Annotated in this window: 52 protein-coding genes, 3 tRNA genes and 1 pseudogene (2 of these 56 running past the window's edge); 29 read left to right on the plus strand and 27 right to left on the minus strand. The window is 66.2% G+C overall.

All coding sequences use genetic code 11. The annotated features are described in order from the left end of the window. Positions 1 to 483 carry the start of a CCA tRNA nucleotidyltransferase gene (locus EEJ31_RS01655; RefSeq protein WP_123044555.1) on the minus strand. It extends 948 nt beyond the left edge of the window, so 483 of the gene's 1431 nt are visible here — the first part of the coding sequence; it begins with the start codon at positions 481 to 483; the stop codon falls past the left edge of the window. Positions 484 to 589: 106 nt separating this feature from the next. On the opposite strand from EEJ31_RS01655, the gene EEJ31_RS01660 reads away from it, so the two are divergent. The 6 genes from EEJ31_RS01660 (at position 590) to EEJ31_RS01685 (ending at position 8229) form a co-directional block, all read left to right on the plus strand. Beyond that, on the plus strand, positions 590 to 2755 hold the full coding sequence (locus EEJ31_RS01660; protein ID WP_123044556.1) for a DUF6049 family protein: 2166 nt from the start codon (positions 590 to 592) through the stop codon (positions 2753 to 2755). After that, positions 2752 to 4362, plus strand: a complete 1611-nt coding sequence (gene murJ, locus EEJ31_RS01665; protein ID WP_233563675.1) for a murein biosynthesis integral membrane protein MurJ — start codon at positions 2752 to 2754, stop codon at positions 4360 to 4362. The genes EEJ31_RS01660 and murJ overlap by 4 nt, the downstream gene beginning before the upstream one ends. 122 nt (positions 4363 to 4484) lie before the next feature. Further along, entirely contained in the window at positions 4485 to 5459 is a 975-nt protein-coding gene (gene trxB / locus EEJ31_RS01670; RefSeq protein WP_123044557.1) for a thioredoxin-disulfide reductase, read from the plus strand. Between the two features lie 12 nt (positions 5460 to 5471). After that, entirely contained in the window at positions 5472 to 5795 is a 324-nt protein-coding gene (gene trxA / locus EEJ31_RS01675) for a thioredoxin (RefSeq protein ID WP_123044558.1), read from the plus strand. 98 nt (positions 5796 to 5893) lie between these two features. After that, on the plus strand, positions 5894 to 7213 hold the full coding sequence (locus tag EEJ31_RS01680) for an aminotransferase-like domain-containing protein (RefSeq protein WP_123044559.1): 1320 nt from the start codon (positions 5894 to 5896) through the stop codon (positions 7211 to 7213). A gap of 38 nt (positions 7214 to 7251) precedes the next feature. Then, entirely contained in the window at positions 7252 to 8229 is a 978-nt protein-coding gene (locus EEJ31_RS01685; RefSeq protein WP_123044560.1) for a D-alanine--D-alanine ligase family protein, read from the plus strand. Between the two features lie 928 nt (positions 8230 to 9157). Here EEJ31_RS01685 and EEJ31_RS01690 read toward each other — a convergent pair. From EEJ31_RS01690 to rpmH, 8 genes are all read right to left on the minus strand, one after another. Continuing rightward, the gene (locus tag EEJ31_RS01690; RefSeq protein WP_123044561.1) at positions 9158 to 10144 is read right to left on the minus strand and encodes a ParB/RepB/Spo0J family partition protein; all 987 of its coding nucleotides are present in this window, start codon (positions 10142 to 10144) and stop codon (positions 9158 to 9160) included. A 4-nt stretch (positions 10145 to 10148) separates the two neighbouring features. Beyond that, positions 10149 to 11084 carry a ParA family protein gene (locus tag EEJ31_RS01695; protein WP_123044562.1) on the minus strand — a complete coding sequence of 312 codons (936 nt, stop codon included), beginning with the start codon at positions 11082 to 11084 and terminating at the stop codon, positions 10149 to 10151. Positions 11085 to 11183: 99 nt separating this feature from the next. Next, entirely contained in the window at positions 11184 to 11813 is a 630-nt protein-coding gene (gene rsmG / locus EEJ31_RS01700) for a 16S rRNA (guanine(527)-N(7))-methyltransferase RsmG (protein WP_123044563.1), read from the minus strand. Between the two features lie 10 nt (positions 11814 to 11823). Then, complete coding sequence (locus tag EEJ31_RS01705; protein ID WP_199727236.1) at positions 11824 to 12330, minus strand: Jag family protein; 507 nt, start codon at positions 12328 to 12330, stop codon at positions 11824 to 11826. 47 nt (positions 12331 to 12377) lie between these two features. After that, the gene (gene yidC / locus EEJ31_RS01710; protein WP_123044565.1) at positions 12378 to 13355 is read right to left on the minus strand and encodes a membrane protein insertase YidC; all 978 of its coding nucleotides are present in this window, start codon (positions 13353 to 13355) and stop codon (positions 12378 to 12380) included. An 11-nt stretch (positions 13356 to 13366) separates the two neighbouring features. Continuing rightward, positions 13367 to 13678 (minus strand): membrane protein insertion efficiency factor YidD, encoded by a 312-nt coding sequence (gene yidD / locus EEJ31_RS01715; protein WP_123044566.1) that lies wholly within the window; start codon positions 13676 to 13678, stop codon positions 13367 to 13369. Then, on the minus strand, positions 13675 to 14016 hold the full coding sequence (rnpA, locus tag EEJ31_RS01720) for a ribonuclease P protein component (protein ID WP_123044567.1): 342 nt from the start codon (positions 14014 to 14016) through the stop codon (positions 13675 to 13677). The genes yidD and rnpA overlap by 4 nt, the downstream gene beginning before the upstream one ends. 8 nt (positions 14017 to 14024) lie before the next feature. Then, complete coding sequence (gene rpmH, locus EEJ31_RS01725; RefSeq protein ID WP_123044568.1) at positions 14025 to 14162, minus strand: 50S ribosomal protein L34; 138 nt, start codon at positions 14160 to 14162, stop codon at positions 14025 to 14027. A gap of 412 nt (positions 14163 to 14574) precedes the next feature. Between rpmH and dnaA the strand changes: the two genes are divergently transcribed. The 10 genes from dnaA (at position 14575) to EEJ31_RS01775 (ending at position 25422) form a co-directional block, all read left to right on the plus strand. Further along, complete coding sequence (gene dnaA, locus EEJ31_RS01730) at positions 14575 to 15990, plus strand: chromosomal replication initiator protein DnaA (protein WP_123044569.1); 1416 nt, start codon at positions 14575 to 14577, stop codon at positions 15988 to 15990. A 365-nt stretch (positions 15991 to 16355) separates the two neighbouring features. Then, positions 16356 to 17504: a DNA polymerase III subunit beta gene (gene dnaN, locus EEJ31_RS01735; protein ID WP_123044570.1), complete on the plus strand. Its 1149-nt coding sequence runs from the start codon at positions 16356 to 16358 to the stop codon at positions 17502 to 17504. 48 nt (positions 17505 to 17552) lie between these two features. Then, positions 17553 to 18440: a phosphogluconate dehydrogenase (NAD(+)-dependent, decarboxylating) gene (gene gnd / locus EEJ31_RS01740; RefSeq protein ID WP_123044571.1), complete on the plus strand. Its 888-nt coding sequence runs from the start codon at positions 17553 to 17555 to the stop codon at positions 18438 to 18440. Positions 18441 to 18456: 16 nt separating this feature from the next. After that, positions 18457 to 19617 carry a DNA replication/repair protein RecF gene (gene recF / locus EEJ31_RS01745; protein ID WP_123044572.1) on the plus strand — a complete coding sequence of 387 codons (1161 nt, stop codon included), beginning with the start codon at positions 18457 to 18459 and terminating at the stop codon, positions 19615 to 19617. Further along, positions 19614 to 20126 (plus strand): DUF721 domain-containing protein, encoded by a 513-nt coding sequence (locus EEJ31_RS01750; protein WP_123044573.1) that lies wholly within the window; start codon positions 19614 to 19616, stop codon positions 20124 to 20126. Before recF ends, EEJ31_RS01750 begins: the two co-directional genes overlap by 4 nt. A gap of 123 nt (positions 20127 to 20249) precedes the next feature. Beyond that, positions 20250 to 22229, plus strand: a complete 1980-nt coding sequence (gene gyrB / locus EEJ31_RS01755) for a DNA topoisomerase (ATP-hydrolyzing) subunit B (RefSeq protein WP_123044574.1) — start codon at positions 20250 to 20252, stop codon at positions 22227 to 22229. A gap of 13 nt (positions 22230 to 22242) precedes the next feature. Continuing rightward, entirely contained in the window at positions 22243 to 24792 is a 2550-nt protein-coding gene (gene gyrA, locus EEJ31_RS01760) for a DNA gyrase subunit A (protein WP_267897603.1), read from the plus strand. Beyond that, positions 24785 to 25189, plus strand: a complete 405-nt coding sequence (locus tag EEJ31_RS01765; protein WP_123044576.1) for a DUF3566 domain-containing protein — start codon at positions 24785 to 24787, stop codon at positions 25187 to 25189. Before gyrA ends, EEJ31_RS01765 begins: the two co-directional genes overlap by 8 nt. A 73-nt stretch (positions 25190 to 25262) precedes the next feature. After that, positions 25263 to 25336, plus strand: a tRNA-Ile gene (locus EEJ31_RS01770). Between the two features lie 13 nt (positions 25337 to 25349). Continuing rightward, positions 25350 to 25422 (plus strand) — tRNA-Ala (locus tag EEJ31_RS01775). Between the two features lie 284 nt (positions 25423 to 25706). On the opposite strand, the gene EEJ31_RS01780 is transcribed toward EEJ31_RS01775, so the two are convergent. Continuing rightward, a complete protein-coding gene (locus tag EEJ31_RS01780) occupies positions 25707 to 26654 on the minus strand; it encodes a Ppx/GppA phosphatase family protein (RefSeq protein WP_123044688.1) in 948 nt (315 codons plus the stop codon). Between the two features lie 123 nt (positions 26655 to 26777). Next, entirely contained in the window at positions 26778 to 27347 is a 570-nt protein-coding gene (locus EEJ31_RS01785) for a hypothetical protein (protein ID WP_123044577.1), read from the minus strand. Between the two features lie 132 nt (positions 27348 to 27479). Here EEJ31_RS01785 and EEJ31_RS01790 point away from each other — a divergent pair, with 132 nt between their 5' ends. Then, positions 27480 to 28019: a peptidylprolyl isomerase gene (locus EEJ31_RS01790; protein ID WP_123044578.1), complete on the plus strand. Its 540-nt coding sequence runs from the start codon at positions 27480 to 27482 to the stop codon at positions 28017 to 28019. Between the two features lie 180 nt (positions 28020 to 28199). After that, positions 28200 to 28859 (plus strand): rhomboid family intramembrane serine protease, encoded by a 660-nt coding sequence (locus EEJ31_RS01795; protein WP_325049327.1) that lies wholly within the window; start codon positions 28200 to 28202, stop codon positions 28857 to 28859. A gap of 60 nt (positions 28860 to 28919) precedes the next feature. On the opposite strand, the gene EEJ31_RS01800 is transcribed toward EEJ31_RS01795, so the two are convergent. Further along, positions 28920 to 29165, minus strand: a complete 246-nt coding sequence (locus EEJ31_RS01800; RefSeq protein ID WP_123044580.1) for a cell division protein CrgA — start codon at positions 29163 to 29165, stop codon at positions 28920 to 28922. Positions 29166 to 29248: 83 nt separating this feature from the next. Between EEJ31_RS01800 and EEJ31_RS01805 the strand changes: the two genes are divergently transcribed. Genes EEJ31_RS01805 through EEJ31_RS01810 form a run of 3 tightly spaced genes read left to right on the plus strand, consistent with a single transcriptional unit; the run spans position 29249 to position 30831 of the window. Next, complete coding sequence (locus EEJ31_RS01805) at positions 29249 to 30025, plus strand: class E sortase (protein ID WP_233563677.1); 777 nt, start codon at positions 29249 to 29251, stop codon at positions 30023 to 30025. Between the two features lie 9 nt (positions 30026 to 30034). Further along, a complete protein-coding gene (locus EEJ31_RS13940) occupies positions 30035 to 30196 on the plus strand; it encodes a hypothetical protein (protein ID WP_199727238.1) in 162 nt (53 codons plus the stop codon). Then, on the plus strand, positions 30193 to 30831 hold the full coding sequence (locus EEJ31_RS01810) for an anthranilate synthase component II (protein ID WP_123044581.1): 639 nt from the start codon (positions 30193 to 30195) through the stop codon (positions 30829 to 30831). The genes EEJ31_RS13940 and EEJ31_RS01810 overlap by 4 nt, the downstream gene beginning before the upstream one ends. Here EEJ31_RS01810 and pknB read toward each other — a convergent pair. Genes pknB through EEJ31_RS01845 form a run of 7 tightly spaced genes read right to left on the minus strand, consistent with a single transcriptional unit; the run spans position 30828 to position 39686 of the window. Next, positions 30828 to 32522 (minus strand): Stk1 family PASTA domain-containing Ser/Thr kinase, encoded by a 1695-nt coding sequence (gene pknB / locus EEJ31_RS01815; protein ID WP_123044582.1) that lies wholly within the window; start codon positions 32520 to 32522, stop codon positions 30828 to 30830. The genes EEJ31_RS01810 and pknB overlap by 4 nt on opposite strands. Before the next feature lie 31 nt (positions 32523 to 32553). Beyond that, positions 32554 to 34290: a serine/threonine-protein kinase gene (locus EEJ31_RS01820; protein WP_123044583.1), complete on the minus strand. Its 1737-nt coding sequence runs from the start codon at positions 34288 to 34290 to the stop codon at positions 32554 to 32556. After that, complete coding sequence (locus tag EEJ31_RS01825; RefSeq protein ID WP_123044584.1) at positions 34287 to 35744, minus strand: peptidoglycan D,D-transpeptidase FtsI family protein; 1458 nt, start codon at positions 35742 to 35744, stop codon at positions 34287 to 34289. The genes EEJ31_RS01820 and EEJ31_RS01825 overlap by 4 nt, the downstream gene beginning before the upstream one ends. Next, complete coding sequence (locus EEJ31_RS01830) at positions 35741 to 37147, minus strand: FtsW/RodA/SpoVE family cell cycle protein (protein ID WP_123044585.1); 1407 nt, start codon at positions 37145 to 37147, stop codon at positions 35741 to 35743. The genes EEJ31_RS01825 and EEJ31_RS01830 overlap by 4 nt, the downstream gene beginning before the upstream one ends. After that, positions 37134 to 38360, minus strand: a complete 1227-nt coding sequence (locus EEJ31_RS01835) for a PP2C family protein-serine/threonine phosphatase (protein ID WP_123044586.1) — start codon at positions 38358 to 38360, stop codon at positions 37134 to 37136. The genes EEJ31_RS01830 and EEJ31_RS01835 overlap by 14 nt, the downstream gene beginning before the upstream one ends. A 4-nt stretch (positions 38361 to 38364) precedes the next feature. Beyond that, positions 38365 to 38940 carry an FHA domain-containing protein FhaB/FipA gene (locus tag EEJ31_RS01840; protein WP_123044587.1) on the minus strand — a complete coding sequence of 192 codons (576 nt, stop codon included), beginning with the start codon at positions 38938 to 38940 and terminating at the stop codon, positions 38365 to 38367. Beyond that, positions 38937 to 39686 carry an FhaA domain-containing protein gene (locus EEJ31_RS01845; RefSeq protein WP_123044588.1) on the minus strand — a complete coding sequence of 250 codons (750 nt, stop codon included), beginning with the start codon at positions 39684 to 39686 and terminating at the stop codon, positions 38937 to 38939. Before EEJ31_RS01845 ends, EEJ31_RS01840 begins: the two co-directional genes overlap by 4 nt. Positions 39687 to 39905: 219 nt before the next feature. On the opposite strand from EEJ31_RS01845, the gene EEJ31_RS01850 reads away from it, so the two are divergent. The 4 genes from EEJ31_RS01850 (at position 39906) to EEJ31_RS01865 (ending at position 45193) form a co-directional block, all read left to right on the plus strand. Then, positions 39906 to 39989: transfer RNA gene (locus tag EEJ31_RS01850), tRNA-Leu, on the plus strand. A gap of 130 nt (positions 39990 to 40119) precedes the next feature. Further along, positions 40120 to 40356, plus strand: a complete 237-nt coding sequence (locus EEJ31_RS14270) for a helix-turn-helix domain-containing protein (RefSeq protein ID WP_123044589.1) — start codon at positions 40120 to 40122, stop codon at positions 40354 to 40356. Between the two features lie 200 nt (positions 40357 to 40556). After that, positions 40557 to 41801: an IS256 family transposase gene (locus EEJ31_RS01860; protein ID WP_123044590.1), complete on the plus strand. Its 1245-nt coding sequence runs from the start codon at positions 40557 to 40559 to the stop codon at positions 41799 to 41801. A gap of 191 nt (positions 41802 to 41992) precedes the next feature. Further along, the gene (locus tag EEJ31_RS01865; protein ID WP_158603876.1) at positions 41993 to 45193 is read left to right on the plus strand and encodes an RHS repeat domain-containing protein; all 3201 of its coding nucleotides are present in this window, start codon (positions 41993 to 41995) and stop codon (positions 45191 to 45193) included. A gap of 727 nt (positions 45194 to 45920) precedes the next feature. Here the strand turns inward: EEJ31_RS01865 and EEJ31_RS01870 are convergent. Continuing rightward, the gene (locus tag EEJ31_RS01870) at positions 45921 to 47771 is read right to left on the minus strand and encodes a potassium transporter Kup (protein ID WP_233563678.1); all 1851 of its coding nucleotides are present in this window, start codon (positions 47769 to 47771) and stop codon (positions 45921 to 45923) included. 231 nt (positions 47772 to 48002) lie between these two features. Between EEJ31_RS01870 and EEJ31_RS01875 the strand changes: the two genes are divergently transcribed. The 4 genes and pseudogenes from EEJ31_RS01875 to EEJ31_RS14055 form a co-directional block, all read left to right on the plus strand. Further along, the gene (locus EEJ31_RS01875) at positions 48003 to 48296 is read left to right on the plus strand and encodes a hypothetical protein (protein ID WP_123044592.1); all 294 of its coding nucleotides are present in this window, start codon (positions 48003 to 48005) and stop codon (positions 48294 to 48296) included. 80 nt (positions 48297 to 48376) lie between these two features. Continuing rightward, positions 48377 to 48880 (plus strand): CBS domain-containing protein, encoded by a 504-nt coding sequence (locus EEJ31_RS01880; RefSeq protein ID WP_123044593.1) that lies wholly within the window; start codon positions 48377 to 48379, stop codon positions 48878 to 48880. Continuing rightward, complete coding sequence (locus EEJ31_RS01885) at positions 48877 to 50163, plus strand: ArsB/NhaD family transporter (protein ID WP_123044594.1); 1287 nt, start codon at positions 48877 to 48879, stop codon at positions 50161 to 50163. Before EEJ31_RS01880 ends, EEJ31_RS01885 begins: the two co-directional genes overlap by 4 nt. A 57-nt stretch (positions 50164 to 50220) precedes the next feature. Beyond that, positions 50221 to 50955 (plus strand): annotated as a pseudogene (locus EEJ31_RS14055) (cytochrome c oxidase assembly protein); the annotation flags it as partial. 39 nt (positions 50956 to 50994) lie between these two features. Here the strand turns inward: EEJ31_RS14055 and EEJ31_RS01895 are convergent. The 7 genes from EEJ31_RS01895 to EEJ31_RS01920 all read right to left on the minus strand — a co-directional run. Further along, positions 50995 to 51801, minus strand: a complete 807-nt coding sequence (locus EEJ31_RS01895; protein WP_123044596.1) for a phosphatase PAP2 family protein — start codon at positions 51799 to 51801, stop codon at positions 50995 to 50997. Between the two features lie 52 nt (positions 51802 to 51853). Further along, positions 51854 to 53371, minus strand: coding sequence for a SulP family inorganic anion transporter (locus EEJ31_RS01900; protein ID WP_199727239.1), 1518 nt, complete (start codon positions 53369 to 53371; stop codon positions 51854 to 51856). A gap of 200 nt (positions 53372 to 53571) precedes the next feature. Then, complete coding sequence (locus EEJ31_RS01905; RefSeq protein ID WP_148040108.1) at positions 53572 to 54471, minus strand: hypothetical protein; 900 nt, start codon at positions 54469 to 54471, stop codon at positions 53572 to 53574. A 19-nt stretch (positions 54472 to 54490) separates the two neighbouring features. Beyond that, a complete protein-coding gene (locus EEJ31_RS13805) occupies positions 54491 to 54646 on the minus strand; it encodes a hypothetical protein (RefSeq protein ID WP_158603877.1) in 156 nt (51 codons plus the stop codon). 181 nt (positions 54647 to 54827) lie between these two features. Next, a complete protein-coding gene (locus tag EEJ31_RS01910) occupies positions 54828 to 55505 on the minus strand; it encodes an HAD hydrolase-like protein (RefSeq protein ID WP_123044598.1) in 678 nt (225 codons plus the stop codon). A 65-nt stretch (positions 55506 to 55570) separates the two neighbouring features. Next, positions 55571 to 56266 carry an endonuclease NucS gene (gene nucS / locus EEJ31_RS01915; protein WP_123044599.1) on the minus strand — a complete coding sequence of 232 codons (696 nt, stop codon included), beginning with the start codon at positions 56264 to 56266 and terminating at the stop codon, positions 55571 to 55573. 9 nt (positions 56267 to 56275) lie between these two features. Further along, positions 56276 to 57452, minus strand: partial view of an MFS transporter gene (locus EEJ31_RS01920; RefSeq protein ID WP_123044600.1) — the 3' portion only. Its footprint extends 71 nt past the window's final position; only the last 1177 of its 1248 coding nucleotides appear in the window; its start codon lies beyond the right edge, outside the window — the gene reads right to left on this strand; it ends in the stop codon at positions 56276 to 56278.

The following is a 57452-nucleotide window of genomic DNA, read 5'->3' on the forward strand; positions in this document are numbered from 1 at the left end:
GATCGGGGTGCGCAAGCGTCCGGCGAGCAGATCGTCGATTCCGCCGGCGGGATCCACGAGCTTCACCTCGGGGAGGCGGAGCGCGAGGGCGTTCACGGTGAAGTCCCGCCGGATCAGGTCCTCTTCGAGACTTGTCCCGAACACGACCTCCGGCTTGCGGCTCTGCCCGTCGTAACTGTCGGTGCGGTACGTCGTGATCTCGACCGTTTCGTCACCGACCTGTGCGCCGATGGTGCCGAAGGCACGGCCGATGTCCCAGTGCGCCCGGGCGATTGGCTTCACGATCTCCAGCACCTGTTCCGGCGTTGCGTCCGTCGTGAAATCGAGGTCGTGTGTCTCACGGCCGAGGAACGCGTCGCGCACGGGTCCGCCGACGAGAGCGAGCTCGTGGCCGGCCGACGCGAATGCGTTCGCCAGACGTGCCACGGGGGGAGAGGCAGCCAGCTCGCCCAGCCGTGCGAGGGCTGCTGCGACGCTCTGCATAACGCCCATGTTAGTCAGTCGCCCTGATCGCCGCCCCGCCTGCGGGGTACGGCGACCGCGGCCCGCCTCAGCTGTCGGCCATGACGCACACCGTAGAATCGCCTGCATGGCCGAGTCGAATCATGCGCGTTGGCCTGCGCTCTCCCGGCTCTTCGCTGCGGTCGTCGTCGCCGGATCTCTTCTGCTCTCGGCAGCACCGGCATCCGCCGGCTCACCGGCCCGCCCTTCGGCCGCCGCGGAGGACGGCGTGATCCTGACCGTCGCGCCGCTCGGTAACGCGGTCCTGCACCCGGGGCAGGATCTGCTCGTATCCGGCACGGTGCGCAATGCGACGGCCGCCACGATCGCGGGCGGGACTCTCCGGCTCTCCATCACGGGCGACGAGATCGCCAGCCGCGACGGCCTCGAGCAGTGGCTCGCCGCGGATGCGCCGGGCCTCTCTGATCGGCCGCTGCTCACCCAGCAGCTGAAGACACAGTTGCTGCCCGGCCAGGAGGAGGCCGTGGACCTCACGGTGCCCGCGGCGGCTGTCGGGCTCGCGAAGGACGCCTGGGGAACACACGGGATCGAAGCGACCTTCGCAGTCGCAGGCGGTAGCACCGTGACCGGGCGAACTGCCGTCGTCTGGAGCGGGAAGGTGCCGCAGGCGCGGGACAAGTTGGGCCTTGTCGTTCCGATCACCGTCCCTCCCGGAACCGAGGGTCTCATCGCCGCCGACGATCTCGCCGTCTACACCGCCCCGCTCGGGACCCTCAGTTCTCAACTGGACGGCGTGCTCGGGCGTCCGGTGATCATCGCGATCGACCCCATGATCGTCGCCTCCATCCGCGTTCTGGGCACCGGCGCCCCGGCGTCGGCGGTGCAATGGCTCGACAGGCTTTCGCATGCGAAGAACGACATATTCCCGTTGTCATATGCCGATTCCGACATCACCCTGGAGGCTCAGACCAAGGCGGGGAGCGTGCTCAAGCCGACAACCTTCGAGCAGGCCATCGACCCCGCCGACTTTCCGTCGCCGTCGCCCGTTTCCCCCACTCGGGGAGATGTGCCACTGCCGGGCCAGACCGCCACACCGACTCCCGCACTGCCGGCCGGAACCGACGAGGTGCTGGCGTGGCCGTACACGAGCACGGATATCGCGTGGCCGGCCGCCGGCAGTGTCACCCCGAAGGCACTCGACTTCTTCGCTGCTTCCGGACTGACGACATCGATCGTTTCCGACGCCGAACTCGCCCCCACCGAGCTCGCGCAGCCCTCTGCCTCCCTCGGCAAGCACGCCGCGCTGGTGACGGATGAGACGCTGTCCACCGCGATCCGCCGAGCGGCGGTAGCGACCTCCGAAATCGCCTGGCGACAGGCGGTGGCCACAGCCCAGGCCCAGCTGGCCATCCTCATGGATGACGGGTCGGGAGCCACGCTGCTCACGAGCATTGACCGGGCGACGGCACGGTCGGCAACGAGGCTCGGCGCAACCATCGACGCACTCCTCGGCACCACCTGGACAGCGCCCGCGTCCCTCGGTGAGCTGCGAGGCGCCGGTACCAGACCGGCGGTGACCTTGAACGGGGCCGCTGCAGAGACCGGCCGAGCCGACCAGGTCAATGCATTGCTGGCCAGGGGCGAGGAGCTCTCTGAGTTCGCGAGCGCCCTCACCAAACCTGCCGAGCTCACGGGCGAGTATCGGCTCGACCTGCTCGCACTCCTGGCCACCAGCTGGCGGGGTGAACCAGACGAATGGCAGAAGGCAGTCAGCGACAGTCTCGACGCCTCAACTCAGACGTTGAACGCCGTGAGGATCACCACGGAGGGCCCGTTCCTCGTGGTCGCCAGTCAGACCGACATCCCGATCACTCTGAGCAATGACCTCGAACAGGCCGTCACCGTGCGGGTGCGACTTGTTCCGTCGAATGGCCGTCTCCTCGTCGACCAAGAGACGGAGGCCACCATCGATGCGGCCTCCGCGAAGACGGTGCTGGTTCCCGTGACCGCGAAGGTCGGGAACGGCTCCGTGATGCTGCACATCTCCGTGCACAGTCCCACCGGCGTGGTGATCGCCGAACCGAAGACGGTGTCGGTGAACGTGCAGGCGGAGTGGGAGGGCATCGGCGCCGTCATCTTCGGCGTTCTCGTCGTGCTGTTCTTCGGCTTCGGGGTCTGGCGCAACATCGCCCGCCGCCGCCGGGAACGCTCGGTGGCGTCTGAGGGCCCGGCCGACAACGCTGAGGCAGAGTCGGATGCGGTCACTCGGAACGCCCCGGAGGACGGATCGTGAGCGCCGTGGCAGGGATCGGCCGGGCGAGCCTGTTCCTGGCCTCGGGAACCGTCGTCTCGCGCATCCTCGGCTTCATCAAGGTAATTGTGCTGGCGCGCGCGATCGGCCTGCACAGCGTCGGGGACGCGTTCGCTGTCGCCAATCAACTGCCGAACCAGGTGTACGTGATCGTTGCCGGCGGTGTGCTCACGGCGGTGCTCGTGCCGCAGATCGTGCGCTCCAGCCTTCACGACGACGGCGGCAAGGCATACATCAACAAGCTCATCACCCTCGCCCTGGTCATCCTTGCCGCGACGACGCTCGTGGCGACCCTGCTCGCTCCCGTGCTCACCCAGTTCGTGGGCGCTCGGTTCTCCGAGCCCATCGTGACCCTGGCCATCGGCTTCGCGTATTGGTGCATCCCACAGATCTTCTTCTACGGCCTCTACACCGTGCTGGGGGAGGTGCTGAACGCGCGAAAGTCGTTCGGACCCTTCACCTGGGTTCCCGTGCTCAACAACGTCGTGGCCATCGCCGGACTCGTCGTCTTCATGGCGCTGTTCGGCAGCGGCGAGCGACCCGTGACGGAGATCACGGCGCCGATGGTCGCTGTTCTGGCGGGGAGCGCGACTCTGGGCGTTCTCGTGCAGGCCGTCGTGTTGTTCTATTTCTGGAAGCGGATCGGTCTGCGGTATCGCCCCGACTTCGGCTGGCGCGGCGTGGGCCTCGGCGCCGCGGGGAAGATGGCGAGCTGGACGTTCGGCATGCTCATCCTCACCACGATCGCCGGCGTCATTGAGACGCAGGTTGCCACCGAGGCGTCGGGCGGCGACGACGCGTCTGTCGCGGTGCTGTCCACCGCCTGGCTGATCTTCATGCTTCCGCACTCCGTCATCACCGTCTCCGTCGCGACCGCGTACTTCACCCGGATGAGCGAGCACGCCGCGGCCGGCGACATGGCATCCGTGCGAGAGGATGCATCGTCCGCGATCCGGGGAACCAGTCTCGTGATCGTCCTCGCCGCGGCCGGTATCGCGGTGTGCGCGTACCCGTTCGCCGCCGTCTTCACGCCCGACAGCTTCACGCAGGCACGGGATGTCGGCAACGTCATCATCGCCTACGTCCTGGGTCTCGTCGCCTTCTGCATCCTGTTCGTCGTGCAGCGCACGTTCTATGCCCTGGGCGACACGCGCACTCCGTTCTACTTCACCCTGTTCCAGGTCGTGCTGGTCATTGCTGGAGTATTGGCCTGCGGGTTGCTTCCCGCGGAATGGATTGCAGCCGGCATCGCGCTGGTCGTGACGATCGCCGGCACCGCGCAGACCGTCTTCGCCGCCGTGCTGCTTCGCAGGCGACTGCAGAGCATCGACGGCGCGCGCATCCTGCGTAGCCTGGTGAAATACCTGGTGGCGGTCATTATTCCTGTGATCCTCGGCATCGTGCTGCTGGTGCTCCTGGGTGGCACGCGCGACGGCGGTTTCGCGGTCTCCGGCATCGTGGGTGCCCTGGTCTCAATGATGCTGATCGGCATCGTCATGAGCACCGCATACCTCGGCATGCTGCTGCTCATGCGCAGCACGGAACTCGCCGCGCTCACCGAGCCGATACTCGGTCGCCTTCGTCGGTGACGCGGGTCCGCGCCCAGGGGGCGGTCGTTGCAGAGGTCCCGGAATAGCATCCGATTAGGATGTGTTGTAGCGACTGACGATCGAAATCCGCTCGTTGCCCCACCAGTACAAGGAGAGTGCCCGTGCGCCAAATCATCATTGTCGGGTCGGGACCTGCCGGGTTCACGGCCGCGATCTATGCGGCGCGCGCCAATCTGAAACCGCTGCTGATCGCCAGCTCCGTAGAAGCGGGCGGTGAGCTCATGAACACCACCGAGGTCGAGAACTTCCCGGGCTTCCCGGAAGGCATCATGGGTCCTGAACTGATGGGCAAGATGCAGGAGCAGGCGGAGCGGTTCGGCACCGAGGTCGTCTACGACGACGTCGTACGGCTCGAGCTTGATGGCGACGTCAAGACGGTGACTTTGGGATCCGGCGACACGCACGAGGCACTGGCCGTCATCTTCGCCACGGGATCCGCCTACCGCAAGCTGGGCCTGGCTGACGAGGAACGGCTGTCTGGCCACGGCGTGTCCTGGTGCGCGACATGCGACGGCTTCTTCTTCAAGAACAAGACGATCGCCGTCGTCGGCGGTGGCGACTCGGCCATGGAGGAAGCCACGTTCCTCACTCGCTTCGCCGAGAAGGTGCATGTCATCCACCGCAAGGACACGCTCCGCGCGTCGAAGATCATGCAGGAACGCGCCTTCACCAACGACAAGATCGAGTTCATCTGGAACGCTGAAGTCACTGCGATCACCGGAACGGATGCCGTCACCGGGGTCGAGCTGCGTGATACCGTCTCCGGCGGCACCAGCACCCTCGACCTCGACGGACTCTTCATCGCCATCGGGAACGACCCGCGCACGCACCTCGTGCACGAGCAGCTCGAGTTGACGGCCGACGGCACCATCGCGGTGGAGGGCCGGTCGTCGCGGACGAACCTCAGCGGAGTGTTCGCAGCGGGAGATGTGATAGACCCGACCTATCGGCAGGCCGTCACTGCCGCGGCATCCGGAACCGTGGCAGCCCTCGATGCGGAGCACTACCTCACCACCCTGCCCGCCGACGTGGTGGCACACGCCAGCGAGCCCGAACTCGCAACAACGACCAACTAAGGAGAATCACATATGACCGCACGCGCTGTCACCGATGGAACTTTTGACCAGGAAGTCATCAACAACGAGAAGACCGTTCTCGTGGACTTCTGGGCTGAATGGTGCGGACCTTGTCGCGCCGTGAGCCCGATCCTCGACCAGATCGCCAGTGAGCACTCCGACAAGCTCGACATCGTGAAGCTCAACGTCGACGACAATCCGGCACTTGCCGCGAAATACCAGATCACCTCGATCCCCGCGATGAAGGTGTTCCAGAAGGGCGAGGTCGTCAAGACCGTCATCGGCGCCAAGCCGAAGCCTGCACTCGAAGCCGACCTGGCCGCCTACCTCGCGTAGTCGTCCGGCGTCCACCGACCCCGTCCGGCACCAGCCGGACGGGGTCGACTGCTTTAAAGACCGAATACCATTGAAACCACACTCAGAACGGAAGTGACGTGACGAAACAGGGACCGCCCCAAGTCGGCAACAATCTCGACCCGTGGTATGACCACTACTCCGAGCGAGCCGGGGGCCTGCGAGCCTCCGAGGTTCGAGCCCTCTTCGCCGTCGCCTCGCGTCCGGAGGTCGTCTCCCTTGCCGGCGGGATGCCGTTCGTCTCCGCTCTCCCGCAAGACCTGGTCATCAACGCGATGGACCGTGTCATGGTCGAACAGGGCGCCACAGCACTCCAATATGGCTCTGGTCAGGGAGTTCCCTTGCTCCGTGAGCAGATTCTCGAGGTCATGGCCCTCGAGGGGATCCAGGCGAACGCCGATGACGTCGTGGTCACCACGGGGTCCCAGCACGCCCTCGAACTCGTGAGCAAGCTCTTCCTCGACCCCGGCGACGTCGTGCTATCCGAGGGTCCGAGCTACGTGACCGCACTGGTGATCTTCAAGTCGTACCAGGCGGAGGTGGAGCACGTCCCCATGGACGAGCACGGGCTCATTCCGCAGGCCCTCCGCGAGCACATCGCCCGGTTGAAGGCTGCGGGCAAGACGATGAAGTTCCTGTACACGATCCCGAGTTTCCACAATCCCGCCGGTGTCACCCTCAGTTGGGAGCGTCGCCTCGAGATCCTCGAGATCGCGCGCAGCAACAACATCCTCGTGCTCGAGGACAATCCGTACGGTCTGCTGTACTTCGACCACCCGGCACCGGATGCCATGCGCTCGGTCGAACGGGACGGCGTCATCTATCTCGGAACGTTCTCCAAGACGCTGGCACCGGGCTTCCGGGTCGGCTGGGCGCTCGCTCCGCACGCGATCCGGGAGAAGCTGGTGCTCGCCAACGAAGCCGCCGTGCTGTCCCCGAGTTCCTTCACGCAACTCGTGATCTCGCAGTACCTGGCCACCGCCGACTGGAAGGGTCAGATCAACACGTTCCGCGGCGTGTACGAAGAACGCAAGAACGCCATGCTGTCAGCGCTGGGGGAGCACCTTCCGGGGCTGAGCTGGACGAATCCCAACGGCGGGTTCTATGTCTGGCTCACTCTGCCCGAGCAGCTCGACTCGAAGGCGATGCTGCCCCGTGCCGTCAAGGAACTCGTCGCGTACACGCCCGGCACCGCCTTCTTCGCCGACGGTGATGGCAGACAGAACATGCGCCTCTCGTTCTGTTACCCGACACCCGAGAACATCCGGGTGGGTGTGCGTCGACTCGCCACCGTGATTCGCGGGGAGCTCGACCTCCTCGACACGTTCGCCGGCACCGGGATCCGGAGCACTGCAGACACCTCCCGCCGGTTCGGGGCGCCCCCACCCGACATCTCCTAGCCCGCCTTTGCCATCGAGACCAAGGAAAACAGCAGATCATGACTGAAACCGCAGAGTCGTCGCGCCCCACAGAACGTGCCGAAGGGCTGAACATCGTCATTCTGGCAGGGGGCATCTCGCACGAACGCGACGTGTCACTCCGGTCGGGACGACGGGCAGCGGATGCGCTGGCCGGCCTCGGTCACCGTGTCACCATTCTCGACGCGGACGCCGCCTTGCTGCCGACCCTCGCCTCGCTCAAGCCGGACGTCATCTGGCCGGTACTCCACGGCGCGATCGGCGAGGACGGTGCGCTGCTCTCCCTGCTCGGCACCACCGGCATCCCCACAGTCGGCCCGCTCGGCCCTGCCGCCGCCCTGGCCTGGTCGAAGCCCACGGCGAAGGAACTGGTGGCGCGCGCGGGCATGGCCACACCGCGATCGGTCTCGCTGTCTCGCGAGACGTTCCGGGACCTCGGAGCGAACAACGTGCTCTCGAGCGTTATCCATTCCCTGGGGACTCCCCTCGTCGTCAAGCCGGCCAACGGCGGATCCGCACAGGGTGTGAGCATCGTCACGCAAGCCGAGGATCTGCCACGCGCCATGGTGGATGCCTACACCTACTCCGATGTCGCTCTCATCGAACAGCAGATCACCGGCACAGAGCTCGGCGTAACCGTCATCAATACCGGTGAGGGCCCCGTGGCGCTTCCCGCGGTCGAAATCGTTCCCCGCGACGGCGTCTACAGCTTCGAAGCTCGCTACAACGCCGGCGAGACGTTGTTCTATGCTCCGGCACGCGTGGAGTCGTCGCTTGCTGACCATGCCGCCGAGGTCGCCGTGGCTATTCACGATCTCCTGGGCCTGCGCCAACTTTCCCGGGTGGACCTCATTGTCGACGCCGAGGGGACCGTCTGGTTCCTTGAGGTGAACACGCTACCCGGCCTCACCGAGACGTCGCTCGTTCCGCAGGCCATTGTTGCCGCCGGGGAGAACCTCGGCCAGGTCTACGACTCCATCGTTCGCGCCGCCCAGTAGGTGCATCCGGGCGAGCGTTTCACGTGAAACGCTCGCCCGGTACCTTTCCAGGCCACACACTCCAGGCGGCCAGGCGAACAAGCCGCTCGGGCCGCCGCTTTTACAGACCTGCGACGGCGCGCAGTGTTTCACGTGAAACGCCCCGGCTACGCCCGCCCTCCACGTTGAGGTGACGAGTATACGGTCCCGCCCACTCCGAATGCTCCATCGATAAATCGTTGTTTCACGTGAAACGCGTTCACGACACTACTACACAGCCCCGGCGGCGGCACCGTCGCGCCTCCGCACCTGCTTCAGTGCACAGGCACCGCTGATGTCATGGGGCAACGCCAGTTCGCCGACGCGCGTTTCACGTGAAACGTCTCGCCGGTGCGCATGTCCAGAGCCGGCAGGCGGGGGAGTGCCCCACGATGCGGTGCTGGCCACAGGACCTGGGCGCGAGAAGCCGCGCGACATTCCTGCTCCGACTCCATCTCGCGAACCAGTTGTAGACAGGAACACGGACGCTCCCCGGAAGGAGACCGGGACGGGAATCAATTCGATCGCGACCGGTGCCACTGCTGGTTGTCGCGTGCTAGCACGGGTGTGTTGTGTTTCACGTGAAACGGCACGTCGGACCACGGCCGTCCCAGCAGAGCACTGCAGCGGTGCGCCGAACGCGGAGGAGACCCTCCCTCGCAAGCGCAGCGCTGAACCGGTGTTTCACGTGAAACGCACCCGAGGGCGTGTCCCTGCGGTGAAGCATACCGGCTCCGGCGGCGCGGCGAGGCCGGTGGCCGCCCAAAGGGCCCTATTGCCACGGACCGCGAGCGCGAAAACGGGCGGAAAACGACCAGGTCGGGTCGCCTCATCGACCCGGAGAATGGCTCCTGTGGCGATTTCGCACATCGAAAAGAGCCGAATCCGGGGCCCGACTCGACCGTGTCGCTCAGTTGTCGCCGAATCCAGGCTGGCCCAGCTCACCCAGAATGCGGTTGAGGTCACCGATGGTCGCGAAGTCGACAGTCAGTTGACCCTTGCGCGAGGTGAGCTTGATCTTGACCGACGTGTTCAGACGGTCGCCAAGCCGGCCGGCGATCTCATCGAGGTGACCACGGTGCTTGCCAGCGGCCGGGCGCTGGCCGGGGGAGCGGGGCGTTGCCTTCGCCGCGGCCTCGGCGGCCCGCACGGAAAGATCCTCGTTCACGATCTTGTCGGCCAGCTTCAACATCGACTCGCGGTCGGGAAGGGAGAGGATGGCGCGGGCATGGCCTGCACTCAGCACGCCGGCGGCCACCCGCAGCTGCACGGGCTCGGGCAGGCGCAGAAGGCGCAGGGTGTTCGTGATCTGCGGTCGAGACCGGCCGATACGCGATGCCAGCTCATCCTGCGTGATGCCGAAGTCGGCCAGGAGCTGCTGGTACGCCGACGCCTCTTCGAGAGGGTTCAGCTGCGCGCGATGCAGGTTCTCAAGAAGGGCGTCACGCAGCATATCGACGTCGGCAGTTTCGCGGACAACGGCCGGAATCGTCGCCAAGCCAGCCTCTTTGGTCGCGCGCAACCGGCGCTCGCCCATGACCAACTCATACTTGCCGGGTTGCTGAGCAAGCGGCCGCACGACGATCGGCTGCAGCACGCCGATCTCCCGCACGCTGTGCACCAACTCAGCCAGGTCGGATTCGTCGAAGACGGTGCGGGGCTGCTGCGCGTTGGGAACGATGTCATTCGGGTCGAGCTGAACGAGCCGCGCACCGGGCACCTCGAGCAGTTCTTCAGCCGCAGACGACACGGTTTGCACGGGTGGCTCCGCCACGACCGCAGCCGATGTCTTCCCAACGCTGTGCGGAAAGAAGACGTCGACAGGCCGGGACTTCGTCTCATCCTGCATGGGGATGAGCGCTCCGATGCCGCGGCCCAGGCCTGTTCGCTTCGCCATTGTCCTACTGCTTTCCTGTCGAGGGCGCACCGCGCCTGGCGATTTCCGCGGCAGCCTCAAGGTAGGAGAGGGAGCCGGCCGAGTTGACGTCGTAATTGATCACACTTTGCCCGTAGCTCGGCGCCTCAGACACTCGAACGGAGCGCGGAATCGGAGTTTCGAGCACCTGATCAGGGAAATGCTGTCGCACATCTTCGGCAACCTGCTGGGCGAGATTGGTGCGGCTGTCGTACATGGTGAGCAGAATCGTCGTCACGGCCAACTCGGGATTGAGATGCCGCTCGATCATCTCGATGTTCTTCAGCAGCTGGCTGAGACCTTCGAGCGCGTAGTACTCACACTGGATGGGGATGAGGACTTCCCGGGCAGCGACGAAAGCGTTGATCGTCAACAGTCCAAGCGAAGGCGGGCAGTCGATGAAGACGTAGTCGTACGGATCGGCCATGTCCTTGACGTGCAGATCCAGCGCTCGACGCAGCCTCTGCTCACGCGCGACAAGCGAGACGAGCTCAATCTCAGCGCCGGCCAGGTGGATGGTCGCGGGAACGCAGTAGAGCTCTCCGGCCTCCGGGCTCCGCTGGACCACGTCCGCAAGCGGGATGTCATTGATGATCACGTCATAGACGCTGGGCGTCTCCGCATGATGCTCGACTCCGAGCGCGGTCGACGCGTTTCCCTGGGGATCGAGGTCGATGACGAGAACCCGCGCACCCTGCCGGGCGAGCGCCGCGCCCAGGTTCACCGCGGTCGTCGTCTTACCGACGCCACCCTTCTGATTGGAGATGGTGAAGACGCGGGTGCGCTCGGGCTTCGGGAGGGTGTCGGACGCGACGGCCTGACGACGGCGGGTCAGGTCGGCGATCTCGCGGGCAAGGGGAGTGCTTCCGTCGAATCCTGGCGCAGCGCTCGGTGCTTGCTGTTCTTCAGCAGGACGTTTCACGTGAAACCCTTACCTATGGATGTCGATGTTCAGGCCGTACGCCACCCGGAAGTGGCCCCCGTGGCATCCGTCGGCGATGAGGCTCTCGGCTGGCGGGGACTAACCCACTGTAGCTCGAATGACCCGCGTCACCTCGTCCAGCACGCCGTCGCCGAGGGTAAGAACTTCGACGTCCTCGAGTCGGTACCTGCGACTCGCCTTCGCGGCCGCTTCGACCTCCCGCTCGGCGGCAGCGCCCTTCATGAGAACCAGTTGCCCTCCCGCGCGAACCAACGGCGCCGTCAGTGGAATCAGCGTGCGCAGCGCGCTCACTGCACGGGCCGTGACCTGGTCGAGGGGCTCAGGAAGAGCCACGTCCTCCGCTCGGGCACGAAGGACCTGCACGTTTTCGAGACCCAGCACAGAAACCTGATCGGTCAGCCATGCGACGCGGCGCTCCATCGGCTCGATGAGTACGAAGGACACGTCAGGGCGCGCGATGGCGAGCACCAGCCCGGGAAGCCCGGCACCGGAGCCCACGTCTCCGACACGCCCAGGGCGCAGCAGGGGAGCGACGATCACACTGTTGAGGACGTGCCGGCTCCAGAGCCGGGGGAGTTCCAGCGGCCCGATCAGTCCGAGCGTTTCCCCCTGCTCGGCGAGGTTCCGGGTAAACGCACGAGCGACATCGATACGGTCACCGAACAATTCCTCGGCAACCCGGGGCTCTGCCTCCAGCTCCTCCGTCATCGGTTGCGGATCAGCGCTGGGTGATCACGGTGTGCCGGTCGCGCCCCTCGCCACGGGACTCCGAGTGGAAGCCGCGCTCGGAGACGATGTCGTGCACGAGCTTGCGCTCGTATGACGACATCGGAGGCAGCTCAGCCTCCGCCGACCCTGCCTCGATGCGCTCGACAGCGCGGCTGACGAGCGCCGACAGCTCGGCCTGACGGGCGTCGCGGGAACCGCCGATGTCCAGGATCAGTCGCGAGAAGGCGCCCGTCTTGTTCTGCACGGCCAGACGGGTCAGTTCTTGCAGTGCCGTCACCGTCTCCGGCTTGGACAGCACACGCAGGTTCGCGCCCTCGGAAGCGTTGACAGAGACATACGCGCGTCCGTTGCGGGCGTCGATGTCGATGTCGCCGTCGAGGTCGCAGATGTCGAGGAACTCCTCGATGTAATCCGCAGCGACGTCGCCCTCCTGCTCCAGCTGTTCGAGCGACACCGCCTGCTCGCCGCGACCAGGCGACTCAGCTGCAGGGGCCATGGGGGGAAGGTCGGTCATTGCTTCATCACTCACGTTGCTCACCGTTTCTACTTCTGCGGGGGCTTCTTAGGGCGCTTCTTCGCGCGGTTCTTACCGAGCGGCTGCTGCCGCTGAGTGGGCTTCGACGGTTCGTCGAGCGCGATCACATCCCCATCCGGCGTGATCAGCTTGCCCTTGCGGGCCAGCCGGTCCTCCCGGGCCTTCGCGGCCTCACTGCCGGGCGTCGGCATGTTGCGGATGACGAGGAACTGCTGACCCATCGTCCAGACGTTGGACGTCAGCCAGTAGAACATCACGCCCAGGGGGAAGGCGATGCCGGAGAAGGCGAACACCAGGGGCAGCAGGTACAACATGATGCGCTGCTGGCGGAACATCGGGCTCGCCTTGGTCTCAGGCGACATGTTCTTCGAGACGATCTGCAGCTGGGTGACGAACTGCGACACGGTCATCAGGATCACCATGGTCGCGGCGATGACCATCACTGAAGCGCTGAAGGGCTGGCCCGCCGTCATGAGCGACCACTGCGAGGCGAAGGACTCGTGCAGTGGGGCGCCGAACAACCGGGCGTCGACGAAGCTCTTGGCCAACTCGGCGTTGAGTGGACCGACGCCGGCCTTGCCGTGCTGGGCGTCGTTGAGCACGGAGAAGAGCGAGAAGAAGATCGGCATCTGCAGCAGCAGGGGAAGGCACGAGCTCAAGGGGTTCGTCCCGGTGCGCTTGTACAGTTCCATCGTCTCCCGCGACATTGCCTCGCGGGAGAACTGGTCCTTCTTGCCCTTGTACTTGTCCTGGATCTTCTTGAGCTGCGGCGCGACCTCGAGCATCTTCCGCTGGCTCTTGATCTGGCGCACGAACACGGGGATGAGTGCGGCTCGCACCACGAGCACGAGGCCGACAATGGACAGCACCCAGGTGAGGCCACCGTCGTAGTCCATGCCCAGGGTGCTGAACAGCCAGTGGAAGGCCACCAGCAGCAGTTCGACCACCCATTTCAGCGGCCAGAGGATTGTCTGGAAGAGGTCCATAAGGAGCTTGATCAGCCCTTTCCGTGGCTTGGTGCGACAACGAATCCAAATCGTGTCACGTGATAGCGGTGCAGGCTCTTGCGGGGAACGTCATCGACTCCGCCTTCGGCCCACGGATGGCAACGGGCCAGACGACGGACGGCAAGGGCAGATCCGATCAGAACCCCATGTTCCTGTACGGCGCCGAGTGCATATGCGGAACATGACGGATAGTACCTGCAGACGTCGCCGTACAGCGGTGAGATCACCGCTCGATACAGCCGGAGCAGCAGGACGACACAATTGCGGGGAACCAGCAGGAGATTGCGGAGTGCGGCGGTCATCGGCCGGCCATGCCCCTGGTGCGAGCTTCCACGACTTCCGAACGCAGGGTCGTCCACTCCGACGTCGCCGCCGACGGCAAGGCACGAATGACGATGTCGGTCCCGTCGGGGATCGACGGCAGCAATTCTGAGCTCGCTGCCTTCAGGCGCCGGCGGACTCGGTTGCGGGTCACAGCATTCCCCACGTTCTTGGCGACGATGAAGCCGAACCGGGCGGGACCAGGAGTCGTGCCCCTCCGCAGGTACATCACGGTATTGGGGCGCACCACCCGCGACCCACGGCGGACAACCGCCTTATAGTCGGTCCCGCTTGTGATCCGGTTCGCCTTCGCGAGCACCGGTTGGCTCAGGCAGAGAGTTCGTTGCGTCCCTTGCGGCGGCGGGCACCGATGATGGCACGGCCGGCACGGGTGCGCATGCGCAGACGGAAACCGTGCACCTTGGCGCGGCGGCGGTTGTTCGGCTGGAAGGTTCTCTTGCTCATGATGTCTCCACGTGTTGGATCTCCACAGGGCGCGACGGACGCGTCCGGGAAAGAAATGGGTAGCCCTCAGGCTCAGGTCAACTGATTAAAACTACGGCCTTCCATCCCTATGGTCAAACCCATCCTCGCGCCGAGCGGCGATTCTCCCTAATCGGATCCCCAATACAGGGGAGCGACACGCTGGGACTTCTCACCGGGTTTGTTCCCACTGGCTGTTTTGGCTAGCGTGTTCACAAGTTATCCACAGGCCGGCGCCGTGAAGCTGGGAATTCACCGGTTTTTACCCACAGGCCGTGGATAACCCTGTGAATAGCTGCCGCGATTTTCCCGAATCGGATCGACGCCAGCGCGCCGAAGGAAAGAAGATTGAAGCGCGTGCTTCCAACGAACAACACAGAGGATGCGAGAGACCATGGCTGACGGGGAAACGCCGATCGCCCAGACCTGGCAGGCCGTTCTCGCGGCGCTCGAGTCCGATGCAAGCATCACGCCGATGCTCTACGGCTTTCTGAACCTCGTTGAACCCAAGGGGATCGCCGCCGGGACCTTCTATCTCGAGGTTCCCAACGAATTCACCGCGAGCATGCTCAACCAGCGGATGCGCGTGCCCCTGTTGACGGCCATGGACCAGCTCATCGACGAGACGGTCACCACCTTCTACGTGGTCGTGAACCCGGAGTTGGAGCAGGAAGCCCTGCGGCCCGTCCACGAGCCGGTTCACCAGCCCGACGTGCAGACTCCGGCCGCCCCGCAGTCCGTCTTCGAGAGCCCGGCGACCGAGAACCCACACGACACCCGCCTCAACCCGAAGTACAGCTTCGACAACTTCGTCATCGGCCAATCCAACCGGTTCGCGCACGCTGCGGCGGTCGCGGTCGCCGAAGCGCCGGCCAAGGCATACAACCCGCTCTTCGTCTACGGCGAGTCCGGCCTGGGAAAGACGCACCTGCTGCACGCCATCGGCCACTACGCGATGAGCCTGTATCCCGGCATCCGGGTTCGCTATGTGAGTTCCGAGGAATTCACGAATGACTTCATCAATTCGATCGCGAACAACCGCGGGTCCCTGTTCCAATCCCGGTACCGCAACATCGACATCCTCTTGATCGACGACATCCAGTTCCTGCAGGGCAAGGCGGAGACCCAGGAAGCGTTCTTCCACACCTTCAACACCCTGCACGATCACAACAAGCAGGTCGTGATCACAAGCGACCTGCCACCCAAGCACTTGACCGGATTCGAAGACCGCATGCGATCGCGTTTCGAGTGGGGCCTCATCACCGATGTGCAGGCGCCGGACCTCGAGACCCGCATCGCGATCCTTCGAAAGAAGGCGCAGAGCGAGAAGCTCCAGGTGCCCGACGACATCCTCGAGTTCATGGCCTCAAAGGTCTCGTCCAACATCCGGGAGCTCGAGGGCACCTTGATCCGGGTCACCGCATTCGCCAGCCTCAACCGCACGCCCGTCGACATGGCCCTGGTGCAGACGGTGCTGAAGGACCTCATCACCCTGGATGAGGACAACATCATCGCGCCGGTCGACATCATCACCAACACCGCCGACTACTTCAAGCTCACCGTCGATGACCTCTACGGCTCATCGCGCTCCCAAGCGGTGGCGACGGCGAGACAGATCGCAATGTACCTGTGTCGCGAACTGACCAACCTGTCGCTGCCCAAGATCGGCCAGCTGTTCGGAAACCGCGATCACACCACGGTGATGTACGCGAACAAGAAGATCAGCGAGCTGATGAAAGAGCGGCGCTCGATCTACAACCAGGTCACCGAACTGACCAACCGCATCAAACAGAACCACCGGTACAAGTAGCGTGCTTTCGCTGTTCCTGGGTCCTGTGGATAACCCTGTGGATTTGTGAGCGAAAACTCCGGGCGCACTGTAGAAAACGACGCCCGCGTTGTGAAAAGTCACGGCGACGCCGCGGTGGGCTCCGACATTCTGCGGATTAACGCCCACAGGCGCCCAACAAGTCACACCGTTGTAGTTCCCATGCCCAGCGCGGCGAAGAGAGAGTTATCCACAGTTTGCACAGCGGTTAAGACCATTAACGAATTAACTTCTCTCTCTATAGAAACCGACAACCTTTACCGCAGCGGGCTCGAAATCGGCAGCCTGACAAACCCGACTAGCATTGAGCCGACAATTGTTTGCCTCCACCGGACAGGAGTGACTTCGTGAGATTTCAGGCCAATCGGGATGTCTTCAGCGAAGCCGTTTCGTTCGCAGTGAAGCTCCTGCCTCAGCGCACCACGCTGCCCATCCTCAGCGGTGTGTTGATCGAGGCGACCGAAAGCGGCCTCACGCTGTCGTCTTTCGACTATGAAGTCTCCGCTCGGACGGAGATCGCTGCGGAGGTGGAGGAGACCGGGACGGTACTCGTCTCCGGTCGGCTGCTGGCAGAGATCGCCAGCCGGATGCCCAATGCGCCGGTGCGGTTCGTGACCGATGAGTCGCGCATCACCGTAAGTTGCGGATCGGCCAACTTCACCCTGCTCTCCATGCCCGTGGAGGAATACCCCACGATTCCCCAGATCAGCACGGAATCCGGCCTCGTTCCGGCCGAGGATTTCGCTGCCGCGGTCGCCCAGGTCGCCGTCGCTGCGTCCAGGGACGACGTCACTCCCGTGATCACCGGCGTGCAGCTCGAGGTGTCCGGCACCAGCGTGAGCCTGGTCGCTACCGACCGCTACCGTGTGGCCGTGCGCGAGATCGACTGGGATCCGGGCAGCAACCCCGCCAGTGACACCATTCCGGCACTGGTGCCGGCACGCACGCTCCAAGAGATCGGCAAGACCTTCGGACACAGCGGGACCATCTCGGTGGCGATCACCAGCAAGGACGACCGTGAGCTGATCGCGTTCACGGCTGACAAGAAGACCGTCACCTCGCTGCTGATCAAGGGCAACTTCCCGCCGGTCCGCCGTCTGTTCCCCGAATCCGTCGACAACTACGCGGTGATGAACACCGCCGAGCTGATCGAAGCGACCCGGCGCGTGCAGCTGGTGCTGGAGCGGGAGGCCGCACTGCGCTTCACGTTCACCGCCGACGGGCTCACCCTGGAGGCGATCGGCAGCGAGCAGGCCCAGGCCTCCGAAACGATCGACGCGATCCTCACGGGCAATGACACAGTGGTCTCCCTCAAGCCCCAATTCCTGCTCGACGGCCTCGGGGCCGTTCACTCCGAGTTCGTCCGCATCTCGTTCACGAAGACCGAGAACCCGAACAAGCCCGGCCCTGTGCTGATCACCAGCCAGACGTCGCGCGAGAACGCCGGCGCCGACAGCTACAAGTACCTCTTGCAGCCGAACCTGCTGCTTCGGTAACGCACCGCGCCAGCGGGCAATCACGCAACGAGTCAGAAGGAGCGCGTCATGCATATCGGAATCATCGGCCTCGGGAAGATGGGCGCGAACATGCGCACCCGCCTGCGTGCGGCGGGCATCGAAGTGACCGGGTATGACCGCAATCCCGAGGTGACGGATGTCGCGACAACGGACGAGCTGGTGCAGGCGCTGCCGGCACCGCGCATCGTCTGGGTGATGGTGCCGGCCGGACCGATCACCGACTCGGTCATCGGCGACCTCGGCGAGAAACTCGACGAGGGCGACCTCGTCATCGACGGTGGCAACTCGCGCTTCACCGAGGACTTCAAGCATGCCGAATTCCTGGCGACCAAGGGGATCAACTACGTCGACGCAGGTGTCTCCGGCGGCGTCTGGGGAGTCACCAACGGTTACGGCCTGATGGTCGGCGGCAAGACCGAGCAGGTCGAGCGCGCGATGCCGATCTTCGACGCACTGCGTCCGGAGGGGCCGCGTGACGAGGGCTTCGTGCACGCCGGCGAGATCGGTGCCGGTCATTACGCCAAGATGGTGCACAACGGCATCGAGTACGCACTCATGCAGGCCTATGCCGAGGGATACGAGCTGCTCGAGGCGAAGGACACCCTGATCAGCAACGTCCCGGGCATCTTCAAGGCCTGGCAGCAGGGAACTGTGGTTCGTTCCTGGCTTCTCGAACTTCTCGTGCGTGCCTTGGAGCACGACCCCAACCTCTCCGACATCGAGGGCTACGTGGAGGACTCGGGCGAGGGCCGCTGGACGATTGAAGAGGCCATTGAGAACGCGGTTCCGGTTCCCACGATCAGCGCTTCCATTTTCGCCCGGTTCGTCTCACGGCAGGACGACTCCCCGGCGATGAAGGCCGTCGCTGCCCTCCGCAACCAGTTCGGCGGACACGAAGTCAAGAAGGCCGACTAGAAAGCAAGGTGAGTGGATGAGGGCCACCCATCTCTCCCTCGCCGACTTTCGGAACTACCAGTCAGCCGAGGTCGCGTTCTCGCCAGGGCCGAACCTTGTCGTCGGCAGGAACGGCCAGGGCAAGACCAACCTCGTCGAGGCGCTCGGTTATCTGAGCACGCTCGGATCCCATCGGGTCTCGAATGACAAGGCGCTCATCCGTGCGGAGTGCGACGCCGCGATCATCCGCGCGCGCGTGGAATTCAATGGCCGTGAGGTCCTCGCCGAAGTGCAGATCAACCGCGCGGCACCCAATCGCGCCCAGGTGAACCGTTCGGCGATCAAGCCGCGCGAGCTTCCCCGCTATTTCTCGAGCGTGCTGTTCGCTCCTGAGGACCTCTCCCTCATCCGGGGAGACCCCTCAGGGCGGCGCCGGTTTCTCGACCAGCTCCTCGTACTACGGAATCCCCGGGTCTCCGGGATTCTGGCGGACTACGAACGGGTGCTCAAGCAGCGCAACACCCTCTTGAAGTCCGCACGTGCGAGTCGTGTTGCCGCCCATGCCCTGACGACCCTCGACATCTGGGACGAGAGGCTCGTGGAGATCGGGTCCCAGATCATCGATGAGCGGAGCAGACTGGTGGGCCTGCTCGCCCAACCCCTGCGTGAGGCCTACCAGTCCGTGGCCGGGGATGACCACGTTCCTGAGCTCCAGTCATCGCTCAGCGTCCTCGGCCAGAACGAGGGGGACGAGGATGCTGCCGGCTCCGTCCCCGAGATGGCGGCGCCGGACGCCGGCAGCCGCGCAACGACGGACCTCTTCCGTGAGGCGCTGACCGAACGACGGCCCAGGGAACTCGAACGCGGCCTCACGCTCGTCGGTCCCCACCGGGATGATGTCGTCTTCCGCCTGAATTCGCTTCCCGCCAAGGGGTACGCCAGCCATGGTGAGACCTGGTCGTTCGCACTCGCGCTGAAACTCGCATCCGCCGAACTGTTGCGGCGCGACTCGACAAGCGGTGACCCGGTGCTGATCCTCGACGACGTGTTCGCCGAGCTCGACCAGGCCCGGCGTGCCCGGCTCGCCGACGCCGTCACCGGGTTCGAGCAGGTCATCATCACGGCTGCCGTGCTGGAGGACATTCCCGAGGCCCTGACCGCGCACATCATCCGTATCAGCGCCGGAGCGGTTGAATGAGCGAACCATCCGGCGGTAGGGCACCGCGCTTTAGCGAGGCCGCGCGGGTCTTCCTGCATTTCAAGGACGTCTTCGGTGACCCGAATGCCGGGAGGTCGCGCGCGAGGAAACAGCGGCGGGAGGAGCGCGGATCGAGCGTGCCGTTCGGTGCCGGCCGAGACCCGCGAGGCCTCGGCGACGCGCTGTCGTCGCTGACCTCGCAACTCGGGTGGAACTCCCCGCTTGCGCAGTCGGAACTGCTGGCCTCGTGGGCGGAGATCGCCGGCGCGGAGACCGCGAGCCACTCGACACCGGCGGGGATCACCGACGGCGTACTCACGGTGAAATGCGAGTCCACCGCCTGGGCCACCCAGCTCCGCCTCATGCGAGTCGACATTATGACGCACATTGCGAAGCGATACCCGGACGCCGGGATCGAATCGGTACGTTTCCAAGGGCCGGACGCCCCGTCCTGGAAAAAGGGCCCCAGATCAATTCCAGGGCGCGGTCCACGCGATACTTACGGCTAGGAACACAAATCAGGTCACCCGAACGAATAAAACGCGTGAGACGCGCGAATCTGCAGCTGGCTTCCCGGGCGGTTTGGTAGACTGAAGAGTCGCCGTTCGCGGCAGAGGGAGCCCAAACTTCATATGACAGCAGACGCGCAAACACCCGAGCCCGCCCACGCATACGGGGCCGACGAAATCCAGGTTCTCGAAGGTCTCGAAGCCGTTCGCAAGCGACCGGGAATGTACATCGGGTCGACCGGCCCGCGCGGTCTGCACCACCTGGTCTATGAGATCGTCGACAACTCCGTCGATGAAGCTCTCGCCGGATATTGCGACACGATCGACATCCGCATTCTTGCGGACGGTGCCATGCGCGTCCAGGACAACGGACGCGGCATCCCGGTCGACATCCACAGGACCGAGGGCCGCTCGACCCTCGAGGTGGTGCTCACCGTTCTCCACGCCGGCGGAAAGTTCGGCGGCGGCGGATACGCCGTCTCCGGTGGACTCCACGGTGTCGGCAGCTCGGTCGTGAACGCACTGTCGAGTCGCCTCGAGGTGGAGGTTCGCCGGCAGGGACACGTCTGGAGCCAGAGCTACGCCAACGGCATCCCCAATGCCCCCGTCGAAAAGGGGGAGGAGACCGACGAGACCGGTACCACCACCACCTTCTGGCCGAGCGCCGAGACCTTCGAGACGATCGAGTTCGACTACGAGACGCTGCGCGCGCGCTTCCAGCAGATGGCGTTCCTCAACAAGGGCCTGCGCCTGACCCTCACCGACGAGCGTGAGGAGTACCGCGACGAAGAAGGCAACCCGCTCACCAACACCTTCCTCTATGAGCAGGGCCTCGTCGACTACGTCGAGTACCTGAACCGGGCACGCAAGGCGGATCTCGTCAACGACGAGATCATTTCCTTCGACGTCGAGGATCACGAGCGCAAGATCGCCCTCGAGGTGGCGATGCAGTGGACGACGGCCTACACGGAAAGCGTCCACACCTACGCGAACACCATCAACACACACGAGGGCGGCACGCACGAGGAGGGGTTCCGCGCGGCCCTCACCAGCCTCATCAACCGGTACGCCCGCGACAAGGGGATCCTGAAGGACAAGGATGACAACCTCTCGGGCGACGACGTGCGCGAGGGTCTGACGGCCGTCATCTCGATCAAACTCTCCGAGCCGCAGTTCGAGGGACAGACGAAGACGAAGCTCGGCAACACCGAGGCCAAGTCGTTCGTGCAGAAGGTCACGAACGACCAGTTGTCCGACTGGTTCGACCGCAACCCGATCCAGGCACGGGACATCATCCGCAAGGCCCTGCAGGCGGCGACGGCCCGCATGGCGGCGCGCAAGGCCCGGGAAACCGCCAGGCGCAAGGGCCTCCTCGAAGGCGGCGGCATGCCCGGCAAACTCAAGGACTGCCAGAGCAAGGACCCCTCGATCTCCGAGATCTTCATCGTCGAGGGTGACTCGGCCGGTGGCTCCGCCGTGCAGGGTCGCAACCCCGAGACCCAGGCGATTCTTCCGCTGCGGGGGAAGATCCTGAACGTGGAGAAGGCCCGGCTGGACCGTGCCCTCGGCAACAACGAGGTACAGGCCATGATCACGGCCTTCGGTGCCGGCATCGGGGAGGATTTCAACCCCGACAAGGTGCGGTACCACAAGATCGTTCTCATGGCGGATGCCGACGTCGACGGCCAGCACATCACCACGCTGCTCCTGACCCTGCTGTTCCGTTACATGCGCCCGCTGATCGACCTCGGGTACGTCTACCTCGCCCAGCCACCGCTGTACCGCCTGAAGTGGACCAACGCCCCACACCAGTACGTGTACTCCGACCGGGAGCGCGACGTGCTCCTTGCGGACGGCCAGGCCGCCGGCAAGCGCATCCCCAAGGACAACGGCATCCAGCGCTACAAGGGTCTCGGTGAGATGGACTACCAGGAGCTGTGGGAGACCACGATGGCACCGGAGTCCCGGACCCTGCTGCAGGTGACGCTCGACGACGCCGCCGCAGCCGACGAGATCTTCTCGGTGCTGATGGGCGAGGACGTCGAGTCACGCCGCAATTTCATTCAAAAGAACGCGAAGGACGTGCGCTTCCTTGACATCTGACGACACCCCGAACATCCCGGGAGACGCCGCCGCCGACGAGGCTGCCCGCTACCTGTTGCAGCACGGCAAGGTCGACCAGGTCGACCTGCAACTCGAGATGCAGCGCTCGTACCTCGACTACGCCATGAGCGTCATCGTGGGCCGCGCCCTGCCCGACGTGCGCGACGGCCTGAAGCCGGTGCACCGCCGCGTCATCTACGCCATGTACGACGGCGGCTACCGACCCGACAAGGCCTTCTCCAAGTGCTCCCGCGTTGTCGGCGACGTCATGGGGCAGTTCCACCCGCACGGCGACACGTCCATCTACGACGCGCTCGTGCGCCTGGTGCAGCCGTGGAGCCTCCGCTACCCCCTCGCGCTCGGCCAGGGCAACTTCGGCTCCCCGGGCAATGACGGCGCAGCCGCTCCCCGGTACACCGAGACCAAGATGGCCCCGCTCGCGCTCGAAATGGTGCGCGACATCAACGAGGACACCGTCGACTTCCAGGACAACTACGACGGCCGTACGCTGGAACCGACCGTCCTGCCTTCGCGATTCCCGAACCTGCTGGTCAACGGCTCCGTCGGCATCGCGGTCGGCATGGCCACGAACATCCCGCCGCACAACCTGCGTGAAGTGGCCGCCGGCGCGCAGTGGTACCTCGAGAACCCGGACGCGACGCGCGAAGAGCTGCTGGACGCCCTCGTGCAGCGGATCAAGGGACCGGACTTCCCGACCGGCGCACAGATCCTCGGCATCAAGGGCATCCAGGACGCCTACCGCACCGGCCGCGGATCCATCACGATGCGTGCCGTAGTCACCATCGAGGAGCTCCAGGGCCGCACCTGCCTCGTCATCACCGAGCTGCCCTACCAGGTCAACCCCGACAACCTCGCGATCAAGATCGCCGAGCTGGTCAAGGACGGCAAGATCTCCGGGATCGCCGACATCCGGGATGAGACCTCGGGACGCACGGGCCAGCGCCTCGTCATCGTGCTCAAGCGTGACGCGGTTGCGAAGGTCGTGCTGAACAACCTGTACAAGCACACGCAGTTGCAGGAGAACTTCGGCGCGAACATGCTCGCCATCGTCGACGGTGTGCCGCGCACACTGCCGCTCGACGGCTTCATCTCGGCGTGGGTCGCTCACCAGATCGACGTCATCGTTCGCCGCACCCAGTTCCGGCTGAACAAGGCCGAAGCGGATGCGCACATCCTGCGCGGTTATCTCAAGGCGCTCGACGCCCTCGACGAGGTGATCGCCCTCATCCGTCGTTCACCCACGGTCGACGACGCCCGCGCGGGCCTGATGGAGCTGCTCGACGTCGACAAACTGCAGGCCGACGCCATCCTCACCATGCAGTTGCGCCGTCTCGCCGCGCTTGAGCGCCAGAAGATCGTCGACGACGCGGCGCGCCTTGAAGAGGAGATCGCCGAGTACAAGGCGATCCTCGCCAGCCCGGAGCGCCAGCGGAGCATCATCAGCGAGGAGCTCGCCGAGATCGCCGAGCGATTCGGCGACGACCGCCGCACCGAGATCATGTTCGGGTTCGACGGTGACATGTCGATCGAGGACCTGATCCCCGAAGAGGAGATGGTGATCACCGTCACCCGGGGCGGTTACATCAAGCGCACGCGAAGCGACAACTACCGCAGCCAGCACCGCGGCGGCAAGGGCGTGCGCGGTGCCCAGCTCCGTGCGGACGACGTGGTGGAGCACTTCTTCGTGACCACCACCCACCATTGGCTGCTGTTCTTCACCAACACCGGACGCGTGTACCGCGCGAAGGCGTACGAGGTGCAGGAGGGCGGCCGTGACGCCAAGGGACAGCACGTCGCCAACCTCCTCGCCATGCAGCCGGGCGAGGAGATCGCGCAGATCCTCGACATCCGCGATTACCAGGTGGCGACCTACCTCACCCTCGCCACCCGTGAAGGGCTGATCAAGAAGACACCCCTCGTCGAGTACGACACGAACCGCTCAGGCGGCATCATCGCCATCAAGCTTCGCGAAGGCGACGAACTCGTCTCCGCGATGCTCGTCGACGAGGACTCCGATCTGCTCCTCGTGTCGCGCAAGGGCATGTCGATCCGCTTCCAGGCAACGGATGAGGCGCTGCGCCCCATGGGGCGGAGCACATCCGGCGTCATCGGCATGCATTTCCGCGGCGACGACTCGCTGCTCGACGCATCCGTGGTCTCCGACCAGGGGTACGTCTTCGTCGTGACCGAGGGCGGCTACGCCAAGCGCACATCCGCCGACCAGTACCGCTTGCAGAACCGTGGTGGGCTGGGAATCAAGGTGGCCAAGCTCAGCGAGGACCGCGGCGAACTGGTCGGCGCCCTGATCGTCGATGAGGGCGATGAGGTGCTCGTGGTCCTCGCGGGCGGCAAGGTGATACGCTCTGACGTCGCCGAAGTGCCGGCCAAGGGGCGCGACACGATGGGCGTGGTCTTCGCGAAGTTTGCGGAAAAAGACAGGATCATCGCTATAGCGAAGAACACCGAACGCAATCTGGTAGCCGAAGAGATCGAAGCTCCACTCGAAGGCGAGCAGGGGAAAGAAGAGTCAGTAGATGAGTAGCGTCGCCGAGAAGCTGGCAAAGAAGTCAACGCGGAAACCCGCCACGAAGCAGGTGCGCCTGAAGCTGGTGTACATCGACTTCTGGTCTGCCGTGAAACTGTCGTTCCTGATCGCCATCTGCGTGGCCATCGTCACGATCGTCGCGACCTTCCTCATCTTCACGGTGCTGAACCAGACCGGTCTCTTCGAGCAGATCAACCAGATCTATACGTCGATCGCGGGGGAGACGAGCGACCTCTCGACCATTCTCTCGCTGGGTAACATCATGGGCTTCGCCGTGGTCGTCGCCCTGCTGGACACCGTCGTCATCACGGCGCTCGGCGCGGTCGTGGCCCTGCTCTACAACCTCAGCGTCAAGATGACCGGCGGGCTGCTCGTCGGCTTCACAAACAACTGATCGGCGCCGGCATTGAGCCGGCGCTCGATTAGAAGATCGTGGCAGATTCAGGTAGTCTCTAATCTGCCCAATCGGGGATATAGCTCAGGCGGTTAGAGCGCTTCGCTGATAACGAAGAGGTCCCAGGTTCAAGTCCTGGTATCCCCACAATTCCCCATCCGGGGCCTTAGCTCAATTGGTAGAGCGCCTGCTTTGCAAGCAGGAGGTCAGGAGTTCGATTCTCCTAGGCTCCACACTTCGATCTCCGCGTGATACGTCACGGGGATCACACCTAGGCTCCACGTTCTCCTGGAACTGAGCTGTCTGCGGTGCGTGCTCGTCGCTACTGAGTGTGGTGAACGTAGAGGTCGCGGAGCAGCGCGATTTCGGCTCCGTGGTGCAGGATCTCTTGGGTAGTAGTACCTGGCGCCAGTCGGCTGCGGCGTGACGGAAAACGCGCGCGTCAAGGCGACTTACAGGCAGCTTGGACGGCACGGCCGTACATGGACTTCGAGATCCACCGACTCGCACATCCTGATCAGGCGAGGGAGAGCGCGACTCCGTCAAGAATGTCGTGCTCGCTCGTCACGACGGTGTCGAGGCTGCGTCCCGATGCGGCGACAGCGTCAACCGTTCGGCGCAGGACCGTCGCCCAGACCAGGGCGCCGGCAGCGATGACGTCGATCCGTCCGGGGTGCATGTATGGCAGAGCCGCCCGCTCGTTGCGGGTCATCCCTGCGAGGTCATCGCACGCGTCGAGGACTGTCGCGATCGGCAGCCGCGCACCGTGGATGGCGCGTGCATCGTATCGATCGAGCCGCAGGGCATGCGCGGTGATCGTCGTGACCGTCCCCGCGACGCCGATGATCTCGCGTACCTCGGTCAGGTCGACGCTGTCGGTCGCCTCGTCGATGGCGGCATTGACGTCGCGGCGCAGATTGCGGCGGTCGTCCTCAGCCGGAGGATCGGTGCGCACGTTGCGTTCGGTCATGCGCACGCAGCCGACGTCCATCGAGTAGATGGACTCCGGGGAGCCTCCGCCGAGCACGAGCTCCGTCGAACCGCCGCCGAGGTCGACGACGAGACGTCCCCGCGCATCGTCGTTCGACGCGTTGAGGGCGCTTGTCGCGCCTCGGAATGACAACGCTGCCTCCTCAGCGCCCGCGATCACCTCAGGATGGACGCCGATGATCTCACGGACCGCGTCGATGAAGACCTGCCGGTTGGCCGCATCCCGGGTCGCTGAGGTGGCCACGAACCGGACTTTCTCGACTTCGTGCTTCGCGCACTGGGCGGCGTAACGCCGTGTCGCATCGAGGGTGCGCTCGAGAGCGGCGTCGGCGAATCGGCCCGTACGATCCACGCCCTCGCCGAGCCGCACGACCTCGAGGGTGCGCACGATGTCGGTTACGACGCCGTTCGCGACGTCTGCGATGAGTAGGCGGATGGAATTGGTGCCACAGTCGATGGCGGCCACTCGGGTCACGGTCACTCCTTCAGGACGAGGTTCGCGCCGCTTTTCAGCGGCAGAGGACGACGGGGGCAGGACGCGAGGGAAACACAGAACGCCCGGCCTTTCGACCGGGCGTTCTTCGCGTGTTGCGGAGGGTCAGCTTTCCTCGACAGGGGTGACGGTCGTTGCGGTGCCGCCGGTGGTGCTCGGTGTGGTGACCACGACCTCGTCTTCCTCGGCGACCCAGAGCTCGTCATCCGCCTTGAAGGTCTGCCAGATGGCGTAACCCACCCCTGCAGCGGCGACCACGGCAGCACCGAGGGCGATGAAGGTGCCGACGCCCGGTCCCTTCTTCTCGACCACCACCGGCTTCTGGAGGTGCATGCGGGACAGGGCAGCGCGCACGCGGGCGTCTTTCGCGACGTCGCCGACGGACATGACGGCGCCGATGGCCGTGCCGACGGCCGGGAGGGTGGTGGCCGCGACCCGGTGTCCAATTCCCCCGGCGATCCCCTGGGTGGTGGCCACGTGTGGCTTGACGTACTGGTCGTAGCTGCTCACCACGCGGGGAACGACCTCTTCCCTGGTGAGCACGCTCGCCTGCCGCGCCGCCTCGCGCGCCACGGCGCCCGCGCGGTCCAGCACGTCCTGCTGCTGGCTCCACAGCTCGTCTGCGTGCTTCCGCAGCCGATCGAGTTCCTTGCGGCGCTTTCGTGACAGGCTCATCTGGACCCTCCATCGATGTCGTGTTGCGAACAGTGTCCATCTTGCCACCGAATCGACTGGGAGCGCTCTGGGAGTATCCCCGCATTCCCGCTGATCGGGTGTCGAAACGGCGGCTGTGTAAGAATTGACCCTATGTCCAAGCACACGGCGATCGCCACCCTCAACACCTCACTCGGCCCGATCACGATCAACCTCTACGGCAACCACGCTCCGAAGACGGTCAAGAACTTCGTCGGCCTGGCAACGGGGGAGATCGAGTGGACGCACCCCGGCACGGGCGTGAAGAGCACCGACCCGCTGTACGACGGCACCATTTTCCACCGCATCATCAAGGACTTCATGATCCAGGCCGGCGACCCGCTGGGCCAGGGGATCGGCGGCCCGGGCTACCAGTTCGACGATGAGATCAACCCGGAGCTCGACTTCACCCAGCCGTACGTTGTCGCGATGGCCAACGCCGGAACCCAGGGTGGCCGCGGAACGAACGGCTCGCAGTTCTTCATCACCGTCGTGCCCACCACCTGGCTGCAGGGCAAGCACACCATCTTCGGCTCGGTCGATGACGAGGCGTCACGCGCCATCGTCGAGAAGATCGCCGCCGTGCCGACCGGCCGTGGCGACCGGCCCCTCGAGGACGTCGTCATCGAGAGCGTCACGGTCGAGCAGGTCTAGGGCCCCGGGCAGCACGTGACTGCAGGGCCGGAGGGTTCGGCGAACCACTGTTACCGGCATCCCGACCGCGAGAGCTACGTGCTCTGCCAGCGCTGCGGGCGCACCATCTGCCCGGAGTGCATGACGCAGGCGCCCGTCGGGGTGATCTGCCCGGAATGCATGCGTGAGGCACGAGCCAGCATGCCGCGGACAAAGCCGGCACTGCTGCGGCGCTCCGATGACCGGCCCGTGGTCACCCTGGGCATCATCGCGGTGACCGTCGTGGTCTACCTGCTGCAGTGGATCCCGGGCTTGGCGGTGACGCAGAACCTCGCGTACACCCCGATCCTCACGGCGGTCGAACCGTGGCGCATGCTGACGAGCGTCTTCGTGCATTCGCGCGGCTTCATCTTCCACATCCTGCTCAACATGTACATGTTGTGGATCTTCGGCCAGCTCATGGAGCAGCTGCTCGGCCGAGCGCGCTTCCTGTCGCTGTACCTCATCTGCGGGTTCGCTGGATCGGTGGGCGTGCTGCTTCTGGCGCCGGTGAACACGGTTGTCGTTGGTGCGTCCGGTGCGATCTTCGGGCTGATGGGTGCGTTCCTGGTCATCCAGCGCCGGCTCGGCGGCAATACCAACCAGCTGCTCATCCTGTTGGTGATCAACCTCGTGATCGGGTTCATCCCCGGCCTGAACATCGCATGGCAGGCCCACGTGGGGGGGCTTGTCGGCGGCGCGCTCGTGGGCGTCATCTACCTGGAGACCAGAGGCCGCCAGCGGAAGGCGCTACAGATCGCGCTCCTGGTGGCGCTTGTCGTGGTGCTGGTGGCGGCATCCGTTGCCCGCATCCTGCTGTGAAAAGTTATCCACAGGACTTTCCACACTGGGGATAATTACATCCGTGTAATTAGCGGTGATTCAGCGCCACTGGGTGGTCATGAGGAAGCCGATGAAGGCGATTCCGAAGCCGACGAGAATGTTCCAGGAGCCGAGCGCGGGCACGGGGAGCTGGCCCTGGCTGACGTAGAAGACGATGATCCAGACCAGGCCGAGGAGCATGAAGCCGAACATCACCGGCTTGAACCACACCGGGTTGGGCGCGTCCTCGCTGGAGCGGGGAACGTCGTCGCGGGCGGGCCGGGTGCGGGAATTCGTACGTGCCATGCCCGAGATTCTATCGGTAACCAGCTGTATACCCCTGAGGCTGGTCGGGAAGCCCTCATCGCGGGGGCGATTAGACTCATTTCATGATCGGGAGCCGGCAGGAGAAAGTGGGGGACACACCCACGCCTCGTCGCCGGCTGTCGGTGGTCGGGGTCCTGGGAGAGCTTCTCATCACGGGAGGCGTCCTGGTGTTCCTCTTCCTCGGCTGGCAGCTGTGGTGGAACGACATGATCGTGGCGAACCAGCAGAACCAGGCCGCCAGCGACATCAGTCGGCACTGGATCGAGCAGGCGCCCTCGGCCGCGCCCACAGCCCAACCGAGTCCGGAGCCGGTCGAACCGGTCGTCGCGGCACAGCCCGCCAAGGGCGACGCCTTCGCCGTTCTCTACATTCCCCGCTACGGCGCCGACTACCACCGGACCATCGGGCAGGGCACCGGGCTCAGCATCCTGAACAGCCCCCGCCTCGGCATCGGCCACTATCCCCAGTCCCAGATGCCCGGGGAGGTGGGCAACTTCGCGATCGCCGCCCACCGCAGCGCCAACGGCGGCGGAATGCACCTGATCGACACCTTCCAGCTGGGCGACCCCATTTACGTGCAGACCGCCGACGGCTACTACACCTACCGCTTCCGCGATCTCCAGTACGTGAAGCCGTCCGCCGTCGAGGTGCTCGCGCCGGTTCCCAACCGGCCGGGGGTCAAGCCCACCGACCGCATCATCACACTCACGAGCTGCAACCCGTTGTATTCCACCGCAGAACGCGTGGTCGCGTACGGTGTCTTCGAATCGTGGCGACCGACATCCGCCGGACCGCCTGATGACCTCGCACCGATCATCCAGGCCCAGGCCAAGGGATAGGAGGCCACCATGTACGCAGCGCTCTGGCGCATCCTCCCCGGCCCGTTGTGGGTGCGCATCCTCCTGGTGCTGGTGCTCCTTGCGGCCGTGCTCTACGTGCTCTCCACCTGGATTTTTCCCTGGGTGGACTCGATTGTCTCGAACCAGGAAGCGACGGTAGGCGCGCCATGACCAGGATCCTCGTCATCGACAACTATGACAGCTTCGTGTACACACTGAACGGATACCTCGTCGAACTGGGCGCGGAGACCGATGTCGTGCGGAACGACGCCTTCGATCGAGGTGAGGTGGCGGAGCGGATCAGCGCGTACGACGGCGTCTTGCTGTCACCGGGACCGGGAAAGCCCGTTGACGCGGGCGTCTCGATCGCGGTCGTGGCGGCCGCCATGGAATCGGGAACGCCCTTGTTCGGCGTGTGCCTGGGGCACCAGGCCATCGCCGAGGCCTTCGGTGCCACGGTGACGAACGCGTCGGAGCTGATGCACGGCAAGACCTCCCGCGTCAGGCACGACGGCAGCGATTTCTATGCGGGGGTGCCGCAACCGTTCACCGCCACCAGGTACCACTCGCTGGCGGTGGTCGACGAGACGGTTCCGCCCGAGCTCGTCGTCACGTCGCGTACCGAGGGTGGCGCGATCATGGGACTGCGCCACGTCTCGGCGCCGATCCTGGGCGTGCAGTTCCACCCGGAGTCCGTGCTGACGGAGGGCGGCTATCACATGCTCGGCAACTGGTTGGCGCTGGCCGGGCTCCCGGAGGCCCGCGAGCGGGCGGGGTCGCTGAACCCGTTGTTGAAGCTGGGTTAGCCCGCGCAGTAGGTGAGCGTGACTTCCGACTTCTGTGGGACGTCGCCCGGCGCCAGGGACTGCTTGACCACGGGTGAGCCCGGCTTCGAGGGGCAGGAGTAGTCGGGCTCCTGAGCCGGCACCAACTGGAGGTTGGGCGACGAGAGCAGGTCGGTGGCCGCCGCGAGTGACTGCCCAGTGAGGTCGCTGAGGGTCACCAGGCCGCTTGACACCACGAAGTCGACGGTGGCGCCGGCGTGCGTCGTCCCGTTGCCCTCCGGGTCGGTGCGCAGCACGACATCGGCCGGAACCTCGGGCGAATTCTCCTTGGTGATCATCCCCGGCTCGAGACCGAGTTCGGTGATCGCCGACGTGGCCGCGCCGAGCGACTCGCCGGCCACATCGGGGACGGTGACGGGTTCGGCACCGGTCGAGACGTAGACCTTGATGACCTCGGATGCCTGCACGATGGTGCCGGCGGAGGGATCGGTGCGGATCACCTTGCCTTCGGGAACCTCGGAACTCGCCTCCTCCGCCTTGGTGGCGGCGAGGTCCAGGTCGAGGAGATCGTTCTGGGCCGCCTCGTAGTTCTCGCCGCTCAGGTCGGGAACCTTGCGGGAATTGTCGGGGAGGTCGCTGGAGGGTGTGAGGGTGAAGACCCAGAACATCACGGCGATGATGATGACGATGACGCTCACGATGCCAGCCCAGACCCACACCACCGGTGGGCGCCGCTGGGTGCGCACCATGGTCTGGTCCTCGGCGAGTTGCTTGAGCGCCAGTTCGGGCTCGGAGGAGGCGGGCGGAGGCGGGCCGAACAGACCTGCCGCCGCGTCGTCGGGGTCGTGGCGGGGGACGCGGCCGCTTGCCGCCGTCTCGATGTCGTCTTTGAACTCGGCGGCGGTCTGGTACCTGGCGAAACGGTCCTTCGCGAGCGAACGCATGACAACGGCATCCATCGCCTTCGACACACGCGGATTGATCGAGCTCGGCCGTGCGGGCGCCTCGCTCACGTGCTGATAGGCCACGGCGACGGGAGAGTCGCCCCGGAACGGCGCCTTGCCGGTGAGCATTTCGAACAGTACGACGCCGGCGGAGTAGAGGTCGGTGCGGGCGTCCACGGTCTCGCCCTTGGCCTGCTCCGGAGAGAAGTAGGAGGCAGTGCCGAGGATCGAGGTGGTCTGGGCGACGGTCGTCGCAGAGTCGGAGATGGCCCGGGCGATGCCGAAGTCCATGACCTTCACCTGACCCGACGCCGTGACCATGACATTGCCGGGTTTGATGTCGCGGTGCACGACGCCGGCGCGGTGCGAGTACTCGAGGGCGGTGAGCAGTCCTTCGACGATGCGTATCGCCTCGTCGGGGTCGAGCGGACCCTGGCGGATGATGTCCCGCAGCAGGCGGCCGTCCACGTGCTCCATGACGATGAACGGCAACTGGGCCTCGTGCCCGTCGTCATCGATGATGGTCTCTTCGCCGGCGTCGAACACGCGCACAATCGTGGGATGCGCCATGCGGGCCGCGGCCTGCGCCTCCTGGCGAAAGCGGGTTCGGAAGGCCGGATCGACGGCAAGGGTGGGCTTGAGGAGCTTGATAGCGACGGTGCGGCCCAGACGGGTGTCGGTGCCGACGTGCACGTCGGCCATGCCGCCTCTGCCGATGAGGGCCCCGACGCGGTAGCGGCCCGCGATCAGCCGCCCGTCGTCGGTCAAGACACAGCTCCTACTCCCTGGTTCACGAACATCATCCCTCCGGCGTGGGTTCCGGTGATCCCGGAGGCGTGGCGGGGATCGTCGTGACCGTCACTGTGCTCGAGGGCGACTTGTCCGACTCGACCTTGCCGCAGAAGTAGCGGTAGCTGACGCTGAAGTCGCCGTCGCCGGCAGTGATGGTGGCCTGCGTGGTGTCGGCCGAGGTCGGGTTGGCCGAGGTGACCTCAGCCCCGTTGCCGTCGGCGAACACCTCGTAGCCCGACAGCTCCTGTCCGCTCGGGCAGGTCTGGGCCGGCCAAGACACCTGAACCTCGTCGCCGGGCAGGATCGGGCCTTCGGTTTCGATGGTGGGCGGGTCTGCGGGGGCGTCGGGCTTCACGACGTCGCCGTAGTACTTCGCCGTGATGGTGGTGCCGACTTTCACCGCGCCCGTGGGGTTCACCGAGTAGACGATTCCGACGTCGTCGGGGTCGGTGGCGGCGGAGCCTTCCTCCATGTTCGCGACCAGCTGCAGGCCCTCAAGCTTCGCGCGGACCTCGTCGGCGGGCCGCCCCTTCAAGTCGGACTCCAGCACTGTGACGGTTTCGGGAGTGTCGACAGTGGGCTCCGGCGTGTCGACCGGAGCGGAACTGCTCGGGACGGAGCTCCGCTGCGTGGTGGTCGTGGCCGGCGTCGTTCCGGTGGCGTCCGGGCGGAACAGCGCGAACAGGATCGCGGCCAGCACGAGCACCAGCAGCACGATCAGGGCGATCAGCGGCCACGTCCACGGGCTGCGCTTGCGCTCGTCATCGACGGCCACTGCAGCGGGTGCGGCAGCAGTGGCGGGAAGGCCATGCGGCAGCACGGTCGTGGCCTGCGTGGTGGCCCCGGCGGCGGGCATGAGCATGGTCGCCGCAGTGTCGGTGTTCTCGCCCAACACGGCCGGCACGGCCGCAGCCGCCGCTGCCACGTCTCCGCGCCGCAGGGCGGTAGCGGCACGTGCCATGTGGGCAGCGGATGCGGGGCGCTCGGCCGGGTTCTTCGCGATGCTGGAATAGACGAGGTTGCGCACCGGCTCCGGAACGGTCGCCGGGAGGTCGGGTGCCTTCTCGTTGATCTGAGCCATGGCGATCGCGACCTGCGACTCGCCGGTGAACGGGCGGCGCCCCGCGAGGCACTCGTACGCGACGATGCCGAGGGAGTAGATGTCGGTGCTCGGGGAGGCGGCGTGGCCGCTCGCCTGCTCGGGCGACAGGTACTGCACGGTGCCCATGACCTGCCCGGTGGCGGTCAGCGGCACCTGGTCGGCGATCCGCGCGATGCCGAAGTCGGTGATCTTCACGCGGCCATCGGGGGTGATCAGCAGGTTGCCGGGCTTGATGTCGCGGTGCACCAGTCCGGCGGCGTGCGCCGCGTGGAGGGCGGAGGCGGTCTGCGCGACGATGTCGAGCACCTTGTCGGTGGGCAACACGCGTTCGCGCTCGAGCACGGTCGACAGTGCCTCGCCCGGGACGAGCTCCATCACAAGGAAGGCGCTGCCGTCTTCCTCGCCGTAGTCGAAGACGTTGGCGATGCCCTCGTGGTTGACGAGGGCGGCATGGCGGGCCTCGGCGCGGAATCGCTCGAGGAAGCCGGGATCCCCCAGGTATTCGTCTTTCAGGATCTTGATGGCGACGGTTCGCCCGATGACGAGGTCGGTGGCCTTCCACACCTCGCCCATGCCGCCGATCGCGATACGGGAACCCAGCTCGTATCGTCCCCCGAAGGTGAGCCCAGTCGTGGGTCTCATTTATTAAGCACCGCCTCTAGTACCTGTTGTGCAATGGGCGCGGCAAGAAGATTGCCGTACCCCGTCTGGCCAAGTCCGCCGCCGTTCTCGACGAGAACCGTGATTGCATATTTCGGGTCGTTCGCGGGTGCAAATCCGGTGAACCACAGCGTGTACGGATCGTCTGCACCGTGCTCAGCGGTGCCCGTCTTACCCGCAACGTCGACACCGTCTATTCTTGCATTGCTCGCCGCGCCGTCCGGGGCACTCACATCGTCGATCATGAGCCGCGTGATCGTGGCTGCCGTCTCAGCGCTCATCACCCGCTGGTATTCCTGAGGCTCAAGACTCTGTTGCGGCGTGAGGTCCGGTCCCAGCACCTCCTCGACCAGGCTCGGCTTCATCACGACGCCGCCGTTGGCGATGGCCGACGACACCATGGCGATCTGCAACGGGGTGGCAGTGACCGCGCCCTGTCCGAACGCCGACAGCGCCGTCTCGGGCGCGTTCGGGTCGTCGGGATAGTTGCTGGTGGCGACGTTCAGTGGAACGTCGTACTCCATGTTGAAGCCGAACTTCTCGGCGGTGGCACGGATCGTGTCGTCGCCGAGCGCCAGCCCGAGCTCAGCCATCGGGATGTTGCACGACAGGCGGAGCGCGGTGGCGATCGTCACCGTCTTGCCGGGCCCGCAGGTGCCGTCGCCGGAGTTGGTGACGACGGAGCTCGACTGTGGCAGCTTGAAGGTCGAGGGGTTCGGGAACGTGCTCTCGGGGGTGAACTTTCCCGACTCGAGTGCGGCGGTCACCATGACGAGTTTGAACACCGAACCCGGAGGGTTGAGCCGATTGATCGTGCGGTTGATCAAGGGGTCGCCGTCGGCGGCGACCAACGCCTTGTACTTCTCGCTCACGGCGGCGGTGTCGTGCTGGCTGAGCGCGTTGGGGTCGTAACTCGGCTTGGAGACCATGCCGAGGATCTTGCCGGTCGACGGTTCGGTCACGATGACGGCCCCCGTGTAGTCGCCGAGCGCTTCCCAGGCGGCCTTCTGCACGGCCGGGTCGATCGTGGTCTCAACGGCCGCGCCGGCCGGCTTCTGGCCGGTGACGATCGCCTTGAGCTTGTCGAAGAACTGGGAGTTCGCGGTGCCGCTCAGCTCGTCGTTCATCGCCTTTTCCAGTCCGGTGGGCGCGCCGTTGATCGGCATGAACCCGGTGACCGGCGCGTACAGCGGCCCGTTGGAGTAGGTGCGCAGGAACTTGTAGTCATCGCCGGAGGGCTTGGACTGGGCGATGGGCTGGCCGTCGACGAGGATCGGACCGCGCTCCACCTCGAAGCTGTCGTAGAGGGTGCGGCTGTTGCGGGCATCCGCTGACAGGTTGTCGGCCTGGAAGAACTGGATGATCGTCGTCGATGACATGAGGGCGAGGAACATCAGCAGGACGACGATGCTGACGTGCTTGAGTTGACGATTCACTGCACCACCAGCCTCGGTTGGTTGCGGACCGTGTCGGACAGCCGCAGGAGCAGGGCGACGATGATCCAGTTGGCAACGAGTGAGGAGCCACCGGCCGCGAGGAACGGCGTGGTGAGGCCCGTGAGCGGGATGACCCGGGTGACGCCGCCGATGACGATGAAGCACTGCAGGGCCACGACGAACGAGAGCCCGACGCCGAGGAGCTTGCCGAAGTCATCCTGCCCGGCGAAGCCCACCCGGAAACCGCGGGCGACGAAGAGCAGGTAGAGGGCGAGAATGGCGAAGATGCCGGCGAGGCCGAGTTCTTCGCCGAGGCTGGCGATGATGTAGTCGCTCTGCGGCACCGGGGTGATGTCGGGACGCCCCTGGCCGAGGCCGGTGCCGATCAGACCGCCCTGGGCGAGGCCGAAGAGGCCCTGTACCAGCTGGTAGCTGCCGCCGGCCGCGTTGTAGACGTCGGGGTCGAGGGCGTGCAGCCAGCTCGCGAAGCGGCCGTTGACGTAGTCCAGCACCTGGCTGGCGACGAGCGCGCCGCCGACGAAGAGCACGAGGCCGAGCAGCACCCAGCTCACCCGCGCGGTGGCCAGGTAGAGCATGACAAGGAACAGGCCGAAGTAGAGCAGCGCGGTGCCGAGGTCGTGCTGGAAGATGATCACCGACATGGACAGGGCCCAGATGACGAGAATCGGCCCGAGGTCGCGGAAGCGCGGGAACCGCATGCCGAGGAACTTGGTGCCCACCATCGAGAGGGTGTCGCGGTTGCGCACGAGGTAGCCGGCGAAGAAGACGGCGAGGGCGATCTTGGCGATTTCGCCGGGTTGGAAGGTGGCGAAGGAGCCGAAGCCGATCCACACCCGCGCGCCGCTGACCTCGCGGCCGAGGCCCGGGACGAGGGGGAGCAGCAGGAGGACCACGGCGGCGAGGCCGGATATATAGGTATAGCGGAACAGGATGCGGTGGTTGCGGATCACGAGGATCACGACGAGCGCGCAGAGCACTGCCAATGCGCTCCACACGATCTGACGCACGGAGGCGCTTTCGAATCCGGACTCGTTCTCGGCGATGTCGATGCGGTAGATCATCGCGATGCCGATGCCGTTCAGCAGCGTGGAGATGGGAAGCACGAACGGGTCGGCGCCGGGCGCGACGAAGCGCATGGCGATGTGGAGGGCGAGCACCAGGACGGAGAGGCCGGCGCCGAGGAGGACGAGCTGGGTGTCGATGTGCCCCAGGGCGCCGAGCTGCACGAGGATGATGGCACCGGCGTTGATCGCGCAGGCGATGACGAGCAGGAACAGCTCGAGGTTACGCAACTTCTGAGGCAGGTGGATGCGCCGCACCCGGTCCGCCTTCGCGGGCCGCGGCGCACTGGTGTTCGGCAGCGCTCGGTCAGTGGACGGCATCGTGTAACCGTTCGACAATGAGCCTCGCTTCCGTCAATGAATTGGTGCTGATCGTCTCTTCGACCTGCTGCCGGTCATAGACACGCAGGTCGCTCAGCTTAACGTCGGTGTCTTCGTAGACGCTGGACAGCGGTATGGGGCCGAGGTCCTGCTGCACGCCCTTGAAGATGGCGACCGAGCCGTGGTCGGCCCCTACGTAGTACCGGGTCTGTGTCCATTGGTACCCGATGACCGCGGCACCGGCGATGATGAGCACGAGAAGGATGCTCGCCACGAGCCAGGCGATCTTCCGCCGCCGCGCTCGGCGTTCGTCCTCCTCGATGAGTTCCGACAGGTACTCCTGGGAGTCGGGCTCGAAGTGGGTCTCCCGGAACGGGTGCAGACGCAGCGTGGGCAGCCGGAGTGACCGGTTGCGGGCCGGCTCCTCGCCGATGCCGAGCGTGGCGGCCGCGGAGCCGACGGTCGTGGGGGCGACGGGAGCGGCCGGTGCCTCGCCGATGTCGACGACCACCACAGTGACGTTGTCAGGTGCTCCGGCGTCGAGGCTCTCCTTGACGAGACGGTCGGCGACGGCCGGGGCATCCGCTGACGACGACAGGGCGTCGGCGATCACCGAATGCGAGACGACGCCGCTCAGGCCGTCGGAGCAGATCATCCAGCGGTCGCCGGGAAGGGTGGTGAGGATGGAGGTGTCGATCTCGGGTGCCGTCTCGACGTCGCCGAGCACGCGCATGAGCACGGAGCGCCGCGGATGCACCATGGCCTCGGCCTCGGTGATGCGCCCACTGTCGACGAGGCGCTGCACGAAGGTGTGGTCGGTGGTGATCTGCGCCAGTTCGCCGTCGCGGAAGAGGTAGATGCGCGAGTCGCCGATGTGGGCGATGACCACCTGGTCGCCGAGCACGACGAGGGAGCTGACCGTGGTGCCCATGCCGGTGAGCTCGGGGTGCTCGAAGACCGCCTCGCCGATCTGCGCGTTCGCGGCGAGCAGGGCCGACTGGAGGGCGACCTCGGCGTCCTGCGGCGAGAGGTAGGGCTTGTCGGCGTCGATGATGCGCTTGGTGGTGATGGCGGATGCGACGTCGCCGCCCGCGTGTCCGCCCATTCCGTCGGCCACCACGAACAGGGAGTGGCCGGCGTAGCCGGAGTCCTGGTTGTTCGCGCGGATCTTGCCGACGTGGGACACGGCGGCGCTGTGACTGACGGTCGCCATGCAGTTACCGCCGCAGCTCGAAGCTGGTCGTGCCGATCTTGACGGGGGTGTTCAGGGGGATGCGGGTGGGCACGGCCACGCGGGTGCCGCCGAGGAAGGTGCCGTTGGTGGAGTCGAGGTCCTGGATCATCCACTCGTCGTTCCACAGCATGAGGCGGGCGTGGTGGGTGGAGGTGTAGTCGTCGCGGATCACGAGGCTCGAGTCGCTGGAGCGGCCGATCGTGATCGGGTCGGAGCCGAGCGGGAACTCGGTGCCGGCTTTCGGGCCCGAGAGGATGACGAGGCGGCTGGGCCGGGCTGCGGCGTCCGAGGCGACGGGCGCCGGGGTGCGCGTGGGCACGCCGAGCTGCTCGGTGAGCGCGTCGGCGTTCGCCGGGGCGGGCGGTGCGGTCATCGCCGGAGCCATCGCCGGGCCGGGAGCCGGAGCGGGCGCGTCAGCCGCGGCATCCGCTGGCAGTTTTCTGGCCCGGCGCCCGAACAGGTCGCTGCGAAGCGCGTAGACGATGCCGAAAATGAACAGCCAGAGCACCAGCAGAAAGCCGATGCGCAGAACCAGCAAGGTCAGTTCGCTGGAATTCATGCCGAGGGCCCCCAGAATCCGTCCATGTCGTTGCGCCGGCGCGCTTCGCCACCGTCTGTGGCGGGCCCGCCGGGTGCCGCTTGCGCGAGCACACGGAAGACCATTCTGGTCCTTCCGATGGTGATTACCGAGTCGGGCTCCAGCACGGCCTGCTTCACGGGCGCGCCGTTGAGCTGTGATCCGTTGGTCGAACCGAGGTCGCGCACCATAGCGTGCGAGCCGTCCCAAGCGATCTCTACATGCCGCCTCGAGGTGCCGGTGTCGTTCACGGTGATGTCGGCGTCGCTTCCCCGGCCCACGACGGTGCGGGGCTTGGTCAGCGGATGACGCGTGCCGTTGATCTCGAGGACGGGCGTCCACCGGACGTCGGCCTGGGCGCTGGCGCTGCTGGAGTCGATCTGCACCATTCCCTCAGACAGGCTCTGGTCTTCGGTGAGCTTGATCGAGACGCTGCCCGCGAACTGGTAACCCTGCGCCGCCGCGTGCTGCGTGACAAGGTCGGTGAGCTCGCTGGTGAGTGCGGAGCCGAGGCCGCGCATTCGATCGAGGTCCGGCCGCGACATGCGAACGACGAAGCGGTTGGGGGCCAGGATGCGGTCCCGGGCCACGACGGCAGCTTTGGTGTCGAGCTCCCGCTTGAGCGCCGACGTGATCTCCACCGGCTGCAGGCCCGACTTGAAGGTCTTGGCGAAAGCGCCGTTGACGGCGCGTTCCAAGCCCTTCTCAAAGTTATCCAGTATGCCCACAGGTCTCCCGATCCGGTCCGTTTGGCTACCTGCATGTTACTGGGGTGAGGTGTGACTCGCCCGAAGGCCGCCCGCCCGGGGTGCAATTGCCGGTCGCGCGGGTCGAACGCCACTGCGCGGGCTGAATTCAGCCCGCGCACCGGCGTTCAACCCGCGCACCGGCATCCGCTGCCCTCGAATGGCGGATGCGGCGGCGAAAGTGCTAGCATTTCCAAGTTCGCGCGAGTGGCGGAATTGGCAGACGCGCTGGCTTCAGGTGCCAGTGCTCGAAAGGGCGTGGGGGTTCAAGTCCCCCCTCGCGCACAGTGGGTTAATTGCAAAACTGGCTGTTTTTATTTGCAAATATCCCGGCGAACACGAAGGGCCCCCGAGAAATCGGGGGCCTTCGTCATTTCCGACCGGCGCGCCCTCGTCCCCCGGGGCTCGCAGCTGAGTGGCCCGACGTGCGAGGCGTAGATCCCATGGTGAAGTTGCCCGGCGGTTTGCTGCAAACCTGAGGCTCGCGATCGGAGAACGAGGCCTCCGCGTTGCGGCACAAGAAGCCGGTGTCGACCACACCACGATCCTGGCCGTGTTTGAAGGCCGGGCGGGGCCTGACCTGGCAACGATCGCGAAGCTGGAGCGTGGCTTTGACGTGGACCTGTGGCCTGGTCGCGTGGACATCGACTGATTGTTGACGCATGTATAAGAGGCATGCGTAGTGCAACTGCGCTGTCAGCGCACATCGAGTCAATGTGCGCTAAAGAGTAGTAGTGCCCCATAGAGTGGTGTAGCCCCGTGGCCCGGCTTCGTCGTTACTGACGTGAGCGCGGTCACCGTGTGATCCTTCGAGTCAACCGTCTAGAGAATCCTCGAATTGGAGTCATCACGATGACCGCACCTCATATTGTCGACCCTTCCGGCCTTCTTGTCGAAGCCCTCTCCGACGCGTCCCCGGATTTGATGCGCAGCCTGTTGCAAACCATGATCAACGCGCTGCTGTCCGCGGACGCGGACGCCGTCGTCGGCGCCGAGTGGGGCAGACCGTCCCCTGAGCGCACCGCGCAGCGCAACGGTTACCGGCACCGCGACCTCGATACCCGCGTCGGCACCGTTGACGTCGCCATCCCGAAGCTGCGCTCCGGGACGTACTTCCCGGAATGGCTGCTGGAGCGCCGCACGCGGGCCGAGGCGGCGATGATCACCGTCGTCGCCGACTGCTACCTCGCCGGCGTCTCCACCCGCCGGATGGACAAGCTCGTCAAGACCCTCGGCATCTACTCGCTGTCCAAGTCGCAGGTGTCCCGCATGGCCGCGGACCTCGACGAGCACGTGGACCAGTTCCGGCACCGGCCTCTGGGCGAGGCCGGCCCGTTCACGTTCGTCGCCGCCGACGCGCTAACCATGAAGGTCCGCGAAGGAGGCCGGGTCATCAACGCCGTCGTCCTGGTCGCCACCGGCGTCAACGGTGACGGGCACCGCGAGGTCCTCGGCATGCGAGTCGCTACCAGCGAGACCGGGGCGGCGTGGAACAGCTTCTTCGCCGACCTCGTCGCCCGCGGCCTGACCGGGGTGCGCCTGGTCACCTCCGACGCCCACGCCGGCCTCCGGGACGCGATCGCCGCGAATCTGCCCGGCGCCGCCTGGCAGCGCTGCCGCACCCACTACGCCGCCAACCTGATGTCCGTCTGCCCGAAGAGCATGTGGCCGGCCGTGAAAGCGATGCTGCACTCCGTCTACGACCAACCCGACGCCGCAGCGGTGAACGCCCAGTTCGACCGCCTCATCGAGTACGTGTCCGCGAAGCTCCCCGCCGTCGCCGACCACCTGGGCAATGCCCGGGAGGACCTCCTCGCGTTCACCGCGTTCCCAAAGGACGTGTGGCAGCAGATCTGGTCGAACAACCCGCAAGAACGACTCAACAAGGAGATCCGCCGCCGCACCGACAGCGTCGGGATCTTCCCGAACCGGGAGGCCATCATCCGCCTCGTCGGCGCAGTCCTCGCAGAGCAGACCGACGAGTGGGCCGAAGGCCGCCGCTACCTCGGCCTCGACGTCCTCGCCCGCTGCCGCCTCACCCTCGTCCCCGATACCGGGAGCGAGGTGAACACCGACCCTCTCGAACTCAGCGCCTAACCCCCAACCCGAAGGACACCGACGGCTACACCACTACCGGGGACTTGACCGTGGGCTGAAAGCACCATCCATGGGCACCATCGTTTCTCTGGGGGTTTGCAATGACGGCAACAATGTCCACTACTGGAACTGCGCGCGCTGGATTTCGGCGCAGCAGCAAGGCGGCCCTGACCGGTGTGTTGAGTGGGGCGATGATCTTTGGTCTCGCTGGGGCTGCGCAGGCGACGACGTCGGGTCTTCCTGGTTACTCCGACGAGACCGGGTTGACGGGCGCACGCCCCAATGCGACGCGGTTGTCGTTCTATGTCAGCGACCAGGTCAGCGCGACGATCGACGTCGGCACCGGGAACCTCATGGTGACATCCCGCAACTTGGTGCTGCCGGGAGTCAACGGCAGCGTCCCGATCGGCGAGACGTACAACCTGCTCGGTGCCGAGGTCGGGTCGACCTCGACCCTGGAGGCGAACAACTGGACGTTGGGGCTCGGCGGTGCCGGTTCGCTCGCCCAGGCGGATGCCGGCGTCGTTTATACCGGTGGCGATGGTTCCACCTGGTTGTTCACCCCGGTGTCCGGTTCGTCGACCGCGTTCTCGTCGCCGGCCGGATTGAAGGGGGACCTCATCAAAACGGCCAGCGGGTACACGTTGTCGTTCCACGGTTCCGGTCAGGTGGTGTCGTTCGACGCGTCGGGCAACGCGGTGAGTGTCGCGGACCGGAACGGGAACACGACCACGATCTCGTACACGAGCGGCCAACCGACCTCGATCACGTCGACTGCTGGTCCTACCGCGGCGCGGACGGCGGCGTTGTCGTATTCCTCGACATCGCGGACGTTGACGGTGTCGCAGACGAGCGGCTCGCTGTCGCGGTCGGTGAAGTACGTGAAGGACGCGTCGTCGAATCTGACGTCGATCGTGGACGCGAACGGGAAGACGACGAGCTTCGCGTACGGGTCGAATTCGAAGCTGACGTCGATCACGTCGCCGACGGGGGCGGTGACGAACTTCAGCTACAACAGCGCCGGCCTGCCGGTGCAGGTGGATCAGCTCAACACGAGCGTGGGGTCGCCGGGCACGGCGACGACTCGGTTCGATTACACCGACGGGCCCGAGACCCTCGTCGCGGGCCCGAACACGGCTGTTTCTCCGGTGTCTGCGGCCCCGCACACGACGTATGAGTTGAACGCCGACGACCGGGTGACGTCGGCGACGGACCCGGAGGGCCGCTCCCGGTCCCGCACGTATACACCCGAAGCGGATGTCGCGACGGCTACGGATGGCACCGGCACGACCGGTGGCACGACGACGGCGACGTACGGGGCCAACTCGGGCGAGTCGTTGACGAAGGTACAGTCACCGGGCGGTGCGGCCGGGCAGGCGGCGTACGCGAACACGTCGCCGGGGGCGAAGTACCAGCCGTCGTCGGCTACGGATGACGCCGGTAACACCAGCCTGTACACGTATAGCGGTTCGGGGAACGCGCTTACCGCGAGCGACGCGAGCTCCGCGACCGCCACCCTCACCTACCACTCGGACGGGACGGTTGCGACGGCGACGGCGCCGGGTAACGGCACGAACAAGACGGTGTATTGGTACACGGATCACCAGCTGACCTGGGTGACCCCGGTGACCGGTTCCTCCCTCGGCGCCCGGGACCTGGCCTATGACGACTTCGGCCGGCTCTCGACCGACACTGACGGGCGCGGGATTACCACCACCTACACCTATGACAAGGTCGACCGGGTGCTGTCGACGTCGTTCTCCGACGGCACCCCCACCGTCAGCTACACCTACAACGCGGCCGGGAAGACGGCCACCCGTGTCGACGGCGAAGGCACCACGACGTATGGGTATGACCAGTTGGGCCGGTTGACATCGCGGGTAAACACCGCCGGCGGTGGCACCATCAGCTACGGGTACGACAAAGCGTCCAACCTGACGTCCACGACGGACTCCCGCGGCACGACCACGTACGCGTTCGACGACTCGGGGGTGCCGACCAAGCTGAACTACCAGTACAACGGCGGCACCCACGTGCTCGCGTTCGCAACCGACGACCGGGGCCGCCGCACCGACAGCTGGATGGACGCGAACAGCGACCACTCCACCTGGGTCGCCCACACCCACACTGACTACGACACCAGCGGCCGCGTCACCGCCGTGACCGCGGAAGAGGGCCACGGGAACAGCGACAACACGTCGATCATGGACCTGACGTACTGCTACGCCGCCGGCTCTACCGCCCCCACCTGCCCGACCACGGCGTCCAGTGACCGGTCGAAGATCCAATGGCAGAAGGACAACCTCACCGGCGCCGTCACCGCCTACACCTACGACACCGCCGGCCGGCTGACGCAGGCGAAGATCACCGGCGGTACGAGCCCGACGACATACAACTACACGTACGACGCTCGCGGCAACCGGCTCACCGTCAGCGGCGGGACGGCCCCGGCGCGGACGCTCACGGTCAACGCGGCGAACCAGATCACCAGCACCGGGTACACCTACGATGGGGCCGGGAACCTGACCGCTGACTCGCACGGCACCTACGAGTACAACGGGGCCGAGCAGATGACCGGTGTCACCGTCGGCGGGACGACGTATAGTCCGGATTATGCGGGGACCGGGCAGAACGAGATCCTCTCGGAGAACACCACGGGCGGGTATTACAAGTACACGTACGGGCGCACCGACCAGAACGGGCAGCCCGTGATCGAACAGGTCAATCGCGACAACCAGACCGCCTACGTGGAACACGACCCGGTGACCGGGGAGCCGCTGATGCTCCGCACCTCCAGCGGCATGCAGTCCCTGTACGTGCACGACGGCACCGGCAACCCCACCGTCCTGGTCACCAGCGGCTCCTACCGGGCGTTCGCCTACAGCTACGACCCCTACGGCGTTCCCACCCTCACCGAGGACTCCGGCGGCAACGGCACCAGCCAAAACCCGTACACGTTCAAGAACGGCGTCCAGGAACGCACCACCGGCTGGATCCACTACGGCGCCCGCTGGTACGACCCAACCACCGGCAGGTTCACGCAACAAGACACGATGGACGCGCCGCTCGACCCGCACAACGCGAACAGGTACGCCTACGCTGGAGGAGACCCCGTCAACAATTCCGATCCAAGCGGCACGAGCGTGCTTAGCGTTGCGTATAAGATCCTCAAGTTGATAATGGAGGGTAAGAGCCTAGGTGAGGCTCTGGCGGGTCTGACATCGGGGGAAGCGCTGGGCGCGCTCTACGGCAGTGTCGTGGGTGGCGCATGCGGAATCTTCGTGGGGACTCTAGCGATAGAAACACTTGGCGTGGGACTTCTCGCGGGCTTGAGCTGTACCGCGCTTGCCCAGAGCGCTTCGGTCGGCTTCCAAGCCATTTATACGCTGTGAACCTGCGCGTGACTGGTCAGCAAGTCGTCGGAGTAGCGTCTGCTAACCAACTCCTCCCGCGTCCAAGCCGCCACCACTCAAGCAGTGAAGGAATCGCGTGAACAAGGTATTTGAGATTTGGTTCCGATTTGTCAGTCCAATCTGCGTTCTGGTTTTCGGTGCCCTCTTCGCGTTCCACGGGCTGGGTTGGCTACCGGGTGAGCGTGGTCTACCACCGGCCCACGTCCAAATCGCAATCGCAGGGGCAATATGCGTCGTCATAGGGCTGATCGGCCTGATCGTCTGCAACACTCCCAAAGTTCGACGTCGATGGCGTAGGGCCGACCCTGCCTACTGGACCGACGAACCGGATGCGGACGGCAGTCGAGGTAAAGTAGGGGATCGCTTAAGGTAGCAAGGCTTTCGTGGACCAGCGGTACTCGCGTTTTCTCGATGGGAGCGGCGCTGTCTCAGCTGTTTTGCAGGAATCGCATTCCTTCTTCCTAGCGGTTTCCAGAAGGTATTCAGCTCCCTTCGCGTCTCGCGAATCAGGGAGGATTTTCGTCCAAGTTTGAGAGGATCTGCTGTCGGCGAGGTTGGATTAGCAGAAAGGTGGCCAGTGAAATCAAGGGTCGCTGAGAGCATGTAGAGTTTTGCAATCGACCCACAGTGGTCGAAAGACCAGCGAACACGAAAGGCCCCCGAGGAATCGGGGGCCTTCGCTTTGCGTAGCGTGATCATGCTTGCCCTAGATTTCGACGTCGCTGCCCATCGTGAGGGTACGAAGCACGGGGAGCCCGAAACGGGCGGCGGGATCGACGGCATTGTGCGCAAGCGCCACGAACAGTTTCTTGCGCCACGTTGCCATCCCCTTGGGATGCATCGCGCGGATCGCACCGCGGGAGACGAAGTAGGACGCCGTGCCCACATCTGCTGCCTCGAAGGGCAGGATCTCCTGGCGGCAGGCGGCTCGCAGGGCCGTCGGAATATCAGGCTTATCGGAGAACCCGAACCGCATCGTCAGGTGCTCGATGCCGTCGTCCGAGTAGCCCAGATCGTCGTAGGTGAACGCTTGTGACATCGGCACGTGCGGCACTCGCGCAGTGATCACCGAAACGATGAGAACGTGTTCGTGAAGAATGTGGTTGTGCTCGACGTTCGCCCGGAGGGCAAGCGGAGTGGTGTCCTTGTTCGGGTGCGGGAAGACCGCGATACCCGGGACGCGCGGTACGGCTTTCGCGTGGACTGCCTCGATGAATTTCGCGAGAGACCCCTCCTTCTCGCCCCTGTCCTCGACAACGAGCTGGCGGCCCCTGCGCCAGGTGGTCATCACGGTGATGACCACGGCGGCGATGAGCAGCGGCACCCAGCCGCCGAACACGATCTTCGAGAGGTTTCCGGCCAGGAACGTCAGTTCCAGGCCGCCGAAAGCGATCGCGGCCACGGCGATCTTCCACACGCGCCACCCCCACAGCAGGCGTGCGACAAGCAGCAGCAACGCGGTGTCGACGACCATGGCGCCCGTCACGGAGATTCCGTAGGCCGTGGCCAGCCGTGCCGAGGAGCCGAAGGTGAGCATCACCGCCAGGACCCCGATGAACAGCAGCCCGTTGATCGCGGGCAGGTACACCTGGCCACCCTCCCGTTCCGACGTCTGGCGAATGGTGAGCGGGGGAAGCAGTCCGAGCTGCACGGCCTGTCTCGACAACGAGAACGCGCCGGAGATGACCGCCTGGCTGGCGATCACCGTGGCCGCGGTCGCCAGGATCACCATCGGCAGGCGACCCCACTCCGGGATGAGCAGGAAGAACGGGTCCGTCCTGGCTTCCGGATCGTGCAAGAGGAGTGCCGCCTGCCCGAGGTAGTTGAGCGTGAGCGCAGGGAAGACGAGAAAGAACCAGGCTCGACGGATGGGGCGGCGACCGAAATGCCCCATGTCTGCGTAGAGTGCCTCGGCTCCCGTGATGACCAGCACCACCGCGCCCATGGCGACAAAGGTGATGACCGGATGCGCAAACGCGAACGTGAGCGCATACGTCGGCGACAACCCGAGCAAGACCGACGGATGCTGCACCACCATCCCGAGACCTGCCACCGCAAGAACGACGAACCAGAGCACCATGACCGGCCCGAACAGTGCGCCGACTTTGCCGGTGCCGAACCGCTGCACAGCGAAGAGTCCGATGAGAATCACGGCGGCGATCGGGATAACGAGGTGGGAGATCGCCGGCGCCGCGACGTGAAGGCCTTCGACGGCAGAGAGCACGCTGATCGCCGGCGTGATGATCGAATCGCCATAGAAGAGCGCCACTCCGACGATGCCGACGACCAACAGCATTCCCGAACGGCTGGCCCGATGGGCGTAGAGGCGTTGCGCCAGAACGGCCAACGCCATCACGCCACCTTCGCCGTTGTTGTCAGCGCGCATCAGCACGCCGAGGTACTTGATCGACACGATGACGGTCATGCTCCAGAACATGAGTGAGATGACGCCGTAGATGTCGGCTTCGTTCACCTTCACCGCGCCGTCGTCGATGGTGAACACCGTGTGCAATGCATATAGCGGGCTCGTGCCGATGTCGCCGAAGACAACGCCCAAAGCGGCGAGGGCAGTGAGGTACAGAGCCCGGCTGCCACGGGCGCCGTGGCCCGCGCCTGAGCTTTTCGCTGGCGCCGCCGGGGGATGAATTGAGGCGGTCGGTTTGGTCACTGCTGTCGGCTCTCAACCTGTGGGTGTTATCGTGCCGTTTCAACGCTACTCGCACTCCGCCTCGGGGGCCGGGCATTATCGTCTCAGCAAGGGAGTACCGCCCGCCGATCGGAGTTGTCCATGAGCGTTCCACGACCGGCACGCCGTCTCGATGCGCTCGCCGTGCTGAGCGCTGTCGCAGGCGCAGCCGGCCTGGCCGCGGTGTTCCTGCGACTGCCGCTCGTGGCGCTGGTTCTCGCGATCGGGGCGATTGTGATCGCGCTCGTCTCGAGGCGGCGGTTGCGCGCTGACGACAGCCTGCGCGGCGCCCGGCTGGGAGTCCTCGGAATCGTTCTCGGCGCGATCGGCGGTTTCCTGGTGGTCTTCCCGTACCTGCTCGCGCCCATCCTGATCGCGATGGGCAAGCTCACCTGAGCGCGGCCTGTTCCCGCGTCCCGAGGGTCGCTCACGCTCGCTGATAGGCTCTTGCGCGCACTCCAGCGGAAGGAACTTCCATGCGCGCGAGAGACCTCCAGGTCGCGACGCCCACCGTCAAGCGCCGTACCAGCGCGCGGGAGGCCGGCCAGCTGATCGCACACGGCAGCGGAATCGGCCTCGTGATCGCGAACGAAGCCGGTGTTCCGGAGGCGACCGTGTCGGCCACCGACGTGCTGCGGCTGATGCTGCCGGGCTACGTGCTCGAGGACTTCTCCCTCGCCCACGTGCTCGGCGAGGCCGACTCCGAGGAGGTGTGGGAGAACCTCGAGCAGCGCACCATCGGCGAGCTCGTCGATGACGACGCCGTTCCCCTGCACGACCTCGTCGTCGTGAACGCCGACGACACCGTGCTCGAGATCGCCGCCGCGATGGTGGAGGCGAAGTCGCAACTCGCCCTGGTCGGCCCGCTCGTGGCCGGCGAGGCCGCGCTCATCTCGCTGCCCGATGTCATGACGGCCATCGTCGACGCGGATCGGCGTCGCACAGCCCCGACCAGCGGAGACGGGGCATCCGCTTCATGACCGTACAGATCACCCTCGCGATCCTCGTCTTCGTTGCCGCCTACGTCCTGATCGCGATCGACAAGATCCCGCGCGTCACCATTGCCCTCACCGGCGCGGCGATCATGGTGATCATCGGCGCAACGGATGACCACCACGTCTTCTTCTCCGAGGAGAGCGGCGTCGACTGGAACGTCATCTTCCTCCTGCTCGGCATGATGATCATCGTCGGCATCATGCGCCACACCGGTGTGTTCGAATTCCTCGCCATCTGGGCGGCGAAGCGCGCCCGTGGGCGGCCATTCCGCATCCTGATCATGCTCGTCGTCATCACCGCGGTTCTCTCCGCGTTCCTCGACAACGTCACCACCGTGCTTCTCGTCGCCCCGGTCACGCTGCTGATCTGCGAGCGGCTGGCCGCGCCGGTGATCCCGTTCCTGATCGCCGAGGTGATGGCCAGCAACATCGGCGGCACCGCGACCCTCATCGGCGACCCGCCGAACATCATCATCGCCAGCCGTGCCGGGCTCAGCTTCAACGACTTCATCGTGAACCTGACCCCGATCGTCATCGTGCTCATGGTCGTGTTCATCGGTCTCTGCTGGCTGCTGTTCCGCAAGAGCTTCCACTTCGACCCCGAGCGCGCCCGCCGGCTGATGGCGCTCAACGAGCGGGAGGCGATCGGCGACAAGACGCTCCTCATCAAGTGCCTCGTGGTGCTGGGCCTGGTGCTGTTCGGCTTCATCGCGCATCCGCTGCTCGGCTTCGCGCCCGCGCTCGTGGCCCTGCTCGGCGCCGGCCTGCTGGTGCTGCTGGCGCGCCTCGAGGCCCGCAAGGTCTTCGGCGACGTGGAGTGGGAGACCCTGCTGTTCTTCGCGGGCCTGTTCATCATGGTCGGCTCGTTGGTGAACCTGGGGGTGATGGATGCCGTGGGCCAGGCCGCGAAGGACCTGGTCGGCGACAACTACCTCGGCGCCTCCATCGGTCTGCTGACCGGCTCGGCGGTGGTGTCGGCGATCGTCGACAACATCCCGTACGTCGCCACGCTCGCGCCGGTGACCGCCGACCTGGTGCAGTCCGGCGGCGCGGCGGCGCATCCGCTGTGGTGGGCCCTCGCGCTCGGCGCCGACCTCGGCGGCAATGCCACGGCCATCGGCGCCAGCGCCAACGTGGTCGTGATCGGCATCGCCAAGCGCCACGGGCACCCGATCTCGTTTTGGACCTTCACCAAGTACGGCCTCGTGGTCACCGTCGTGCTCATCGCGGTCTGCGTGCCCTACCTCTGGTTGCGGTACTACCTCTGATCGTTTCCCGGGGTGGCACACCGGTCTAGCGTTGGAACGACAAGGAAGTGGTGACGGATGCGCGTGGCATTAGAGGTGGCGCATGAGCACGGCGCCGTCGCGCAAGACCTCCCGGCCCTCTGCGTGAGCCTCACGCTCGTGGCGGCCGGTGCCATCTACGCGGCCTCGGTGTTGCGGAACCTGCCCGAGCGGCCGTGGCCCACCGACCGCATCGGCGCGTGGCTGTGCGGGCTGGCCGCCGTCTGGGGCGCTCTGATCAGTCCGCTGGCGGCCCGTGAGACCCTGTTCGACCACGTGCTGGTGCACGTGCTGCTTGGGCTCGTGGCCCCGCTCCTGCTGGTGCTGGCGGCGCCGGTCACGCTCGCGCTCCGCGCGCTCGCCGCCGTGCCGGCCCGGCGCCTGGCCGCCCTGCTGGCGTCGCCCCCGGTGCGGGTGCTCCTGCATCCGCTCGTCGCCGCCGTGCTGAGCGCCGGCGGGCTCTGGGTGCTCTACACGACACCGCTCTACGCGCTGGCCCAGCCGGCCACGCCGATGGCGATCGTCGTCGACGTCTACCTCTTCGCCAGCGGATGTCTGTTCGCGGCCGCCATGATCGGCTCCGGCTCCGCTCGCGTGGGTTTCCGCCTTCGGCTCGTGCTCATGATCGTCGTGCTCGGGGCCCACGTCGTGCTCGGCCAGCGCGTGGTCGCGCATCCGCCCGTGGTCGTCGCGGCCGGCGAGGCGACCTCCGACGCGCTGCTGCTGGCCGCCCTCGCGGTCGCCGTCGACCTGGTTCTCATCGTGGTGCTGTGGCGGCGCTGGACGGCGGCGTCGGGAGGGCGCGGGGCGGTCTCAAGTGCGGGATCGGCGCTGGGCGGTGAGGTAGAGGCGGTGCGCGGTGATGACGAGCGCGAGCCAGGCCAGCCCGAGCATCCACGCGGCCAGGACATCAGTGAACCAGTGGTGTCCCAGGTAGACGCGGCTGAGCCCGATCGTCAGGGCGAACAGCGCACCGACCACGATCGTGAGGATGCGCGTTAGCTGTTTCTTCTCGCGCAGGAGCAGCACGTAGGCGATCGCGCCGGCGATGACGGTGGCGTTCAAGGTGTGGCCACTGGGGAACGACGGGGAATGCTCGTAGGGCGGGATGGCGAACTCGAGAGCCGGGCGGGCACGGCCGATGAGGTCCTTGCCGGCGATCGTCATGAGCAGCGAGCCGATCCCCGCGCCGGCGATCACGATCACGGGCGTCCAGGACTTGCGGCGGAGCGACAGCACCAGGATCGCCGTGATGGCGATGATCGGCATGACGACGGTACCGCCGAGATCCGTATAGAGGGTCGCCACCTCGTCGAGCCAGGGCGACCTGAGACTGATGGCGAAGTGGAGGATGGGCTTGTCGAGGCCGGCGACCCCGTCGTTCTCGGTGACGGCGTCATAGACCTTCGCCGCGCCGAACGTCGCCATGGCCGCGACCACGGCCCCGAAGAAGAGGATCAGGATGAAGGCGCCGTGCGGCCCGAGCATCTCGCTGACGCGCTGCACCAGGTGCGCGAGCCACTGGCCGAGCCGCGTCGACCAGTGCGTGAGGTCGGTCTTGCCCACGAAGCGGTCGTCGTTCACCTCGCCCGCGTCACCGGTCTTCTCGTTCTCGCTCATGCCCTCTTGCCTACCACCGAGTGGCGCGGCGCCGGAGGGCGAGGGCGGGGGTTTAGAGCTCGCCCCCGAGGTTGCCGGCGAGGCGCGCATGCATCCGGGTGCTGTCCTCGTTCATGCCGACGATCGCTGCGCGCTTTCCGTGGTTGCGGTACTTCCTGGTGATCGCGTCGAGGGCGGCGACCGTGGAGGCGTCCCAGATGTGCGAGCCCGCCATGTCGATGACGACGCGGTCGGGGTCGTCGGCGTACTCGAACTGGGTGGTGAGGTCGTTGCTGGAGGCGAAGAACAACTCGCCTTCCACCGTGTAATACGCGGTCGGGATGGGCTCGTCGTAGTCCACCCGGCGCTCCACGGTCACGAAGCGCGCCACCCGGCGGGCGAAGGCCACCATCGCCACGATGACGCCCACGATGACACCGATCGCCAGGTTGTTGGTGAAGACCACGACGAGCACCGTGGCGACCATGACCGCGGTCTCGCTCGTCGGCATCCGCTTCAGGGTCGACCAGCGGATGCTGTGCCAGTCGAACGTGCCCACCGACACCATGATCATCACGGCGACCAGTGCCGCCATGGGGATGATCGCGACGACGTCGCCGAGCACCACGACCAGGATGATGAGGAATGTGCCGGCGAGGAAGGTGGAGATGCGGGTGCGGGCGCCGGAAGCCTTCACGTTGATCATGGTCTGGCCGATCATGGCGCAGCCGCCCATGCCGCCGAAGAGGCCGGAGAGCATGTTGGAGACGCCCTGTCCCCAGGATTCGCGGGTCTTGCGCGATCGGGTGTCGGTGATGTCGTCGACGAGTTTGGCGGTGAGGAGCGACTCGAGCAGGCCGACCAGGGCCATGGCGAGGGCGTACGGGGCGATGATGCGGAGCGTCTCCCAGGTGAACGGCACGTTCGGGATGAACAGCGACGGGAGGCTGCGCGGCAGCTCGCCCTCGTCGCCGACGGTGGGGATGTTCAGCGCGGTGACCACCGTGGCGACCGTGATCAGGATGATCGCCACGAGCGGGGCCGGTACGGCCGTGGTGAAGCGGGGCAGGAGCACGATGATCACGATGCCGACGGCCACGAGCGGATACACCAGCCAGGGCACGCCGATGAGGTGCGGCAGCTGGGCGATGAAGATGAGGATGGCCAGCGCGTTGACGAAGCCCACCATGACGCTGCGCGGGATGAAACGCATGAGCCTGGCGACGCCGAGCAGAGCCAGGACGACCTGGATGGCGCCGCCGAGGATGACCGTGGCGACCAGGTAGTCGAGCCCGTATTCACGGGAGACGGGCGCGATCACCAGGGCGACGGAGCCGGTGGCGGCGCTGATCATGGCGGGCCGGCCGCCGAAGATCGAGATGGACACGGCCATGACGAAGGCGGAGAACAGGCCGACGCGCGGGTCGACCCCGGCGATGATCGAGAACGAGATCGCCTCGGGAATGAGGGCCAGGGCGACGACGAGGCCGGCGAGCACCTCCCGGGTGAGCACGCGTGGGCTCCGCAGGGCGCCGAGCACCGAGGAGGCCGGGCGGTAACGGACGGGTGTGGCTAAGCGAGTGGTAGGCACCGGTGATCTCCAAGAGGCGCGAACAGCAGCGCGCGGAATGGTGAGGGGCGCCGCCGTTGGCGCTCGCGTCGTCGCCGAGCAACCGGCGGGAAAATCGCGTAACCCTACCCTAACGCCGCGCACCCGAACGCTGCCCGACCCCCTCACGGGCGCGCGGGGCGCGGGGGAGAGCGGGGGAGAGGGGAGGGGGCGCGCGGGGTTCAGCGGGTGAGGCGGTCGAGGGCGGCGCGCGCCTGGTCGGCCTTCCGCTCGGCGTCGTCGGCGGCTCGCTCCGCCTGGGAGCGCTCGCGGTCGAGCCGGTCGGCGTCGCGGGTCGCATCGGCCAGGGCCGCCTCGGCGTCGTGGACCCGGGCGCGGAGGTCGTCGAGCTCGTGCTCGATGGTCGTGCGGCGGGGCGCCAGCTCGTCGGCTTCGGCGTCGATCGCGTCGATCCGCGCGCGGGCGTCGGAGGCCCGCTTCTCGGCGTCGGCAACCAGGGCGCGGGCCGCCGCCAGCTTCTCCTTCGACGGACCCCGGGGCTTCGCCTTCGCCGCCCGCTTGGTGCCGCCCTCCGACGAGCGGGCAACGGATGCCGCCGGCACGGCGACCGCGACGGCGCCGGTGAGATCCGCCGGCTCCACGCCGGTCGCCGAGAGCGGCCGCACGAGCGCACCGGTGCGCACCGCGGCCGCCGCCCACGGATCGACCATGGCGGCCTGCAGGGTCTGGCCGACTTCATCCGCTGCCGAATCGCTCAGGCGCTCGCCGAGGTCGGACGCGAGCCGGCGGCCTTCGCGGGTGAGCGCCGCCACGAGTTTCTGCCGTTGGCGGCCGAGCTCGCGGAGCTCGTCGGCGTCGAGGTCCTGCTGCGCCTCCCGCAGCGATGCGCCGAGGTCGAGCACCTGGCCGATCTCGTCGGCCCGGTGTCGCACCAGCATGTTGACGAGCCACGCCGACGCCGATGGCTTCTTCAGCGCGGTGAGGGCCGCTGCGAGGTCCTTGTCGCCGGCGGCACGGGCGTCGCGGCTCCGCTGGTTGCGGGCCGCCGTGAAGTCGCCCGGCGTCAGGGCATAGAGCGCGGCGGCCGCGTCGGCGAGCTGCGCCGCCACATCCGTTGTCACTGCGCCGACGACGTGGCCGCTACGCGGTGTCGTCGCCCTCGGCCTGCGAGGGCTTGCCGATCTCCTGCGGGCCCGTCATCTCGGGCGCCTCGCCGTCCTCGCCTTCGGCCTGCGAGGGCTTGCCCACGGGCCCCTTGTCGGCGGGAAGGTCCAGGTTCGAACCGTCTTCGCTCATGTCGTGCTCCTCTCGCTTGCTCGCAACGCTAGACCGGCCGCGGGGCCGCCACAACGGATGCGAAGCGCGCACCCTCCGAGTTGCGCGCACCCTCCGAGCTGCGCGCACTGAACGCCGCTGCGCGGGCTGAATTCGACCCGCGTAGCGGCGTTCGACCCGCGCAGCGCGAAAAAGGCAGGGACTAGCCGAGCAGGAGCTTGGCCAGCTGGTCGGTCGAGTGCACGACGGCGGTCGCGGCGGTCGCCTCGGCGGGGGAACCGTATCCCCACTCGACGAGGATGGCGGGCACGCCGTTCGCGGCGGCACCCTCGGCGTCGTAGCCGCGGTCGCCGACCATGACGGGGGCGCTCAGGTCGGCGCCCTTGGCCTTCAGGCGGGCCAGCGCCTCGGCGACGATGTCGGCCTTGGCGCTGCGAACCTCGTCTTCGCTCGCGCCCACCATTACGGTGAAGTACTTGGCGAGGTCGAAGTGCTCAAGGATGCGGACCGCGTTCTGCTCGGGCTTGCTGGTGGCCAGGGCCAGCGGGATGCCGGCCTCGTGGATGCGCTGCAGCAGGCCGGCGACGCCCGGGTACACGGCGGTGTCGAGCGACGCAGCGCCCTGGTAGTGGGAGCGGTACACCTTCAGCGCTTCGACCGCTTCGTCGGCGGTCATCCCGGCGTATTCGCGGAATGCGGCCAGGAGCGGCGGCCCCACGTAGGCGAGGAGTTCGTGTGCGGGGGGAACGGGGCGCCCGAGGTGGGCGAAAGTTGTGGCGAGGGAGCTGGTGATCGCCGGGGCGGAATCGGTGATCGTTCCGTCCAGGTCGAAGAGAATAGCGCTCCACGTGCGCGTCAATGTCGGATTCACGCCGCTCATCCTAAGGTGCCTACCTTGGAATGGGCAGTACCGGAAGGCCCCTGCCCCCTCTTGGGGGTAGGGCGTCAGAACAGCCGCGAATGCGTGTCGTCGAGCCCGCGCATGGCGTCGTAGTCGAGCACGAGGCAGCGGATGCCGCGGTCCTCGGCCAGCGTGCGCGCCTGCGGCTTGATCTCCTGCGCGGCGAACACACCCGCCACGGGGGCCAGGTGCGGGTCGCGGTTCATGAGCTCGAGGTAGCGCGTGAGCTGCTCGACCCCGTCGATGTCGCCGCGGCGCTTGAGCTCGACCGCGACCGAGCGCCCGGCGGCGTCGCGGGCGAGGATGTCGACGGGGCCGATCGCCGTCATGTACTCGCGGCGCACGAGCGTATGCCCGTCGCCGAGCAGGCCGATGTTCTCCGCCAGGAGCTTCTGCAGGTGCGCCTCGACGCCGTCCTTGATGAGCCCTGGGTCGACGCCGAGCTCGTGGGCCGAGTCGTGCAGCACCTCGTGCACGTTGACGACGAGCTGGTCGGCCGTCTTCGAATGCGTGACCTTCCAGACGGCCGTGATGCCGGCATCCGCCTGGTCGTCGTCGGGCTCGTGCGTGGTGAGGGTGCACGGCGGGCTCATCCAGTTGAGCGGCTTGTAGGAGCCGCCGTCGGAGTGCACGAGCAGGCTGCCGTCGGCCTTGACCATGAGCAGGCGCGTGGCCAGGGGCAGGTGGGCACTGAGGCGGCCGGCATAGTCGACGGAGCAGCGGGCAATTACGAGACGCACCGGTCGAGTTTAACCGCGATCGTCGGATGCCGTGGCCGGCACCCTGCCGTGGCTGCGTTCACGGGCGGCCGGGGCGGCCAGCCCGGCCAGCACCATCAGGGCGAGGATCACGTACAGCGCGCCGAGGATGCCCACGTGCTGGCCGAGCAGGCCGAGCGCCGGCGGCCCGACGAGGAAGGCGAAGTAGCCGATGATCGCGATGGCGCTCACGCGGGCGGCGGCCCGCCTCGGGTCGTCGGCGGCCGCCGACATGCCCACCGGGAAGCCGAGCGAGGCGCCGAGTCCCCACATGACGACCCCCGCCACGAGCAGCCAGGTCGTCGGCGCGAGGATGAACAGCAGCAGCCCCACCACCCCGAGCGCCGCGCACGAGCGGAGCACGGGCACTCGTCCGAAACGATCGATGACGGGACCGCCCACGATGCGGCCGATCGTCATGGCAGCCACGAAGACGCCGAAGACGATGGCGCCGTCGGTGTTGCTGAAGCCGTGGCCGTCGACCGCGGCGAGGGCGAGCCAGTCGTTGGCCGAGCCCTCGGCGAAGGTCATGCCGAGCACGATCAGCCCGATCAGCAGCACGTTCGGGTCGCGCCACACCGCGAGGTTCTCGCCGAGGCGCGTGCGCCAGGAGGACGTCGCTCCCGCGTTCGTGATGCCGCCGTCGTCGCCCAGTTCCCTGCGGTGCGGGATGGACCGCACGGCGATGACGACGGTGCCGAGGATGAGCGCCGCGATCAGCGCGAGATGCCACGCCACCGGCAGGTGAACAGCGGATGCCCCGGCGCCGAGAAGCGCGCCGACCACCGTTCCGAAGCTGAAGCAGGCGTGCATGAGCGGCATGAGCGTCTTGCCGATCTCCCGTTCGGCGGCGGCGCCCTCCACGTTCATCATCACGTCGACCGACCCCATGCCGAACCCGAGCAGGGCGAGGCCCGCGAAGACGAGGGGCGCGGAGCCGGCGACGTCGGTGCCGAGGCCGACCGCCAGGAGGCCGACGGTCGACACGGTGATGCTGGACACCATCGCGTGCCGTGCGCCGAGACGCGCGAGCATGGCCGATGCGGCGACCAGGCCGACCACGGACCCGGCCGAGAGCCCGAAGATCAGGACCCCCATCTGGTCGAGCCGGAGGTCGAGGGTGTCGCGCACGACGGGCACCCGCGACACCCAGCTCGCGGTCGCCAGT

Source organism: Cryobacterium tepidiphilum (assembly GCF_003716325.1).
In the GTDB taxonomy this organism is placed as follows: Bacteria; Actinomycetota; Actinomycetes; order Actinomycetales; family Microbacteriaceae; genus Cryobacterium; species Cryobacterium tepidiphilum.

Excerpts from the sequence above, each read along its gene's own strand:
- EEJ31_RS01685 (WP_123044560.1), top strand. The coding sequence starts at position 7,252 with ATGACTGAAACCGCAGAGTCGTCGCGCCCCACAGAACGTGCCGAAGGG.
- EEJ31_RS01865 (WP_158603876.1), top strand. The coding sequence starts at position 41,993 with ATGATCTTTGGTCTCGCTGGGGCTGCGCAGGCGACGACGTCGGGTCTT.
- EEJ31_RS01805 (WP_233563677.1), top strand. The coding sequence starts at position 29,249 with ATGATCGGGAGCCGGCAGGAGAAAGTGGGGGACACACCCACGCCTCGT.
- EEJ31_RS01705 (WP_199727236.1), bottom strand. The coding sequence starts at position 12,330 with ATGGCCCCTGCAGCTGAGTCGCCTGGTCGCGGCGAGCAGGCGGTGTCG.
- gyrB (WP_123044574.1), top strand. The coding sequence starts at position 20,250 with ATGACAGCAGACGCGCAAACACCCGAGCCCGCCCACGCATACGGGGCC.
- EEJ31_RS01800 (WP_123044580.1), bottom strand. The coding sequence starts at position 29,165 with ATGGCACGTACGAATTCCCGCACCCGGCCCGCCCGCGACGACGTTCCC.
- EEJ31_RS01830 (WP_123044585.1), bottom strand. The coding sequence starts at position 37,147 with ATGCCGTCCACTGACCGAGCGCTGCCGAACACCAGTGCGCCGCGGCCC.
- EEJ31_RS01910 (WP_123044598.1), bottom strand. The coding sequence starts at position 55,505 with ATGAGCGGCGTGAATCCGACATTGACGCGCACGTGGAGCGCTATTCTC.
- EEJ31_RS01795 (WP_325049327.1), top strand. The coding sequence starts at position 28,200 with ATGCCGCGGACAAAGCCGGCACTGCTGCGGCGCTCCGATGACCGGCCC.
- rpmH (WP_123044568.1), bottom strand. The coding sequence starts at position 14,162 with ATGAGCAAGAGAACCTTCCAGCCGAACAACCGCCGCCGCGCCAAGGTG.
- EEJ31_RS01790 (WP_123044578.1), top strand. The coding sequence starts at position 27,480 with ATGTCCAAGCACACGGCGATCGCCACCCTCAACACCTCACTCGGCCCG.
- trxA (WP_123044558.1), top strand. The coding sequence starts at position 5,472 with ATGACCGCACGCGCTGTCACCGATGGAACTTTTGACCAGGAAGTCATC.
- yidD (WP_123044566.1), bottom strand. The coding sequence starts at position 13,678 with ATGACCGCCGCACTCCGCAATCTCCTGCTGGTTCCCCGCAATTGTGTC.
- yidC (WP_123044565.1), bottom strand. The coding sequence starts at position 13,355 with ATGGACCTCTTCCAGACAATCCTCTGGCCGCTGAAATGGGTGGTCGAA.
- EEJ31_RS01765 (WP_123044576.1), top strand. The coding sequence starts at position 24,785 with ATGAGTAGCGTCGCCGAGAAGCTGGCAAAGAAGTCAACGCGGAAACCC.
- EEJ31_RS01835 (WP_123044586.1), bottom strand. The coding sequence starts at position 38,360 with ATGGCGACCGTCAGTCACAGCGCCGCCGTGTCCCACGTCGGCAAGATC.
- EEJ31_RS01785 (WP_123044577.1), bottom strand. The coding sequence starts at position 27,347 with ATGAGCCTGTCACGAAAGCGCCGCAAGGAACTCGATCGGCTGCGGAAG.
- EEJ31_RS01820 (WP_123044583.1), bottom strand. The coding sequence starts at position 34,290 with ATGAGACCCACGACTGGGCTCACCTTCGGGGGACGATACGAGCTGGGT.
- rsmG (WP_123044563.1), bottom strand. The coding sequence starts at position 11,813 with ATGACGGAGGAGCTGGAGGCAGAGCCCCGGGTTGCCGAGGAATTGTTC.
- EEJ31_RS13940 (WP_199727238.1), top strand. The coding sequence starts at position 30,035 with ATGTACGCAGCGCTCTGGCGCATCCTCCCCGGCCCGTTGTGGGTGCGC.
- dnaA (WP_123044569.1), top strand. The coding sequence starts at position 14,575 with ATGGCTGACGGGGAAACGCCGATCGCCCAGACCTGGCAGGCCGTTCTC.
- EEJ31_RS01690 (WP_123044561.1), bottom strand. The coding sequence starts at position 10,144 with ATGGCGAAGCGAACAGGCCTGGGCCGCGGCATCGGAGCGCTCATCCCC.
- gnd (WP_123044571.1), top strand. The coding sequence starts at position 17,553 with ATGCATATCGGAATCATCGGCCTCGGGAAGATGGGCGCGAACATGCGC.
- EEJ31_RS01840 (WP_123044587.1), bottom strand. The coding sequence starts at position 38,940 with ATGAATTCCAGCGAACTGACCTTGCTGGTTCTGCGCATCGGCTTTCTG.
- EEJ31_RS01660 (WP_123044556.1), top strand. The coding sequence starts at position 590 with ATGGCCGAGTCGAATCATGCGCGTTGGCCTGCGCTCTCCCGGCTCTTC.
- EEJ31_RS01750 (WP_123044573.1), top strand. The coding sequence starts at position 19,614 with ATGAGCGAACCATCCGGCGGTAGGGCACCGCGCTTTAGCGAGGCCGCG.
- EEJ31_RS01860 (WP_123044590.1), top strand. The coding sequence starts at position 40,557 with ATGACCGCACCTCATATTGTCGACCCTTCCGGCCTTCTTGTCGAAGCC.
- EEJ31_RS13805 (WP_158603877.1), bottom strand. The coding sequence starts at position 54,646 with ATGAGCGAAGACGGTTCGAACCTGGACCTTCCCGCCGACAAGGGGCCC.
- EEJ31_RS01885 (WP_123044594.1), top strand. The coding sequence starts at position 48,877 with ATGACCGTACAGATCACCCTCGCGATCCTCGTCTTCGTTGCCGCCTAC.
- EEJ31_RS01810 (WP_123044581.1), top strand. The coding sequence starts at position 30,193 with ATGACCAGGATCCTCGTCATCGACAACTATGACAGCTTCGTGTACACA.
- recF (WP_123044572.1), top strand. The coding sequence starts at position 18,457 with ATGAGGGCCACCCATCTCTCCCTCGCCGACTTTCGGAACTACCAGTCA.
- EEJ31_RS01875 (WP_123044592.1), top strand. The coding sequence starts at position 48,003 with ATGAGCGTTCCACGACCGGCACGCCGTCTCGATGCGCTCGCCGTGCTG.
- EEJ31_RS01895 (WP_123044596.1), bottom strand. The coding sequence starts at position 51,801 with ATGAGCGAGAACGAGAAGACCGGTGACGCGGGCGAGGTGAACGACGAC.
- EEJ31_RS01880 (WP_123044593.1), top strand. The coding sequence starts at position 48,377 with ATGCGCGCGAGAGACCTCCAGGTCGCGACGCCCACCGTCAAGCGCCGT.